Genomic DNA, 57671 nt, shown 5'->3' on the forward strand with positions numbered 1-57671 from the left:
TTGGAGGATTAGCTCAGCTGGGAGAGCATCTGCCTTACAAGCAGGAGGTCACAGGTTCGATCCCTGTATCCTCCATATTGAGCCGTTAGCTCAGTTGGTAGAGCATCTGACTTTTAATCAGAGGGTCGGCGGTTCGAACCCGCCACGGCTCATTATTTATATAAATAGCATGTATGCCGACTTAGCTCAGTTGGCAGAGCACCTGTCTTGTAAACAGGGGGTCGGAGGTTCGAATCCTCTAGTCGGCATTTATGCGGAAGTAGTTCAGTGGTAGAACGCCACCTTGCCATGGTGGAGGTCGCGGGTTCGAATCCCGTCTTCCGCTTATGTCAATTTATAATGCCGGGGTGGCGGAATTGGCAGACGCACAGGACTTAAAATCCTGCGGTCAGTGATGACCGTACCGGTTCGATCCCGGTCCTCGGCATATTATTATGCACCTATAGCGCAATTGGATAGAGTGTCTGACTACGAATCAGAAGGTTGTAGGTTCGACTCCTACTAGGTGCATTCATCGGGAAGTAGCTCAGCTTGGTAGAGCACCTGGTTTGGGACCAGGGGGTCGCAGGTTCGAATCCTGTCTTCCCGATTAGATACTTTTATGTATCTTAAATCGCGGTGTAGCTCAGCTGGCTAGAGCGTCCGGTTCATACCCGGGAGGTCGGGGGTTCGATCCCCTCTGCCGCGATTAGGTCTTGGACCTTTAGCTCAGTTGGTTAGAGCAGACGGCTCATAACCGTCCGGTCGTAGGTTCGAGTCCTACAAGGTCCATCCGAACGCTGTTTGGTGGGCGTTGAGGTTTATTGACTTATATGTTACAATTACTTTGTTGTTTTTGGAGGATTACCCAAGTCTGGCTGAAGGGAACGGTCTTGAAAACCGTCAGGCGAGTCAAATCGCGCGAGAGTTCGAATCTCTCATCCTCCTTTATATTATCGCGGGATAGAGCAGTCTGGTAGCTCGTCGGGCTCATAACCCGGAGGTCGTTGGTTCAAATCCAGCTCCCGCAATTTTGGTTCGTTGGTCTAGTTGGTTCAGGACGCCTGCCTGTCACGCAGGAGATCACGAGTTCGAGTCTCGTACGAACCGCTTAAATGGCTCGGTAGCTCAGTTGGTAGAGCAACGGATTGAAGCTCCGTGTGTCGGCAGTTCGATTCTGTCCCGCGCCACTTAATTTAATATTTTTATGCGGGTGTAGTTTAGTGGTAAAACCGTAGCCTTCCAAGCTACTGTCGCGAGTCCGATTCTCGTCACCCGCTTTTATTTGTTTTATTTGGGTCTATAGCTCAGTCGGTTTAGAGCGCACGCCTGATAAGCGTGAGGTCGATGGTTCGAGTCCACCTAGACCCATTGGAGAAGTACTCAAGTGGCTGAAGAGGCGCCCCTGCTAAGGGTGTAGGTCGCGCAAGCGGCGCGAGAGTTCGAATCTCTCCTTCTCCGTTTATTATGACCCGTTGGTCAAGTGGTTTAAGACACTGCCCTTTCACGGCAGTAACATGGGTTCGAATCCCGTACGGGTCATCATTATTTTTACTATATAATTATCGCGGGATAGAGCAGTCTGGTAGCTCGTCGGGCTCATAACCCGGAGGTCGTTGGTTCAAATCCAGCTCCCGCAATTTTGGTTCGTTGGTCTAGTTGGTTCAGGACGCCTGCCTGTCACGCAGGAGATCACGAGTTCGAGTCTCGTACGAACCGTATCATTATCATATAAAAAAAGAGATGAATTATTCATCTCTTTTTTTATATCTATTAATTATTTGTTGGTGCAACCCGTTGATAACTGGCTGAGCGGTAATCAATGTTAGGATCGTTTTTAAATTTAGAAACAATACTTTCAGGACGATTAGCCCAATCATTGTATGCGTATGCTCCACGCCATAAAGTGAGAATAATACGCTTAGTATGATCCTTTGAATCTGACATATAATACCCCGAAAACATTCCGCTTGGTAATTCAGGACTACTCATGAATGTGTTCATGTTTGCATCTAAAACTTTACGTTGGTCATCAGATGGTGAAAGTTCCACATAATTAATGAAATAACTCCAGTTATCTTCGCCAACGTGTGAAAGGACGTCATAAGTGATGGGACTTTTAAAAATTGATTCCTTTCCACTGTAATCCAGGAGTTGGAGGCCCGAATCATTATTGTTGGTGGAGAATAGTGCTAAATCCCTTTCAGGATTACTTTTCATGATGTGCACTAATACATTCTTCGTGCCAAATGTTACAGAAATTTGTCTTATCATATTATTAACTTCCTTTTGATGTAAATTGCTTCATAATTAGTTTAGAATAAATCCTAATGAGTTAAAAGGAAAATGTCCTAATTTTTGGAAATGGGGGATAAAAATGAAACTTACGGTTTTAGGTGATTATGGTGGTTATCCTTATGATGGAATTGGTACTAGTGGATATTTAGTTACTAGCGGTAACTTTAATTTGTTAATTGACTGTGGGAGCGGAGTAATGCTTTCATTAGAAAGGGTTTTAGATCCACTAAAATTAAATGCAGTTATCTTGTCACATTATCATGCAGATCATATCGCTGATGTTGGGGTGTTACAGTATTATTGGCAGTTAAGTGATAAACGTTATGACACCGATGTTTTGCCAATTTACGGAAACACAGCTGATCAGATTCATTACAACCAGTTAGATTGGCCCAATTCGACTGAAAAAGAACCCTTTAGTGTCGATAGTGAACTTGAAGTGGGACCATTTACAGTCACGTTTTTAAAGACAATCCATCCCGTGCCAGCCTTTGCGATGAAGATTGTTGAACGATCATCTGGAAAAGTATTGAGTTACACAGCTGATACACGTTATTTTGATGGTCTGATTAATTTTGTTCAGAACTCTGATATGTTAATATCAGATACGAATTTCTTTGAGGATGTGGATGGTGAATTGTGGCATATGACTTCTAAACAGTCGGGTCACTTAGCTCGATTGTCAGATAGTAAGAACCTGTTAATAAGTCATCTCCCTCAAATTGGTAGTCATGTAAAATTGTTACAGCAAGCACAACAAGCCGCTGGCAAAAAGGTTAATGTTGAATTGCCTAAAATAAGAAAGGCAATTAGGATTTAGGAGGCGATTCATTTTATGAAATTCCATCGTGTTAACAAAGATACAATCCGTGTACTGATTAACAAGGAAGACTTAAAAAAACATGGAATTGGAATGCTTGATCTTTTAGGAAATCGAGAAAAATGTGAACAATTTTTCTATAGCATTCTTGATGAAGCTGACGTTGAAAAAGACTTTACGGATACAGATACGGTTTTGTTTCAAATTCTTCCTAGCCAAGATGGATTAGAGTTATTTATTAGTAAAGATAAGAATATTTCGAATCAAATTGGCGATAATGATGGGATGTTACCTCCATTAAATGAAAATGGAAAACAAAGAACCAGCAAAAACGTTAATGAAATTCGCAAGATGTATGATATCTTTGATAAAAAGACTGGTAAACGACTAATTCCAATCAAATTCAATTCATTTGATGATTTAATTGGTCTTGCCAATAAATGGAAGGAAGTTACTCCCCGCCATTCAGTAGAATTAAAAACTGATTTGTATCAATATCAAAATTCGTATATTATTATGTTTAGATACTATTTGAATGGTCAGTACGATAGTGAGGGTAATTCTAATCTTGATGACCTTAATCATATGATTAATGATGAAATGGGAATTGTTTATGAGTATGGGAAAATTGCACCACTGACTGAAGACAAATTAAAGAAGTATGGTAAGCAAATTACGGTTGGTGATGCACTTGAAACAATTGCATATTATTTTAAGTAAAAAGATTCGCATTTAGCGAATCTTTTTTCGTATATTGCGAAGGGTCTTTTTTATGTTAATGGCTTTAGAAAATGGAAAGCTAATTATGGCACGAGATGCCAAAAGGAATCATAAATATTATTGCTGTGATTGTGGTGAATTGGTGGTTTTGAAAAAAGGTATTAATAAAATTCCACATTTTGCTCATCAAGCAAATTCGAAGTGTAAAACGGGAGCCGGTGAATCTTATGCGCATACACTTGGCAAAGACATCATATTAAACTCGTTACCATGTGATGCTGATGTAGAGGTATATTTACCAACTTTAAAACAACGAGCGGATATTCTTTTGAATAATATGGCAATTGAGTATCAATGCAGCCCTATTAGCTTTCAACAGTTGAGTAAACGGGTAGCTGGTTACCATTCAATTGGTCTGGAATCTTCTTGGATCTTGGGAATGAAATATTATAAAAAGAAGGTTTCAAGTCCTTCAGTACTTCAATTCATTAGATATCATAAAAACACGGGGTACTATCTTGTTTATATGAATTCTTTTAGATCACGATATTTTATCCGCTACCAAATTCATCAAGTTGATGGGGTCTATCGTTACCGAGAGAAGTCATTTAAACGCTGGTATTCAATGTTTGAATTTTTTAACAAAAAGCAATCTGATAAATTAAGGCAGCCTAATTTAATCAAGGTATGTAAACAAATTGAGAAGAAAGTTCGCTATCGTGATCAGGGGATGATGGCTTTACAGGAATACTGCTACCTAAATGGCAAGACGGTGACTGGATGTCCACTTATTTGTCATCATTATCGGATGTTGCCTCCAGTCTTCGGTCACCAGTGGTTGACTTGGGAAATAATTTTCGTCTGTGAACTAAAAAAGTGGGTTGGTAAAAGTATTTTTCAATTTATGGATAAAGTATATCAAGAAAGCCATTTTGCTGATCCAAATGATCAATTTGTTTTTCTAACCAATGTTGAAAATGTAAGGAAGGCTTATATTCAAAGGTTTGTGGCTTGTTTGATTCATAATAAGCTGTTGGTGATTGATGATGGAAAGATTGAACGAGTTGAAGAATTTACGTGGTATAGAGATGTTTATGCTAAGATAATCATGATTAAGAAACGTTCATGAAATGGAGATTGTAAAATGTCAAAGATAAATGATTTGCCAAATCGAAACGAGGTTCCAAAAGAATTAACTTGGGATTTGACTACTGTGTATAAGGATCATGCGGAGTTTGAACTAGCATATAGTGAAGTTAGTGATTTAGTTGGAAAGGTTAGTCAATTAAAGGGAAAACTAGGCTTAAATAGTGAGTCGCTTTTAAATGTAATTAGGCAAGTATTGGACTTGAATCGAAAATATGAAAAGTTATATGTTTATGTTCAGTCAGCTAGTGATGTTGATACTACTAATAATAACCTTCAAAGTGACATGGACCGGGTTAATAAATTAGGAAGCAAAGTTGGTCAGGCACAGTCTTGGTTAGAACCCGAAATCATTTCCTTAGGGTCTGAAAGCATCGAACAGTTTATTAGGGAAAATCCAAAGTTGGAAGAATATCGAAGATTTTTTGATAAGATTTTAGTTAATCAGGATCATGTCTTACCTGAGGACCAAGAAAAGTTGATGGCTAGGGCTTCAACAATTTTTGAGGCACCCGAAAAGACATTTGGAATCTTAGATAGTTCTGACCTTAAATTTCCTCAGGTGAATGATGGGTCGGGTAAAAAAGTACGGCTTTCTAACGGTATTTATAGTTTACTCTTGGAGTCGCAAGATCGAAAAGTGAGAAAGAATGCTTTCAAATCCTTTTACTCAACCTTTGATCAATTTCAAAACACGCTTGCTTCAACTTTGTCAGCAGAAGTATCTGTTCATAACTTTGAAGCACAGACGAGAAAATATGATTCAGCAAGACAAATGGCAATGAGTGAAAATGAGATTCCTGAAACTGTCTATACAACCTTAGTAAAAAGTGTTCATGATCACTTACCGTTATTTCATCGGTACATTGCGCTCAGAAAAAAAGCTTTGAATGTTTCTGAATTACACATGTATGATATGTACGTGCCATTAAGTGGAAAACCAAGTCTCAAGTATTCCTTTGGGCAAGCGAAGGATGAAGCTTTAAAGGCACTGAGCGTTTACGGTCCGGATTACGTTAAACACGTTAAAGAAGAATTTAATAATCGCTGGATTGATGTAGTTGAAAATAAAGGGAAACGAACGGGAGCATACTCATCTGGGATGTATGATACGAATCCATTTGTTTTGCTTAACTGGCAAGATAATCTTGATAATTTATACACTTTGGTGCACGAGACAGGACATAGTATGCACAGTTACTATACTTCTCATAACCAACCATACCAGTACGGCGATTATTCAATTTTTGTGGCCGAAATTGCGTCAACTACTAACGAAAATATCTTGACTGATTACTTACTTAAAAATAATTCAGATCCAGAGGTTCGCAAATACATCCTTAATTCCTACTTAGATGGAATAAAGGGAACAATTTTTCGGCAAACCCAGTTTGCTGAATTTGAAGAGTTTATCCATCAATCAGAACAAGAAGGAAAGTCGTTAACTGCGGACTTTATGAACAAATATTACTTTAATTTGAACCAAGAATATTATGGAAAAGACGTTGTTTCTGATCCTGAGATTCGACTTGAATGGTCCAGAATTCCTCATTTTTACTATGATTTCTACGTTTATCAATACGCAACTGGTTTTGCGGCTGCTTCCGCATTAGCGGATCGAGTTATGAGTGGAGATCCTAAAAAGATTGATTCGTATCTGAACTATTTAAAATCAGGAAGTAGTAAGGATCCTATTACTATTATGAAAGCAGCTGGAGTTGATATGACTAAACCGGATTATTTAAATCAAGCCTTTGATAAGTTTGAAAGACGCTTAGATGAACTGGAAAAAATGCTTTAGATTTACTATAAGCACAATGTTTGAAATATTATGTGAGAGGAATATGCTGTACTTGTAATTAATTAAGGAGGGGTGTTTGCATGACAGCTAGAGATGAAACATTTACTTTAAATAATGGGATTAAGATTCCCAAGATTTTTTTTGGAACCTATGAAATTCCAGCTAGAGAGACAGAAAAGAGTGTTGATCAAGCATTAAAGGATGGTTATCCTGGGATTGATACTGCACGCGATTATGGCAACGAACGTGAAGTTGGAAATGCAATCAAGAACAGTGATGTTAACCGTGATGATATTTTTCTGACCACTAAGATTGAAAGCCCAGAATCTTATGATGAAGCAACTAAAATGATTGATGAAGCACTGGAAAAACTACAAACTGACTACATTGATTTAATGTTGTATCATTGGCCTGCAGGTGATTTAACGGAAACTTACAGAGCAATGGAAGATGCAGTTAAGGCTGGTAAACTAAAGAGCATCGGTTTGTCCAATTTTTATGGTGGTGATCTCAGTACCATTTTGAAGAGTGCAACCATTAAACCAGTTGTCGATCAAGTTGAAACTAATGTATTTCGTCAACAAAAAGACTTTTTGCCGGTTGCTAAAAAAGATGATTTGCGACTGGAAGCTTGGTCACCATTTGCACGAGGTCGTAATGGATTCTTTACCAATGAAACGTTGGGAAAGATTGCTCAAGCTCACGATAAGACCATTGGTCAGGTGGGCCTTCGCTTCTTAATTCAAAATGGAATTATTGTTTTACCACGATCCACTAAACCAGATCGGATTAAGAGTAATTTGGATATTTTCAATTTTGAGTTAACACCCGATGAAATGAAAGAAATTAATAAGCTAGATACTGAAAAGAGCCAGTTTGGTTGGCTTTAGTAATAAAAAAGTGGTCTCGCACTATTAGGTGCGAAACCACTTTTTTTATTCTAGAGGACCCTTAGATTATTTGGTTGTTTAATTTTACCATCAAGTTCTCGTGATTCCTTTTGAATTATGTGGTTACAAATATCAAATAACTCTTGGTAGTCAACTTTATCAATTAGTAAACCGTTGTCTGAAGAATCACAGTCGAATATTACTAGATTACCATGATTTGAGATATTCATTTCTGAAATCATTTGTTGATCAGATTGAAAGGTGCTCTCAGTTAATTTTGAACGACGGTCTTCTTTAAACATTTCCAAGTCTAGATCAGCTTTTTGGGCAATGTCGTAAACTAAGCTATCGCAGTAAGTCATGTTTCTTTTTAGAATGTCGTGCTGTAGTGCAAATAAAAAGGTTCGACCCTTTTTTGCTCCTTGAAATAGGGCTGCTTTATAATCAAGGATTAGTTTATATGGAAGAAGTTGTGAGTGAGCTTCCTTATTACCAGATATAACGCTAAGGTTCATGATCGGAATGATTCGAAATGATGTCTTACAGGGTAATTGCTTTGATAAACGATCAATAGTTCGTTCGGACTCAGCACAATCACTGCAAGTTGGGTCTACAAATAAATATAGTTCAATCATAACTTTTTCCTTTCCTAGTTTGTTATCTTTCTCTTCTATAACGACGCACTTACTAGATTATCATTTTTTTATAAAAATTCAATAAATTTGTTTTAGTACTCTTATTATACTGGGATGATAATTAAGTGTGGTATTATGTTTCTGGAACAATATGACAGACTGGAGATTGTTGTTTTATGGTAAAGAATTGGGATGACTTTTTATTTCCATATCAAGAAGCTTCAAAGGAATTAAAATTAAAATTACGTGGGATTCGCTCAGAGTACTTAGAACGTGGCGAACGCTCACCAATTGAGTTTGTTACTAGTAGAATTAAACCAATTGATAGTATCAAAGAAAAAATGCAGCGACGTCACATTGAGGAATCGCGCTTGTCTGAAGACATGGAAGATATTTGTGGATTGCGCATTATGTGTGAATTTCTTGATGATATTTATACGGTAGTAGACATTCTTAGAAAACGAAATGACATTAATATTTTAGAAGAACGGGATTACGTTAATAATGAAAAGGCCAGTGGCTACCGTTCATACCACATTGTATTTAATTATCCCTTGCAGTTAGTCGATGGGCAAAGGGATATTCTGGCTGAAATTCAAATTAGAACTTTAGCAATGAACTTTTGGGCTACCATTGAACATTCTTTAAATTATAAGCATCCTGATGTTTTTCCTCCTGAAGTTCATAAGAGGTTACAGGGGGCATCGGAAACCGCTTATAAGTTGGATGAAGAAATGTTAGAGATTAAACAAGAGTTAGATCGAGATCTTAAGGATCAAAACGATAAACACGATAAACACGAATCGAGGGACCAAAAATGAAAATTGCAATTTATAGTAACGATGGTGAGACCTCGAGTCGAATTGCATCGGAATTATCAAAAGAGATTGAAAATGCAAAAGATTTAGAAATTGATGAACTTAATCCTGAAATTGTAATTTCCGTTGGTGGAGATGGTACGTTACTTTCTGCTTTTCATCATTACGATGATTTGACTGACAAGATTAGGTTCGTTGGAATTCACACGGGTCATTTGGGATTTTATACTGACTGGCGTGATACTGAAGTGACCCAGTTGGTTGAAAGTTTGAAGCATGATAATGGTCAAAGTGTTAGCTATCCCTTATTAGATATCGAAGTAGATTATGCTGATGGGGGACAGCCAGATTATATGATTGCGCTAAATGAGGCTACCTTTAAAAAACTGTTCGGAACGATGGTGGCCAAAGTCTTCATCAAAGGCGAACTTTTTGAAAACTTTCGTGGCGATGGATTATGTATTTCAACTCCCACTGGATCAACCGCATACAATAAATCAGTAGGGGGAGCAATTATTTCGCCTAAGTTCAATTCAATTCAAGTGGCTGAGATGGCTTCAATTAATAACCGGGTTTTTCGAACGATTGGTTCACCGATCATTATTCCACCAACTGAATCCATTACGATTGTGCCAGAGGTATCACTCCATAACGTTCTAACATACGACCAGTTATTAATTAAAGATCGTCCAATTAAGTCCATTAAATTCAAAATTTCCAAACGAAGAATTTATTTTGCCAAATATCGTCACACTCATTTTTGGCAGCGGGTAAGTAATTCATTCATTGGGGAAACCCTTGACGATGATTAGTTTTGATTGGATTTATGATGAATATAAACCCATGAAAGTCAGAACGTTTGTGATGAAAAATGGGGTTACCAGATCGCTGCTTAAAAATATTCGTTATCATGGTGGTCACTTGATGGTAAATAGTAGGGATGTTTATACTAGTTTTGAATTATCACGTGGTGATCGAGTTAAGGTTATTTTGCCACCTGAAGAACAAAATGATTTTTTGCAGGTTTCAAATTTACCGATTAAGATTTTATTTGAAAATGATAATTTTTTGGTAATTGATAAGCCGGTCGGAGTTGCTTCAGTTCCTTCACATATTTATCCTAATGACACAATTTTAAATCGTGTTTTAGGTTATTATGTTCGTAATGATTATCCAAGTAAGAAGGTTCACATCGTTAATCGGCTTGATCGTGATACGAGTGGTCCGGTTATTTTTGCTAAGAATCATTTAGCTCATTCGGTACTTGATAAGCAACTGAAAGACCGACAGGTAAAAAAATATTATGTTGCCGTTGTGTTAGGTGAACTTAACATCAAGCACGGGCAGATTGTGCTCCCAATTGGTAGAAAACCAGGATCATTTATCGAACGAGAAGTCAGAAATGACGGCAAATATTGTCGAACTGAATTTTGGACATTGAAGGTTAATAATGGAATGTCGTTGGTCAAAATTAGGTTGCATACGGGGCGAACACATCAAATTCGGGTTCATTTTGCAAGAATTGGCTATCCGCTTGTGGGAGACTGGCTATATAATCCTTACGAACACAGCAATAAACGGCAAAAATTGCATTGTTATCAGACAATTTTTTTTGATCCGTTTGAAAAAAAAGACGTCAAAGTCGAATCCCAAATTCCTAGTGATTTTAAAGAGTTGTTGAATTAAGATTTATTGGTTTTTATAATATTTCGTTAGCTAAAACGTATAATTCTAGGACACCAGTGTCCTAGAATTATATTTTTTCATGAGTTAAAGATGAGCCAAAATAAATAATTAAGTAAATTGGGGTAGACATTTTTAAGATTTCACTTTAGAATAATTACTATTAATATTGTTTATATTTTTATTAATTTTTGATCGTTAGATGTTATACTTAATTATGATGTTACAGTTTTGAAAAGGAGAGATAATTGATGAAGAAGCTCATTAAGAAGCACAACCAAATGGCTCTTAGTACTGGAGAGACTAAACGCCGTAACAAATTGGTGAAAACCAAAAAGGGCTGGATGAAAGTAGCTATGGGTACGGTCTTTGCCAGTGCGGCATTGTTCACGTTTAACTTAAATAGTTCAGTAAATGCTGATAAGGTAAGTACTGTCCCAGTTTCTGAAAGTGAACCGGCTTCAAATGTTCAACCAAAGAAGGAAATTGTTCAAGAACAACCAACAGTTGCAAACACTAATCAAACCCAAAACGATAGTGGTTCAACCCAAGTGGAAAACACTAATAAGACTGCCACACAGTTACAACAAGCAGGATCAGTAAATGGTGAGACAAATACAGAAGTTAAGAATTCTTCTGAAACAAATGTACATACACCAACATTACAATCAAGTGATTCTAAACAATCTCAGAACGAAAATGAAGTTACTACTGATAATCAACAACCAACTAAGACTGATCAGTCAGCTCAAACTAACTCATTAAATGATAGTAATGCTGTTTCAAAATCGACTGAGACTAATAATGTCAAAGATCAGAATGATTCTAATGAACAGCAACAATCACCAAAAGTTTCAAAGACTAGTGATCAACAGCAAGTAACAAAAGCTCCAAAAGCTGATGCCAGTCAACAATCAGCACAGGACTCTGAAGTTGCTCTCAAGGCAGCTGATAATGCTGAAAACGAGAACAAAGTTTCTGAAAATAATAATGAGCATCAACAGAATGTAGATCAAAATCAAAACGTGAACTTAAAGGCTGACGTTGCCACTCCAGATAAGCAGATTGGTCCTGGTTATTATGATTCAAGCGTTGAAAACAACGTAAATCAAAACGTGCAACGCCCATCACAATATACTAATTTTAATGTTTCAAATAACACTAATTTTGCCAGTTATACTCAGGACTTTATCAATAAGGTGACTCCTGGTGCAATTGCTGGATGGAAGAAATATGGTGTTTTACCATCAATTTCAATCGCTCAGGCCATCATTGAAAGTGGTTGGGGGAGATCTGGATTAGCCGTTAAGGGTAACAATTTATTTGGAATCAAAGGTTCTTATAACGGTCAATCAATCTACTTTCCAACTCAAGAATACATCAATGGACACTGGGTTACTGTTCAAGCAGCCTTTAGATTATACCCAAGCTGGGCTGCAAGCATTGAAGACCATGGTGCTTTCTTAAGAGACAACCCACGTTACAGCAACTTACTTGGCGTACGAGATTACGTGAGTGTAGCCTATGCTTTACAAAATGATGGATATGCGACTGATCCTAGTTATGCTCAGACACTTATTAACTGTGTCCGTAACTATAATTTAACTAGCATCGATCAAATCGCCTTTCAAGATGAAGGTAATCCACTACCAGCTCCTGATGTTAAGCCAGCTTCTGGTACTTATACCTTCAGTCAAACCACCAATATTAGAACTTCACCAAGCCTAAGTGCTCCAGTTGTAGGACAATATAAGGCTGGAGAAAGTGTCATTTACAATGGGACTGTTGATGCTGATGGATATACATGGTTAAGATACAAATCATATTCTGGTGATGATTTGTATGTTGCTAAGGTAAGCGACGTACCAGCCTCAAATCCAGAGTCAAATGTCACACCAGCTTCTGGAACCTATACATTCGGTCAAACTACTAACATTAGAACTGCTCCAAGTACTAGTTCTCAGATTGTAGGTCAATACGATGCCGGTGAACGAGTTGTTTATGATGGTACTGTCCAAGCCGATGGATACACATGGCTAAGATATCGTGGTGGATCAGGTGCCTATCGTTATGTTGCTAAATTAAGCAATACTTCCACTCCCGCACCTAACCCAGATGCAAACGTTAAGCAAGAATCAGGGATGTATACCTTTAATCAAACTACCAACATTAGAACTGCTCCAAGTACTAGTTCACAAGTTGTGGGACAGTACGATGCCGGTGAGCGAGTTGTTTATGATGGTACTGTTAATGCCGGTGGATACACATGGTTAAGATATAAGGCAGCTTCAGGTGCCTACCGTTACGTTGCCAAACTAGATAACAATACTTCAACTCCAAACAACCAACCAAATGTCACTGAAACTTCAGGTACTTATACATTTGGTCAAACTACAAACGTCAGAACTGCTCCAAATACTAATTCACAGGTCGTAGGCCAATATAATGCTGGTGAACGAGTAGTGTACGATGGCAAAGTAATTGCTAATGGATACACATGGTTAAGATATCGTGGTGGATCAGGTGCCTACCGTTATGTTGCTGAATTAGGAAATGGTTCTGTTTCTGGTAACAACCAATCAGACGTTACTCCCACTTCTGGCCGATTTACTTTCAGACACGCTACTAACATTAGAACTTCACCAAGTACTAGTTCACAAGTTGTGGGACAATATGATGCTGGAGAAAGCGTTGTTTATGATGGCAAAGTAATTGCTAATGGATACACATGGTTAAGATACCGAGCAGCTTCAGGTGCTTACCGTTACGTTGCCGACTTGAACTAAAATTAATTAGGTGAAAATAATTTTTAGAAACACCCTTAAACATTTTCAAATAAATGAAATGGAGTATGGATTATGAACTTAAAGAAAGTAACCTCACTAATTTTAATTAGTTTTGCAGTGGTCACCATTGGAGTGTTTGTGCCTAATGTGGGACATGTTAATGCGCAAACTACTCAATTTGCGCAGGGTAATAGTGGTCAAGGGGAGATTGTAGTTCACTACGTTGATCAAAATGGTCACGTAATTCGTCCTGCAACCACCGCCATGGGAGCAACTGGTAGTACCTATATTGCGTCGATTCCTAACATTCCTGGATACAAGTATTCTAGTATTCAAAATGGACAAAATAATAGTAATGGCCCCCAAATGACATTTGGTGGTAGTGATAGTTCGACAGATATTATGGAAATGACGATTATTTATTCATCAACTGGTAACAGTACGGCAAATAATAAACAACCTAACCGTGCTAATGCTGGTGTGAGTTCCAATGGTAGTAATAGTAGTCAGACTAATGGTAAGAATAAAAATAATAACGGGACTAGTGATAGTTCAGCTACTGGTACCCAGAAAAATGCTACTAGTAATAATCAGACAAATGAAAAAGCCAAGGATCAATCAAAGGCCAAAGATAATTCCCAAAAAACCAATGCTGATAAGAATGCCAAGGATAAAAAGAATCAATCTGATAAGAAGAATCAGAAAAATAAAAAGGCAAAAAAAGATCATGACAAAAATGATGCTAAGCACGAGAAAAAAGATGGGAGCATTATTCCCTGGGTAGTTGGAGGAATTATTGTGGTGGTAGTTGCTGGAGTTGGTGCTTTTCTATGGCACAAGTTCAGAGGACCACGTCATTTTGAGCATTAAAAAAGTTCATTGATTGGAGAAAAACAAATAATCCCGTAACGTTAGTTTTTAGCGTTACGGGATTATTTTTATAGCTGAAGCTATTTTTTGTTAATTATAATATTGGGATCAACAATCTTTTGGACCTTATCCAATTCATCTTTGGACTCTACGAGTGGAATTAACTGAAGATTCTGATAATTTTTTATTTTTGCAGATAAACTTTCTATTCTGGTTGATGCAACTACTCCAGCAAAGTTATTGTTATCAATCCAGTTCAGAGTATCAGTCCAATTTTTTTCAATTATTTGATCAAATACAGGTGAAAAATACAGTTGCATGCCGCCTGCTGCCGCCATCAAAATTTCCATGGCCTCTAAGTCGACTTTATTTTGGTCATTTAAAGCACCAATAATGACACCATCAACACCTAACTCTTGGCATTGGAAAAGATCATCTTCCATGATTTTTATCTCAGAATCATTAAAAGTACTAGTATTATTATTTGATGAAATTAAGATGTCGAGGCTTCGCTTTTTTTCGTGAGCATATTTACATGCTTCTGCGATAAATCCACGACTGGGGGTCATCATTTCCTGATTAATTGCAATTTTTAATTGAGAACTTTCAAGTTCAGCAGATGCCTCTCTAAATTTTGATACAAGTGGTTCAACGATTGTCATATAAACTACCTCCTGCAACAATTATAACTATTATAGATCTGAATTGACATCGATTTTGCGCTTAAATGGAATTAGACGCGTGATATAATTGAAAAAGAAAGTTATTGAACGAATTATTGGAGGATGTAAATGACTAATCATATTGCATTATTTGAACCATTAATGCCAGCTAATACTGGCAATATTGCAAGAACATGTGCGGGAACTGATACCGTTCTTGATTTAATTAAACCGTTGGGTTTTTCGGTTGATGATAAACACTTAAAGAGAGCTGGATTAGATTACTGGGATAAGGTTAAGATCAATTATCACGAGAATCTTCCTGAATTTTTAAAAACCATTCCAGACAAGCAAAGGTTGTTTTTGGTTTCAAAGTTTGGGAAAAAGGTGTATACAGATCCTAATTATAGTGATGATAACGTGGATTATTATTTTTTGTTTGGAAAAGAAACGACGGGATTGCCCGAAAACTTTGAACGTCAGTATTCCAAACAAGCTATTAGAATTCCTCAAGATGATTCTCATATTCGAGCATTGAATTTATCGAACACTTGTGCGATTGTAATATATGAGGCTTTAAGGCAACAGAAATTTGCTGGACTTGAAGTGACTCATACTTATGAGCACGATAAATTAAAATAATGCGAAGGGGTGCCTTAGTTGGCTCAACGAAAAACAAAACGTAAAACTACAAAGCGTAAAATAACGAGAAAACGTCGTCCAAGGAAAAAAAGAAATTCTGTTTGGAACAAATTAAAGAACTTTTGCGGTGAAAAGAAATTAAATATCATTGGTTTGATTTTTATGTTGATAGCCGTTTTAGGATTTTTCAGCTTAGGAATGGCGGGGACCCTGTTTGCTAATGTATTTCGGTTAGTGGTTGGGAACGCCTACCAGGTTTTGACAATTTTTCTAGGTGTTTTTGGCATCTTATTGCTTCTGGGAATTAAGATTCCTCGAATCGATTACCATTATATTTTGGGTTTTTTGATAGCATTTATTGGTTGGATTTTAAACTTATCCATTACCTTTTCGAATTCTTTAAATTCCCATGTTAACTTTGTGTCCACCACCTTCAATGCGTTACTTTCTGATATTACTAACGGTGTCTCTACTAGTAACGTTGGGGGTGGGATGATTGGCGCTACGTTATTATCTTTTTTCGATACCCTTATCTCGTTAGTTGGGACTTTGATCCTTGCTTACAGTTTAATGGTCGTTGGAGCGATCATCTTCTTTAAACTACCAGTTATTAAGTGGCTCAAAGGCTTTTTGACTTGGTCAGCTAAGTGGTTTACTGCGATTATTGCGTCATTTAATCGGGCGCACCTGAATAATCAAGAGCGACGAAATAATCGAAAATTACAAAAGCAGCAATCAGCAAAGACAAATCAGTTTCAAGATTATCTAGGACATCAAAAAGAAAATGAGAAGAACAGTTCGAAGTCTCAAGCATCCGTTAATTCACCAACTGTTCCAGTCAATAAGCCAACGGAACATGTTGGTGTTAAACAAGATGAGAATACTCCTCACATAACGGTTGCAAGTAAGAAGCCTAAACGGAATCATTTTGATAATGAAACCAAAACGAGTTTACCAACTTTTGAAAATAATTCTTCTGGTAACCACTATCAACTTCCTTCAACTAATCTCCTTACTAAAGTGCCAGAGCAAGATCAGACTGCAGAATATAATGCGATCGATAAAAATACGAAAATTCTACAAAAGACTTTAAAGAGTTTCGGGGTTGATGCTGAGGTAAAAAATGTAAGCTTAGGACCATCGGTTACCGAATATGAGTTGCATCCAGCAATTGGTGTAAAAGTTTCTAAAATTGTCAATTTGAGTGATGATATTGCACTTGCATTAGCAGCAAAAGACATCAGGATTGAAGCACCAATTCCAGGCAAATCTTTAATTGGGATCGAAGTTCCTAATAAAGCAATTTCGACCGTTTCGTTTCGGGATGTATTTGAAAATCAGACTGGTAACAACCATGGTATTCTAAATGTTCCTTTGGGTAAAAACGTTAACGGTGACGTTGTTTCTTGCGATATTACCAAGATGCCTCATTTGTTAATTGCGGGATCAACTGGAAGTGGTAAGTCGGTTGCAATTAATTCAATTCTCACTAGTATTCTTTTAAAAGCTACTCCCGACCAGGTTAAATTTATGTTAATTGACCCTAAGAAAGTTGAGTTGGGTGTTTATAATGGGATTCCTCATCTTTTAAGCCCAGTGGTTTCAGATCCTAAGAAAGCCGCTCGCGCTCTTCATAAAGTGGTTGATGAAATGGAACATCGTTATGAGATGTTTGCCCAGACAGGTCAACGTAAAATTAGTGGATATAATAAGTATATTCAAGAAAAGAATCGGACTGAAGGTACGGCTCTTCCAACTCTCCCATACATTGTAGTGGTTGTTGATGAACTAGCTGATTTAATGATGACGGTCTCAAATGAAGTGGAGAGTGCCATCATTAGACTAGCTCAGATGGGAAGAGCAGCTGGGGTTCATATGATTTTGGCAACTCAACGTCCGTCAGTTGATGTTATTACCGGATTGATTAAAGCTAATGTCCCATCAAGAATCGCTTTTGCGGTATCAAGTGGAGTTGATTCAAGAACAATTTTAGATACGAATGGAGCTGAAAAATTACTTGGGAGGGGTGATATGCTGTATCTCCCGATCGATCAAAACATTCCAGCGCGTGTCCAAGGTTCCTTTATTTCTGATAGTGATGTTGAAAACGTGATTGATTTTGTCAAGAAACAAGCTGAGCCAGAATATGATGACTCAATGATGGTTACTGATGCTGAAATTAAAGAAGAAGAAAAAGACGATGATGAGGATGATCTATTTGATGATGCTCTGAAATTTGTTGTAAAAGAACAAAAAGCCAGTACGTCGATGATTCAACGTCAGTTTCGAATTGGTTATAATCGGGCGGCTCGGATTGTTGATGATATGGAACAACGTGGGTATATTGGACCACAGCATGGAAGTAAACCTAGAGACGTCTATAAGAAGCCTTCTTCTGATGATGAAAAATAAAAAGACACTCTGAATTTGCTTCAGAATGCCCTAAAACGATATTATTAATTTACATGCCACCAAAGAAAGCAGCTGCTGATCCAGCAACCACTGATAAAATGGTTGCAATAATCATTAACCAAACAAAGATCATTAAGATCTTTTGAAACGTTGTTTTATCTTTCCATTTATTCAAAGTATCCACCACTTTCAGTATTCATACTGTCACAATTCTAACTTTGAACTAAAAATATTGCAAATCACTTATTATACCTAATTTACGAGGTTAAAAATGGTCAATTATATATCTAATCTACATTTATTAGTGGAGTCATTAATTAAGCCTTTATTACTTTTCATTATTATTGGTTTTATTATTATTTTTTTTAAGCGCATTACTAAAAATCGGATGTTTCAACGGCTGAGTGTTCTTGATTCATTTCCAATCATTGGAATTTGGTTAGTTCACGTCATTACTATGACGAGTCATGGATTTTCGTTTTTGCCATTATTCATTTTGGCTTGGATGATAATTGGGATTATCTTTTTGTTTTACCGAGTGATCGATGAAGGACAGTTGTTGCCAAAACAATTTTTAGTTAATTTTTGGCGAATAAGTGACATTTATTGGATAATTATTTTTATATTTTCTTTGATTATAAAAATTATTATAATACACTGATATAAAAGCATTCCTGGGATTTGTTTTCCGGAGTGCTTTTATTTTTTGTGGATTTTTATGGAGGCAAAGTGGTAGGAAGTGGTTTATTGTGGTAAACTAAATTTATATTTAGGGGAGAAGGGAATGATGAATTATGTTCATGGGCGAATATCGACATAACATCGATGCCAAGGGACGTCTCATCATTCCCGCTAAATTTAGAGATTTATTAGGAGATAAATTTGTCATTACTCGTGGTTTAGATGGCTGTCTTTTTGGGTATACCGAGAATGAATGGCAAAAAGTTCAGGATAAGATTAATGAACTGCCCTTTAACAAAAAAGATGCGCGAATGTTTGCACGTTTTTTCTTTTCTGCGGCCACTGAATGTGATATTGATAAACAAGGCCGAGTCAATATTCCGACCGCGCTTTGTAAGTATGCCGACCTGACCAAAAGCTGTGTTTTGGCTGGAGTATCGACTAGGTTTGAAATTTGGGATGCTTCTAAGTGGGATAATTATACGGATGAGGCTTCGAGTGAGTTCAGCGATATTGCTGAAAATTTACTTGATGTCTAACTTGAGGTGAATTTTAATGTCTACGTTTAAACATCAAACGGTTTTATTAAATGAGGCTATTCGTGGTCTGGATGTTAAGCCCAATGGAATCTATGTTGATTGTACTCTTGGAGGTGGAGGCCATAGTTCTAAGATCTTGTCGGAACTAAAAAAGGGTCATTTATACGCTTTTGATCAAGATCAAGTTGCTATTGATTATAATCAAGCCCATTTAGAAAAGTTCTTAAAAGATAATGAAATTACTTTTATTCATGATAATTTTAGAAATTTTAAACGTGATTTGAAACGTTATGATGTCGTTGGAATTGATGGGGTTGTCTATGATTTAGGAGTTTCTTCACCACAATTGGATGATGCCAAGCGGGGTTTTAGTTATCAAAAGGATGCTCGTCTTGATATGCGGATGGATCAAAGAAATGATCTAGATGCTTGGGAAGTTATTAATCACTGGTCGTATGAAAAGTTAGTGAAAATTTTTTATCGTTATGGTGAGGAAAAATTTTCTAAGCAAATTGCTCGTAGTATTGAAAAAAATAGAGCTTATCATCCAATTGATACTACAAGTCAGTTAGCTGAAATCATTAAGGATGCCATTCCAGCTCCAGCACGAAGACATGGTGGTAACCCAGCTAAGCGCGTTTTTCAAGCCGTACGAATTGCCGTTAATGATGAGTTAGGCGCTTTAGAAGATTCACTTGAGCAGGCGTTAGACATGTTAAATGTTCATGGTCGGATTAGTGTAATCACATTTCAATCGCTTGAAGATCGTTTGGTAAAGGGGATTTTTAAAGAAAAAACCACCATTCAAGATTTACCCCATGATTTACCGGTCATACCGGATTCAATGCAACCAAAGTTTAAAATGGTCCAAAGAAAACCAATTTTACCCAGTGCTGATGAACTTAGTCAAAATCATCGATCGCACAGTGCCAAACTCAGAATCATTGAGAAAATTAAATAGGAGGTGGGAACTTTGGCACAAAATGGTCTAGCAAAAAAAGAATATTCAAATGGAAACGCGTATGAAACATATCGAAGAAATCAGATCAATTCAAAGCGAGTTACTACTCCCCAAAGAGAACATAAGTTCAGTCCTAAGCTGGAAATTACAATTTTAGTAGTTGGATGTGCGATGATATTCTTAATGTCGGTCGCATTGGTTTGGACAAGAATTTCACTTTCAGGGGCCGAGCAAACGTTGCAAGATACTGAGAGTCGATCAACAAGAATACATAATACCAATACCGGACTTAAGCAACAGATTGATGAACTTCAAAGTAGTTCACGTTTAGATAAGGTTGCTAAAGGATCGGGATTAAAACTTTCAAATGATCAAATAAGGAACGTCACAAAATGAATAAAAAACAAGAGCAGATAAAAAATCGGAAAAATGCGATTGCTAATCGAAAAAAATTTGGGATGTATTTTCGGATTTTAGTAATTGTAGTTTTCCTGTTGATTTTCGGCTTTTTTTTTAAAAAAGCAATTTTCAAAAGTGCGAATCACGTTAATTTGGCACAGCAAACAAAGAGTTTGTATGCCCAAACTAACGTGATTAAGTCTAAACGTGGAACCATCTATGATAATAATAACCAAGCGTTGGCTGAGGATACCAGTACTTACTCGATTTATGCTATTTTAAACAAGTCGCAAAAGACTAAAGATGATAAACCAGATTACGTGACTAATCCTGAAAAAACCGCTCGGATCCTTTCTGAAAACTTGCCGATTAGTTACAAAGAGGCCCTTAAGATCCTTAAACCAAAGAAACAAGCCTTTCAGGTTGAATTTGGAAATCCGGGAAAAAACATTTCTTTAGTTGATAAACAAAAAATTGTTTCTCATCATTTGCCCGGCATCAAATTTGTTCAACAACAGAGTCGATTATATCCAAATGGGGTCTTTGCATCTCACATTGTTGGGTTGGCTTCTCCAGTTACCAATAACAAGACTAAGGAAACAAACTTAGTGGGACAAATGGGCCTTGAAAAGTCATTTAATAAAGTTCTGAATGGGAAAAATGGGTATGAAGAAGTAAGACATGATAATTATGGTTACGAAGTACCTGATGATAATAAAAAAGAACGACCAGTGGTTAACGGGAATAGTGTTCATACCACAATTGATTCTCGATTAGAATTTCTACTTGAAAACCAGATGAGTGAGGTACAATCACAGGTTCATCCAAAGAGTATGAATGCCATGCTGATTGATGCTAAGACTGGGAAAGTTTTAGCCGCTGCTCAACGACCAACTTTCAATGCTACAACTGGCAAGGGATTAGGTGGAATTTGGCGGAATACATTAACCCAAGATGCTTTTGAGCCAGGTTCAACCATGAAGATTTTTACGCTAGCCGCTTCAATTGATAGTGGTAATTTCCATGGAAATGAGCGCTATCTATCAGGTAAATATGATATTGATGGTAAGATTGTGCCAGATTGGCTACCAACAGGATGGGGAATGATCACTTATAATAAGGGATTTGCCTTGTCTAGTAACGTTGCCATGGCACATTTGGAACAACAGATGGGGCCAAATACTTGGAAAGATTACATTAATCGATTCCAGTTTCTGAAGAATACTAATTCAGTTTTTGGTGATGATGATTCGGGGAATATGCAATTTAAGTTACCAATTGAACAGGCTAATACTGCCTTTGGTCAAGGTATTCAAGTAACTGCCTTGCAGATGGTGCAAGCTATGACTTCAGTTGCTAATAACGGCAAAATGATCAAGCCAAGGTTTGTTGATGATATAACCAATGATCACAATAAGGTGGTTAAGAATTATAAGGAAGAAACGTTGGGACATCCCATTAAACCCTCAACTGCTAAAGCTGTTCGAAAGCATATGGAAGATGTTGTTTATAAGCCATATGGGATCGGTCAAGATTACAAGATTCCTGGATATCGAGTAGCTGCAAAGACTGGTACTGCTCAGGTAAGTAATGGATCTGGCGGTTATGAGAATGGTGACGATAGTTACTTGTATTCGGTTGCTGGAATGGTACCTTCTTCAAACCCAAGATACATTATGTACGTAAGTATGAAACAACCCACTTTAAATGGTGGAAAGACCGCTACCCAATTGATGGCGCAAATCTTCAATCCAGTTATGCAGCGGGCATTAACCCAAAATACAGCTGATGATGCGCAAGTTCCAGATGTCGTTAGTCAAAAGACTGATGTGGCTAAAGAGCAACTTAGTAAAAGTCATCTGGAGCCAATCGTGATTGGTGATGGTGACACGGTTACTAAGCAAAGTCCAACGGCGATCGGTGCTGGTTCAGGAGATAATCACGTTATTTTGATCACTAGTGGAGTATTAAAGATGCCTAGTCTTAAAGGTTGGAGCGAAAAAGACGTTCAAATGCTTAGTGATCAATTGGGTATAAAATTAAATACCAGCGGTAAAGGAAAAGTAGAAAGTCAGAGTATCAATGTAGGTCAAAGAATTACCCCCAAAACTACGTTGACAGTTAAATTAAAATAAATTTTGAGAGGATGAAAAGTGATGGATTGGTTAATTCCACTAATTGGAGGATTTATTATTACACTGGGACTAACGCCAGTATTAATAAGTTATTTTAGATCAAAGCATGAAGGTCAGATGATCAGGGAGGAAGGTCCCAGCTGGCATGAAAGTAAGAGTGGAACGCCCACAATGGGAGGATTAGGTTTCATAATTGCAATCGTTATTACGTGCTTGATCTATGGATTAGTAGTTAGCCAATTGAAGTCAACGCTGCTCATTTTAATCTTTGTTCTTGTGTTTTATGGACTAATTGGGATGTGGGATGACTCAATTAAACTGTTTAAGCGTCAAAATGAAGGATTTAAAGCTTGGCAAAAGTTCTTGCTTCAAGTCATTGGAGCGTTGGTGTTTGCTTGGGTTTACTATGCTGATGGATTTCCAATGTCAATTCGCTTTTTTAACCTCGGCGAGATCCCATTAGGCTATTTCTATGTTTTGTTTATCATTTTTTGGCTAGCAGGCTTTTCTAACGCCGTTAACCTCACGGATGGGTTGGATGGATTGGTAAGTGGACTATCAATTATAGCCTTTGGAGCGTATGCCGTTGTCGCTCATTTTCAACACCAGTTTGAAGTTGAAATGTTTTGCATGGCAGTTGCGGGTGCGCTTATCGCGTTTCTGCTTTTTAATCACAAGCCTGCTAAAATCTTTATGGGTGACATGGGTTCTCTAGCACTAGGTGGCGCTTTAGCTGCCGTTTCAATTTTGCTTCATCATGAACTTTCGTTATTATGGGTTGGATTGGTATTCGTTGTTGAAACTGCCAGTGTCATCTTACAAGTTACATCATTTAAACTAACTGGAAAAAGAATCTTTAAGATGACCCCCATTCACCATACTTTTGAGATGATGGGATGGAGTGAATGGAAGATTGATATTGTCTTTTGGCTAGTAGGTTTGTTTACTGCAATCACTGGCGTTATTACAATGATTTAATTTTTAGGGAGCTTAATTTTAATTATGAAAAACGTGGACAATTATAAAGATAAAAATATTTTAGTTTTTGGGGCTGGAATGAGTGGAACCAATGCTGCTAAACTATTGGTTAAGTTGGGAGCAAATGTCACTTTAACCGATGCAAAGCCAGCTGATCAAATTAAAGAATACGATGAATTAAAAGCGGATGGTGTAAGAGTAGTAGCAGGTGAATCACCTCTTTCCCTATTAGATGGAATTGATCTGATGGTCAAGAATCCTGGCATTCCATACGATAATGATTTGGTTAAGGCTGCTCAAGATAAAAACATTCCGATCATTGTGGAATTGGAACTTGCAGCAGAAATCTCAGATGCTCCAATTGTGGGAGTCACTGGTAGTAATGGGAAAACTACCACTACCACTATGATCACTAAAATGTTGCAAGCGGGTAAAAAAGATGGAAGGGCCCTAGATGGAGGAAATATTGGAATTCCCGCCACTAAAGTGGCTCAAGAAGTTAATAAGAACGATGTCTTAGTATTAGAGATTTCGAGTTTTATGTTACTGGGGACTCCAAAAATTCACCCGCATATTGCTGTCATCACTAATATTTTTTCCAACCATTTGGATTACCACAAAACACGTGAAAATTATGTAAATGCTAAGATGCAGATTACTAAAAACCAAACCAAAGATGATTTTCTTATCATGAATTTTGATAGTGCTGAATGGCGAGAATTAAGCAAGCGTAGTCAAGCTCAAATCGTTCCATTTTCACTCACTGATAAGTACAAAAATGGAGCCTACGTTTCTGAGGGCGATATTTACTTTAAAGATGAATTTATCATGCATGAAAAGGACATTCGGGTTCCGGGTGAACAAAACGTTCAAAATGCCTTAGCCGCAATTGCGGTAGCTAAACTGTATAAGATCTCTACTGAAGCGATTGTTTCAGTATTAAAGAATTTTGGTGGAGTTAGACATCGTGTTCAATATGTTTTAACTGCTGACGATCGCGAGTTTTATAACGATTCTAAGGCAACCGACATTGAGGCCACCCAAATGGCTTTAAGAGGATTTGATGAACCGATCGTTTTGTTAGCAGGTGGATTAGACCGTGGCTATACCTTTGATAAACTGGTTCCTGATTTTAAATCTAATTTAGCTGGAATTGTTTTGTTTGGTGAGACCGCCGACTTGTTAGAAGATGCTGCCAAAAAAGCTGGTGTTCCACAAATTAAAAAAGTTAAAGACCTTGATGAAGCCGTACCGGAAGCGATTAAAATGAGTAAACCAGGAGATATCATATTGTTGTCACCGGCTAATGCAAGTTGGGACCAATTTGCCACTTATCGTGATCGTGGGGATGAATTCATCAAAGACGTTGAGAAGCTAACTGGGAAAAAGGAGACTAAATAATGAGAATGATTGTATCTGGGGGAGGAACTGGTGGACATATCTATCCGGCGCTTGCCCTAATTGACGCGTTAAAAGCTCAAAAGCCTCATTCAGAGGTTTTGTACGTTGGGTCCGATCGCGGATTGGAAGGTAAAATTGTTCCAGAAAAGGGAATTAAATTTGATGCCTTAAAAATTCAAGGATTCAAACGGAAGTTGTTTAGTCTGTATAACTTTAAAACGATCTGGTTGTTTTTAAAAAGTGTCCAAGAATCAAAAAAAATCATTAAAAAGTTTAAACCAGATGTTGTGGTCGGAACCGGCGGGTATGTTTGTGGAGCCGTGGTATATGCTGCAGCTAAGTTAGGAATTCCTACCGTTATTCATGAGCAAAATAGTGTTGTTGGTCTCACTAATCGTTTTTTGAGTCGTTATGTAGATGAAATTGCCATTGCTTTTGACGATGCCCGAAAACAGTTTCCCGAAAATAAAGTTGTTTTCACTGGCAATCCACGGGCACAGCAGGTTGCTAATATGAAAAGCGACTTTAAGTGGAGTGAGTTTGGTTTAAAAGATGATGTTCCGACGGTTTTGATATTTGGTGGAAGTCAGGGTGCACTAAAGATTAATTCATCAGCGGTAGAAGCGATCCCTGAATTTGACCGACGAAAATACCAAGTTGTTTTTGTTACCGGCCAGAAGCGATATCAAGGGGTTAAAAATGATTTAAAAAACGTTAAAATTAACAATAATATTGACGTTTTACCTTATATTTCAAATATGCCAGCGGTTCTGCCTAAAGTTGATTTAATTGTTGGACGTGCTGGTGCCACTAGTATTGCAGAAATAACTGCCATTGGAATTCCGGCCATTTTAATTCCAAGTCCCTATGTTACGGCGGATCATCAAACTAAGAACGCAATGAGTCTCGTAAAAAATAATGCCGCTATGATTTTGACTGAAAAAGATTTGAATGGGCAATCTTTAGTGACAAAAGTCGATTCTTTAATGCATAACACCGAATTAAGAAAGCAAATGGCTACTAACTCATATGACATGGGAGTTCGTGATGCTGCTGATAAACTTTTAGGCGTTTGTGATCAGGCAATTGAGAAGCATCATAAAAAAGCTTAACGGGTGATCTTAATGAAAACTAGCGATAATGATTCCAATTCATCAGGTCGGTTGGAAAAGTACCAGGAGAGAAAACAAAGGAAGAATAGTCGATATCGAGTCGGACACAAAATTCCTGGGATTAGAAAGCAACAGCGCAAGCAATTAATTAGAGGTTTTTTGCCGATCCTATTATTGTTTATAGTAGTAGCTTTAGTTTCGCTCTATTTGGTACTGCCATACAGTCGGGTTTCATCGATTAACATTCGAACTAATCATCAACTCAAGGGCGAAAACATTAAAGATCAGATTCCATTTCAAGTCGGGGATTCGCTGATAATGGTAAAGAGAAACAAAGCTAAAGCCCAAAGTTATGTGTTAGCTCATAATGCGCAGGTTAAACACGTTGATTTTTCTTTTAAAAAGCATAATCAATTAATGGTGAAGGTAGATGGATATTCGAATCCGGAGTACATTTTTAAAGCCGGAAAGTATTATCCCGTCTACCCATCAGGTCATATCTCCGATGAAGCAGTGAAAATTAATGATCCTAGCGATGTCTGCATTGTTTCTGGATTTAAACAGGGCAATGAAATTAGGAATGTGTTAAGACAATATAAAAAAATTAGTCCATCAATTAGGAATCAGATTAAAGAGTTAAAAAATGCTAATACTAAAAGTAATCCGGAGCGAGTTCAGATTTTGATGAAAGATGGAAATGAGATTTACGTCAAAATCAGTACCATGGCAAATAAAATGGCTTACTATCCTGCAATTGCTAAGGACCTAAAACAAAAGAGCGTGGTTAACATGGAGGTGGGGGCATACTCCTATCCTTTGGGGAAATGAGAGCTCTTTATTAACGTTCATCATGTGTGTTAAAATTAAGTGAGATTATGGTATATTGGATCATCTTTTTCAATAGACCCTATATGGAGGTTCCAGATAATGAACGATTCAAATATGTACATTGGTTTAGATATTGGAACTACTTCGATTAAAGTGATTGTAGCTGAGAAGGCTAACGGTCAAATGAATGTAATCGGAGTTGGTAATGAAAAATCAACTGGTGTTAGTCGTGGAGTTATTGTTGATATTGATAAGGCGTCAAATGCTATTGAACGAGCTGTTAGTCAGGCTGAGGAAAAGGCAAGTGTCAAAATTAGCAATGTAATTGTGGGCATCCCGGCTGATCAGATTAAAATTGATAAATGTTCTGGGATGATTGAGCTCCCCGACCAGTCTGAGGAAATCACAAACGATGATGTTGTGGATGTGTCTGAGTCTGCTATTGACACCAACCTTCCACCTGAACGTGAAGTGATCGATCTAACTCCAGATGAATTCATGGTGGACGGCTTTGACGGTATCCAAGATCCACGGGGCATGGTTGGAAATCGTCTGAAAATGAATGGCCGAATGATTAGTGGGCCTAAGACTATTATTCATAATATTAAAAAAGCCGTTACTAATGCTGGCTTGAATATTGAGGCATTGGTTGTCGATCCCCAGGCTGAAGGAAAATATATTTTAAGTGAATCAGAGCAAGAGTTTGGAACAATATTGATTGACCTAGGTGGAGGACAATCAACGGTTGCGGTTATTCATGACTTTGAACTCAAGTACGCCAATGTTGATCTTGAGGGTGGACAATACATAACTAAAGATATTTCTTCAGTATTAAACACTTCTGCCGCTAACGCTGAAAAGTTGAAGCGTGGATATGGATATGCTGATGTTGATCAAGCTAGTGAAGATAATGAGTTTCCAGTCGAAGTTGTTGGCCAAGGACAACCAGTTAATGTAAGTGAGAAATTATTAGCTGAAATTATCGAAGCACGAATCGATCAAATCTTTGGTAGACTCAAAGATGATCTTGATGGAGTTGAGGCATTAAGTCTTCCTGGTGGGATTGTGCTAACCGGTGGAGTAGCTTCTATGCCAGGGATTGCTGAATTAGCCGCTAATACCTTTGGTGTTAATGTCAGGGTTTATATTCCCGACCAAATTGGTTTAAGACATCCCTCACTATCGTTAGCATTATCATTAGTTAATTATGGTGGTAATTTAAGTCAAATTGAACGGTTAGTACGTTCAGCATTTGACCATGGTGAATTCGCCTATAATGACAACGGAAATGCCAGAGAAGTTGAACCTCAATCTAAACCAAGCGTATCTGGATCCATTCCCTTTAAGCAAAAACGTCAGAATAAAACTGAAAAACAAAAACGTGAAAAGAAACCAAAGAGTGATAAGAATTTAGGCGAAAAATTAAGTGGCATTGTACACCACTTTTTCGAGTAACGCGGGGGTATTGATAAAATATGGACTATTCAATGGATGCAAATAAAAATAATGGTGCAACAATTAAGGTCATTGGAGTTGGTGGCGGTGGTGGAAACGCCGTTAATCGAATGATCGAAGAGGGCGTTAAAGGAGTCGAATTTATTGCTGCCAATACTGACTTACAAGCTTTAGGAAGTTCTAAAGCAGAAACTAAGATTAATCTTGGACCCAAACTCACCAAAGGATTAGGAGCTGGATCAAACCCAGAAGTTGGATCAAAAGCAGCTGAAGAAAGTGAAGAAGCCATTACTGATGCCTTACACGATGCTGACATGGTGTTTGTTACGTCAGGAATGGGCGGAGGAACTGGAACTGGTGCAGCTCCGATTGTTGCCAAAATTGCTAAAGATGCTGGTGCGTTGACAGTTGGAGTTGTGACTCGTCCCTTCGTTTTTGAGGGACCAAAACGTGATCATAACGCTACTGAAGGAATTGAAGCCCTTAAGCAAAACGTTGATACTTTAGTGGTGGTTTCAAATAATCGTTTACTAGATATGGTGGATAAAAAGACTCCAATGATGGAAGCCTTTAAGGATGCCGATGATGTCTTACGTCAGGGAGTTCAAGGAATCACTGATTTAATTACTAGTCCCGGGGTTGTTAATCTGGATTTTGCTGATGTAACAAGTGTAATGCAGAATCAAGGATCCGCTCTTATGGGAGTGGGTGCAGCAACCGGTGAAAACCGAACTGAAGAAGCAACTAAAAAGGCCATTAATTCACCATTATTGGAAGTTTCAATCGACGGAGCTCAACAAGTTTTGCTGAATGTAACTGCTGGACCAGAGTTATCACTTGCTGAGGCACAAGATGCAGCTAATATCGTGTCTGATGCAACGTCAAATGATGTTAACATCTTCTTTGGAACTTCGATCGATGAAAACATGGGGGATGAAGTTAAAGTTTCAGTAGTTGCTACTGGAATTCAGACTGGGGATCCAGACCGTTCTGCTAGCCCAGCACTAACTAGGAAGAATCGTTCGAGTACCTTTGCTAGTCCCAAGACTGATAATGCTACTAAAGATAATTCAGCTGATTCTAGTAATGATGATCCGCTTCACAACTGGGACATTAGTGATAACCAAAACGAAGTTAGAAATGCTGATTCATCAGATAATGACAAGTTTTCGAACGTGGAAAAGCAAAACTTTGAACCATTTGAAACTGAAAATAATTCTGATTCAAATAATAATGATAGTGGAAACGACAATGATGATGTCCCTCCATTCTTCAGATATCGGAACCGAAATAATAAGCAATAGTATTCGGAGAGGAGCTAGTAATGTCATATAATTTTAAGCGTTTTTTTGGTCTCGATGATAATAACGAGACTTATGAAGACGACTACTCAAGCCAAAATAATGTTGATAGCGTTCGATCTGTAAAAAATAATCCGCGTAAAGTCGTATCAATGAGTAAAAGTGATATTTCTAATAGTAAAATTGCTGTTATGGAACCCCGAATTTATGCTGACGCAAAAAGTATTGCCAGTAAATTAATTGGTGGGAATGCTGTAATTGTTAAAATGGACGGGGTTAGTAATGAGTCCGTCAAAAGAATCGTTGATTTTTTAAATGGGACTATTTATGCTATTGATGGAAAAATAAGACGAATTGATGAGAAAATTTTTCTCTGTGCTCCTAATAATTTTGATATTGATGGCGCAATGGACGAAAAGTTCAATAGTCGGTTAGGATGATTTAGTTGATTACAGTAATTAATTGGATTGCACAGATTATTAATTATGCAATTCAGATCTATATGTTGGCAATCGTAATCGATGCTTTACTGACATGGTTTCCAGGTGCTTCACAGTCTCGATTTGGTCAGTTTTTGGGTCGGATTGTGAATCCTTTTTTAGAGTACTTTAATTTTGCTCACATTGGGATGTTAGGATTTGGGCCAATATTGGCCTTAGTTGTACTTCAACTTTTACAGTTTGGTGTAACCTACATTGGAAATATTATCATAAGTTTGGTCGCATAAAATGGGTGTTGAAAAGAATATTGAACAACATTTTAGAAAATCCGAATTACCGTTCCTTCAAACTGCAAGTGATTGGATTGATAGTGCGAATTCTGAGTATCGGCCAGTTCTTACTAGTTTTCTCAACTCAAGGGAGTGCTATTTACTTCAGACTTTGGTAAATCGTTATCCTAGTTTGAAGCTGTTGACGTTTGGTGGATATCAAAATGCTGAGATGAAACGAGGTCTGATTTATCCAGACTATTTTGTGCCGAAGTTTGATGATTATGAATTATCACTAATTGAGATTCAATATCCTGAAAAATTTGCGTCTATCCATCACAATCAAGTTCTTGGAAGTTTGATGGGAAGTGGAATTGAACGCAAAGTTCTCGGCGATATTTTGACCGACGGAGAACGTTGGCAATTTATTTGTGAGAATGAAATGGCTAAGTATTTGATAAGATCAGTTGATCGTATTGGTAAAGTAAAGGTTGATTTAAGCCAAATTAATTTTAGTCAAATTGTTCAGCAAAAAGATGACTGGATAGTAGATTTTGTTACTTTACCATCATTTCGTTTGGACGTTGTTATTTCGATTGGTTTTCATATCTCTAGAAGTATGGCTAAAGGTTTAATTGAACACGAAAAGGTTCGTTTAAATTGGTTTGAGTTTACTAAACCAAATTATGAAATTAAAGTTTCTGATATGATTTCTGTCAGAGGATACGGTAGAATAAAGGTAGTGGGATACAATGGCCACTCGAAAAAGGGAAAATTAAAAGCTGAGTTAAACGTAATAAAAAATAAATGAGGAGGGATATTATGACGCTAACGGCTCAAGATATTCATGATAAAAAGTTTTCACTAAAAATGAGAGGATACAGCATTGATGAAGTCAATGACTTTTTAGATCAACTCACTAAAGATTACCAAATTCTGCAAGATGAGAATGAGGAGCTTAAAAGATCATTAAAGAAAACCAAAAAAGACCTCACTTACTATGATGACCTAAAGAATTCTTTAAACCAATCGATTTTAGTTGCCCAAGAAGCAGCTGATAAGGTTAAAAAGGATGCAGAAAGTGATGCAAATGAAATCAAACAAAAGGCTCAAGAACAAGCCGATTCTATTTTAACTGAAGCTACTGCCCAATCAAATGAAATCATGGGTAACACTTCGAAACAGGCTCAAAGTCTTTCGATTGCGACTGATGATTTTAGAAATAGTGTGAAGGATTTCCGTCAAAAGATGATTGGAATGCTTAAAAGTCAGTTAGACTTTGCCCAGAGTGAAGATTGGAATAAATTACTCGATTCAAGTAATTTTAGCAATTATGATGAGATTCAAGATGCTGTGAAGAATCTTGACAAGCAGGCTATTGGCAGTGTAAACTCATCTAGTAATGATTCTTCAAAGGGTGATCAATTTGTTGTGGAGTCGGTTTCAGGACCATACACGGATCCGACAGTTGAAATTTATCCCAATGATAAGCTACATAAATAATGATAGATTGAAGATAGAAAGTTGCTAATGGTCTTTTCAGCGAATTAGGGTTGGTGTGAGCCTAAAAAAGTAATTATTAGCAAAAGATCACTTCGTTAATAGTCTATGATGCAATGAGAAAATTAACGGTTGTTAATTTTGAATTTGGGTGGTACCACGAAGACTTCGTCCCTATTAGGGCGAAGTCTTTTTATTTTGAGGAGGATACTATGAGAATTAAGGATACGCTAAACTTGGGTAAAACTAAGTTTAAAATGAGAGGAAATCTTCCCGTTAAAGAGGTTGAACGGGAAAAAGTATGGGAAGATAATCAACTTTATCAACAACGGCAAAAACTGAATGAAGGCAAACCATCGTTTGTATTACACGATGGACCTCCGTATGCTAACGGTGATATCCATATGGGACACGCCATGAATAAAATCACCAAAGACATTATTGTTCGATTTAAATCCATGAATGGATACCGTGCTCCTTATGTTCCGGGATGGGATACTCATGGACTACCAATTGAACAGCAACTTAAAAAGAAGGGCTATAATCGCAAAGAGATGTCTACGAATGATTTTCGTAAACTTTGTCACGATTATGCCTTAAAACAAGTTGACCGCCAACGTGATGAATTCAAACGTTTAGGTGTTTCAGCGGACTGGGATAATCCATACCTTACTTTAATGCCCGAATATGAAGCGGCTGAAGTACGTGTTTTTGGTAAAATGGCTGATCGGGGCTTGATTTATAAGGGACTTAAGCCGGTAATTTGGTCTTGGTCATCGGAATCCGCACTAGCGGAAGCAGAAGTTGAGTATCATGATGTGACTTCTCCGTCGGCATTTTTTGCTGAAAAAGTGATTGATGGAAATGGAATTTTAGATGACGATACTTATATGGTTGTCTGGACTACGACGCCATGGACGATTCCTGGTTCTGAGGGAATTACCGTTGAACCCGACTTTAACTATTCGATTATTCAACACGATGATGACCCGAAAAAATATGTTATTGGAACCGATTTACTTGATAAAGACGCAGAAATGTTCGGCTGGGAAAATATTAAAACCTTAAAGACGGTCAAAGGGAAGGATCTAAACAACATTAAAGCCCAACATCCGTTTGACAAAAATCGTCAATTGGTTGTAATGAACGGTGATTTTGTTACTAATGACTCCGGAACTGGGTTAGTTCACACCGCTCCTGGATTTGGTGAGGACGACTATAACATTGGGATGCAGTACGGCTTGGATGTATTTGCACCTGTGAATGCAAAGGGATATCTCACTAAAGAAGCCGGTCCTGATTTTGAAGGTGTCTTTTATGAAGATGCTAACCAAATTGCTTTGGATAAGTTAAAGGAACAGGGACAGTTAATTCATTACATGCCTTATAAACATAGTTATCCCTTTGACTGGCGAACCAAAAAGCCGGTAATTTATCGTGCTACCCCGCAGTGGTTTGCCTCAGTTGATAAGATTAGAAAAGAAATCTTGGATGCCATCGATACGGTTGGATTTAACCCTGATTGGGGACAAAAGCGACTCTATAACATGATTCGTGATCGTGGTGACTGGGTCATTTCCAGACAGCGAGTTTGGGGAGTTCCACTACCAATTTTCTATGGTGAAGATGGAGAACCAATCATTACTGATGAGACGATTGAACACGTTGCTAGTTTGTTTGGTAAATATGGCTCCGATATTTGGTTTGAAAGGGAGGCCAAGGATCTTTTACCAGAAGGATTTACTAGTGAACATTCACCGAATGGTAAGTTTACCAAAGAAAATGACATTATGGATGTTTGGTTTGATTCGGGTACTTCTCATCAGGGTGTTTTGGCAGAACGACCTGAATTGACGTACCCATCTGATCTCGTTGTTGAAGGATCCGATCAGTATCGTGGTTGGTTTAACTCTAGTTTGATTACAAGTGTTGCGTATGCTGACATTGCACCTTACAAACATGTTTTATCACAAGGATTTACTCTGGATAAGAAAGGTCACAAAATGAGTAAATCACTTGGAAATACGATCGCTCCAAGTGATGTTATCAAGCAAATGGGAGCTGATATTGTTCGTTTGTGGGTTACCACTGTTGATACTTCAGCTGACGTGCGGGTATCAATGGGTAACTTTAAGGTCGTTTCTGATAGTTATAAAAAGATCAGGAATACAATTCGGTATATGTTAGCTAATACAAGTGATTTTGATTCTGAATCAGATTCGGTTAAGTATGAAGACATGAACCCTGCTGATCAGTACATGATGCTTCGCTTGAATCAATTAATTCAAAACGTTAAAGATGCCTACAACAAGTACGATTTTATGAGTATTAACAAGGAGTTACTGTCATTTATTACTAGTGATTTGTCGGCTTTCTACTTGGATTTTGCAAAAGATATTTTGTACATTGATCCCAAGAATGGTCACAGACGCCGTTCAATGCAAACGGTTTTATACGAGGTCCTAGTTGCTTTAACGAAATTAATGACTCCAATCATCCCCCACACGACCGAGGAAATTTGGAATTTCTTAAATGAACCAGAAGAATTTGTTCAGTTGGCTGAAATGCCAGAAGTTAAGCACTTTGACAATGAAGATGAAATTAGTCATCAGTGGGATCAATTTATGAAGTTGAGAAAGAACGTGTTGAAAGCCATGGAACTGGCTCGAGATGGTAAAGTCATTGGTAAACCGTCTGAAGCTAAATTGACTTTGTATGTTGATGATGCAACTAAGAAGCTGTTTAACGATTTAGGTGTGGATATTGCTCAAATCTTGATGGTTTCTCAATTAGAGGTTAAATCAATTGATGAAGTTGACTCGGATGCGGATCGATTTGATGATAATTTAGCAATTAAAGTAGAGCATGCCAAAGGTGAGACCTGTGTTCGTTGTCGTCTCATTAAGCAGGATGTTGGTTCTGACCAAGATTACCCAGAGTTCTGTGGTCGTTGTGCTAAGATTGTTAAAGAAGAGTTTCCAGAAACAGCAACAGACGGATTTGAAGAAAAGTAATGGAATCGGGATTTGATCCCGATTTTTTATTAACAAAGGGGTAAAACGAAATGAAAGGTACGATTAAAAGTTACGAAAGGGATAAGGGATTTGGGTACATTGAGGTTCCTAATTCTGATGACATTTTCATGCATATTACTGGAATTATTTCTGGAAATCCAAAGCAAATTAAGCCTGGTGATCAAGTTGATTTTGTAAAAGCCATGGGACAACACGGTTTCCAGGCTGCTAAGGTGGTTTTACATCAAGATTAAAGCAATTGCATTGGGGTTATATTATGGTTAAACTATTTTTGGAAGGTGATTATTATGGATTTTGAAGAAAAAGTAATTAGTAGTAAACCGGTTTATAATGGACCAATTGCTCAAGTAGAAGAACAGCAAGTTAAGCTTCCAAATGGACAGCTGGCCTCTAGAGAGATTATTCACCACTGTAAATCAGTAGCAATGCTTGCAATCACCTCAGACAATAAAATGATTTTAGAGAAACAATGGCGCGCCCCAGCAAAACAAGTGATGATTGAAATCCCTGCAGGTAAATTGGATGATCGCGACAATGATTCACCGATTCATGCCGTTAAAAGGGAATTAAATGAAGAAGTTCGATATAACGCTAAGGAAATTAAAGAGCTTTATTCATTTTATCCATCAGTTGGAATTTCTGATGAGTATATGTATTTGTACTTAGTGGAGGGATTAACCCCAGTGAAGACAAAGTTACCTAGAGATCCTGGTGAATTTTTAGAAATTAATGAGTATACGCTAGATGAAGCCAAACAAATGATGAAAAGTGGCAAAATCATTGATGCTAAGACAATTATGGCAATCCAATACTGGGAACTGATGCAGAAATAGGCGGTCAATATATGGTAGTTAATGATAGGGAAAAAGATCGGTCTGAAATGACTAGATCTGAGTATCAGCGCATGTATGGTGATAGCGGGAGAAGAGATCCCCGTACTCGTTATGATAATGAATCAGAAAATCAAGAGACTCGGCATGCCCGTTTGAAAAAGCGAAGCTGGTTTGACCGATTGTTTCATCGTGCTAATAAGGGTCAATCCGATGAATCTTCGGGGAATTATTATACTGATCAACCGAACTCATATGAAAGAGAAAGACAAGATGCTTCTGAGTACAAACGTAAACGACTCGGAAGAAGATTGAATGTCGTTATATTATTATTATTGTTATTAATTGTGCTCGTGCTAGCAATTATGAGATTCGTTGGATAATTTAGGAGAATTTGGGAAAATGAAAACATTTGGAATTATTTGTGCAATGGATGAAGAAATTAAATCTTTAAAATTAGCATTAAAAAATGAGAGAGAAAAAGATATTAATGGCATCAAGTTTTATGAAGGGACCATCGATGGTCAAAAAGTTGTCTTAGTAAAATCTGGGATTGGCAAAGTTGAAGCAGGAATTACAGCGGCTCTTTTACTTGAGAATTTTGATGTTGATGTAATCATTCATTCTGGATCAGCAGCTGGCATTGGGGAAGGACTGAGCGTTGGGGACTTAGTAATCTCTACTCAAACTGCTTATCATGACGTTGATGCTACTGCTGCAGGATATGAATACGGTCAATTACCCGGTCAGCCAGCTCGATTTGACGCTTCTAACACTTGGATTAATAAAATTACCGATGCTTCAAAAGATACCGGAATTAACCCTAAAAGAGGTTTGATTGTTACCGGAGATCAATTCATTGCTGGACAAAAAATGATCGATGAAATTCTGAAAAACTTTCCAGACGCCTTATCGGCTGAGATGGAAGGCGCCGCAGTAGGACAAGTTGCCCACCAGTTTAATATTCCGTACGTCGTTATTAGAGCGATGTCAGATGTTGGTGATGAAAACGCTAATCAGAGTTTTGACGAGTTTGTTGTTGACGCGGGAAAACGTTCGGCACAGATGCTATTATATTTATTTAAGAATACTAAAGAAGCTTAGAGGGATGATTTAATTGGGTGAGATCTATTTAGATAACGCCGCAACCACACCAGTCTCCAGCGAAGTGCTGGATGATATGTATGATAAGTTTAAAAACAATTTTGGAAATGCTTCAACTCTATATCAGCTTGGGAGACAATCCAAAGAAATTTTGGAAGATAGTCGACATGTGATTGCTAAAAGTATTAATGCGGACGATAACGAAATCGTATTTACAAGTGGTGGAACCGAAAGTGATAACACGGCAGTAATTAGAACCGCTGAGGCTCGAAAGAGTTTTGGTAATCACATTATTACAACTTCGATTGAACACGAAGCAATTTTAAAACCAATGAAATATTTAGAAGATCATGGATTTAGAGTTACTTATTTGCCGGTTGACAAGCAAGGTAATATTTCTTTAACTGATCTGAAGAATGCGCTTGATGATGACACGATTTTGGTTTCAATCATGATGGGAAATAATGAAGTGGGTAGTAAGAATCCGATTCATGAAATTGGGGAACTACTTAAAGATCATCAGGCTTGGTTTCATACTGATGCTGTGCAAGCTTATGGTTTACTTGATATTGATGTCAAAAGGGATCATATTGATTTACTATCTACATCGGCTCATAAGTTAAATGGTCCAAAAATGATTGGTTTTTTGTATCGACGAAATGGAATTAATTTTACCAGTTATATTATGGGTGGCGATCAGGAAGACAAACGACGTGCCGGAACCGAAAATATTCCCCAAATATCAGGATTTGCGACGGCCGTTAGAAAACTTCCTAGTGAAAAGAAAAAGCAACGAAGAGAAGATTTTAGGCGATTTAAGCGCGAAGTGGTTGATGGATTAACTAATAACGGGATTGACATCGACGTAAACGGATCGATGAGTGATAATACCCTGCCACACGTCTTAAACATTTGGATCAAGGGAATTTCTACCTATGTTATGCAGACTAATTTGGATTTAGCTGGGATTGCCGTGTCGGGTGGATCAGCATGTACCGCTGGTAGTTTAGAACCTTCTCATGTTTTAACTGCAATGTTTGGAAAAGATAGTCCTAGACTTTCAGAATCCATTCGAGTTAGTTTTGGGGCATATACCACTGATGAAGACATTCAAAAATTAGTTACTGAGATTACGGCGATTGTTCATCGCTTGAAGAAGGGAAACAAGAAGTAATGGCATTTTCAAAGGTAGTCCAGTTAAAGGGTGGAACTGACAAATATGAGTTAAACCCAGAAATCAAACAATACACTTTACTTGACCTTGGTTTTAACACCACTAAAAGTGGTAATTTTTCCTATAAGAAATCCATTGACCCAGAGTCTCCATTCAATAAAAGGGCGATCAAGCTTAAGATTACAATTAATTCTGATATGAGTGAATTTAAGATGGCAGTCGTTGATGGTAATGAAATGAATGATGTGGATATCTTTTCTAATGATAATCATCAAGAAGAACGTGATCAGTTTAATTTCATTATGCAGAATATGATTTTAAGAAAAGTATTTCAAAAAGTGTAGAAGAGTGAAAAGTTGCAGGAATGTTAGTTAGTAGAGTATGATAGTAAATACTGGAATTGCGACCTTCAAATCGTAGATTTTCAGAATCTAAAGAATGATGGTGATGTTATGCAAGATAACAGTAAAACACGTGTTGTTGTTGGTATGAGTGGTGGTGTTGACTCTTCAGTTGCCGCCTACCTCTTAAAACAACAGGGATACGATGTGGTTGGAGTCTTCATGAAGAACTGGGATGACACCGATGCTGATGGTGTTTGTACCGCTACTGAAGACTACAAGGACGTTGCTCATGTTGCTAACGAAATCGGCATCCCATATTATTCTGTTAACTTTGAACATGAGTATTGGGACCGAGTCTTCAAGTATTTCTTAGCGGAATACAAACGCGGACGTACTCCTAATCCTGATGTAATTTGTAATACTGAGATTAAGTACAAAGCTTTTCTCGAGTATGCAATGGATCTTGGTGCCGATTATATTGCAATGGGGCATTATGCTCAGTTGAAACGTGATAAAGAGGGACACAACCACTTATTACGTTCTACAGATCTTAATAAAGATCAAACTTACTTTTTAAGTCAACTTTCAGCGGATCAACTGGATCGAGTAATGTTTCCAGTTGGTGGGATGACTAAACCTGAGGTTAGAAAAATTGCTAAAGAAGCTAACCTTTGGGTAGCCGACAAAAAGGATTCAATGGGAGTTTGTTTCATTGGTCCAAACAACTTTAATAATTTTCTTAGCAAATATCTTCCTGCTAAACCAGGTAAAATGATGACCTTTGATGGTGAAGTTAAGGGTCATCATAATGGGCTGATGTATTATACAATTGGTCAGAGGAAAGGTCTCGGTATTGGTGGAGATGGTTATGATAATCGACCTTGGTTTGTTGTTGGTAAGGATCTTTCTAAGAATATTCTGTACGTTGGAAAGGGTTATGACAATGAACATTTATATGCTGATTATTTAACTGCTTCTGGTCTTTCTTGGATTGATTCCAATACGCGAGGAAATGATTTTCACTGCACGGCTAAGTTTAGGTATCGTCAAAAGGATACTGGGGTTACCGTTCATATTGATGACGATAATAATCATGTTAAGGTAACTTTTGATGAACCAGTTCGGTCAATTACTCCCGGACAGGCAGTGGTTTTTTATGACGGTCAAGAATGTTTAGGAACCGCTACGATTGATGCCGCGTTTAAAAATGATCATGAACTACAATATGTATAATATTTAAACAAAGTTCGACTCGTTTTGAGTCGGACTTTTTTGATAATTTAATTCTAAACTGGCATAATAAAGCTATATCAATGTGTGTGAGGGATTTAAATGAGACTTTATTTTGTGAGACATGGGAAGACCGAATGGAATCTTGAAAGTAGGTATCAAGGTGCCGGAGGTGATTCACCGCTTCTTGACGAAAGTTACCATGAAATGGATCAAGCGGGTAAATTTCTTTCGGGTGTTCAATTTGCACATATTTATGCAAGCCCTATCAAAAGAGCACGAATTACCGCTTTCCATATTCAAAAATGGTTAAAATCTCCAGTCTCCATTTCACTGGACAGTCGCTTGGAAGAGTTTCATCTCGGTAAGATGGAAGGAATGAAATTTACTGATGTGCAAAAGAAATTCCCAGAAGAATTTGATGCCTTTCGTAACCATCCAGATCAATATCGTCCTGAAGCAATTGGTGGGGAGGATTTCCCTGCATTAATTAAACGAATGCAAAGTAAAATTGGTGAAATTACGCAAAATTACAATAGTAACGATAATATTTTAATTGTTAGTCATGGAGCAGCTCTAAATGCTTTGATTAATTCATTATTAGGGGTCCCACTAAAAGACTTACGTAAGCGTGGTGGATTGGCTAATACAAGTACTACCGTTATTGAAACTAGTAATCATGGAAAAACGTATCGATTGGTGGATTGGAATAACACCAGTTATTTAGACAGGAAAGTTGAAAAATCAGATTTAGTGTAATAGGAGGATGGCTATGACAGATAATGGACGAGAAAATAAACCAACGGAAGATCCCCGTCAAAAGCAAGCGGAAGAAACACTTCATAAGTTAGTAAAAGATATTGATGATCACCCCAAGGACTACCGAACTTACTATGATTTAAGTGTGTTTTTAGTTGAGCTTAAAAGTTATACCCAGGCTGAAGAGTTATTAATGAAGGCTTTGGGTTTATTTGGCGATTCAAATAAAAAAGCAAAAAGCACGCTGTTATATGGTTTAGGTAACGTATATTATTCTGCTGGTGAATATGAAAAAGCCATTCAACAGTTTCAGCAGGTGAATGATCCTGAGTTAAAAAAAGACGCTTACGTGATGTTGGCTCAAAGTTATATGGGGAAAAAGGACTATAAGAGAGCTTTAGTGTTTTTATTAACGGCTCAAGAATTAGCAAAGCAAGATTCTGAAATTAATCGAATGATGGGGGAGTGCCTAATGGCACTTGGTGATTTCGATCAAGCAGCTGATTTTTACGATCGAGTTCTAAAAAGTAATCCAAATGATGGGAAAGCTAATTTCGATCGGGGATTAATTGCGATGGTGATTGGTGAACCATTTGATGATTATTTCAAGAAAGCCGAAAAGTACGATAAGAAAAATTTTGATGCCAAACAAAGTCAGATAAAAGACATTGAAAAAGTCGTTCAATTAAATAAACAAAAAAATGAGCACCCTGATGACTCGAAACCAAATGATTCCAAAAAATAGGAGAAAATAATTGTCTGAATCCATGGATTTATTTCAAACGAACGAAAAATTGAATAATTCATCTCAAAACGAGCAACCATTTGTGAAGGGACAAGTTCAGACAACTTTTTTTGAAAGTTCAGATAGTTTCTACAAAGTTTTGCTGGTAAAGGTTAATGAAACCAATGTAGATTGGCATGAAGATGAAATTGTTATCACTGGTAACTTTGCGGATATTAGTGATGATGTCACCTATCGTTTTATTGGGAAGTTGGTTGACCATCCTAAGTATGGAAAGCAATTTCAAGCTGAAAATTACGAGCGGGTTGGTCAAACTTCCAAAAAGGGTTTGGTTAATTATTTATCAAGTGATGAATTTACTGGTATCGGGCCGAAGACTGCCGAAAAAGTTGTTAGCAAATTGGGAACGAATTTAATTGAGAAGGTTTTAGAAAACCCGGCGGTTTTAAATTCAGTTGGATTAACCAAGAAGCAAAAGGATGTAATTACAAAAGCAATTCACGAAAATAATGGGGTTGAACAAACCATCGTTGGGCTGAATAGTTATGGCTTCGGCAGTAGCTTAGCTTCTGCCATCTTTAAAAAGTATAAAGAGCAGGCTTTAGAAGTCATTAAGAATAATCCTTACCAACTCGTTGAAGATATTTCTGGAATTAGCTTTAAGCGTGCTGATCGAATTGCGAATAAGGTTGGAGTAGATTACAACGATAAAGGACGGTTGCGTGCCGGATTACTGACAGCTCTTGACTCTTTATCCATTAAAAGTGGTAATACGTATTCTGACACTAGAGAATTGATGCAAGAAAGCACTCGAATTCTTGAAACCGATCGAACGCAGAGTATTGACGATAAGAAGTTAGGTGAAGAATTATATGATTTAGCTAAAGACCAAAAAATTGTCGTTGATGAAGATAAAATTTATTTAAAAAATCTATACGATGACGAGATACGCATTGCTGAAAACATCAAGCGAATTGAGCAGGGTGGCAAAAAGGGGGAGGATCAACCTAATGATTTTTCTAAGATAATTGGCAAAGTTGAGAGTGAGGTCGGAATTGAGTATGACGACTCTCAGAAAAAAGCCATTAATGAAGCAATGATAAACCCTGCATTTTTGCTTACTGGTGGTCCTGGAACTGGGAAAACGACTATTATCAACGGAATTGTTAGAACGTTTGCCAAAGCTAATGATTTATCTTTAGATATTAATGACTATAAAGAACAAGCATATCCGGTATTATTAGCAGCTCCTACTGGGCGAGCTGCCAAGAAAATGAGTGAGTCAACTAAAATTCCTGCCAGTACCATTCATCGCTTGCTAGGTCTTACTGGTCATGGCGATGAAGAAGCTGCCAATGATTTGGAGGGTGGTTTGTTAATCGTTGATGAAATGTCGATGGTGGATACAGACTTATTTAAAATTTTATGCCAGGCGGTTCCAAACGGTATGAAGGTGATCTTTGTTGGTGATAAAGATCAGTTACCGTCGGTTGGTCCCGGTCAGGTTTTTTATGATTTACTCCGTTCTCACACAATTCCTAGCGTGGAATTAAACCAAATTCACCGTCAAAATGACGGATCAACCATTGTAGAATTAGCCCATGATATCAAGAATGGTGAGATGCCCAAAACACTTTTAAAAAACCAAAGGGATCGTAGCTTTATTAATTGTAATACCCAACAAGTTGATTCGGTAATTAAGCAGATTGTTAATAAGGCCAAAACGAAAGGATTTAGTTCTACAGATGTACAAGTACTGGCTCCAATGTATCGTGGAACTGCAGGGATTGATCGTTTAAACGTTGAGATTCAAAACATTATGAATCCTAAAACGGCTGACTCTCAGAAAGAAGTTGACTTTAGGGGAACCACTTATCGAATTGGCGATAAGGTTCTTCAACTTGTAAATGTCCCTGAGAATAACATTTTTAACGGTGATATTGGTAAAGTCGTTGGAATTGAAGTTAATAGCGATAATAAGCATTATCTAGATAAACTGGTCATTGCGTTTGATCAAAATGAGGTTACCTATACTCGAAATGACTGGAATCAGTTAACACTTGCCTACTGTACCTCGATTCATAAAGCTCAGGGTAGTGAGTTCGAAATGGTTATCTTACCGATTGTTCCTCAGTATAAGAGGATGCTTAAAAGGAATTTATTGTATACTGCAGTTACTAGAGCTTCGAAAATGTTGATTATGATTGGAGATCCAAATTCATTTGAAGAATGTATTGAAAATGAATCGGTTAATCGGAAAACGACTTTGAAGCAACGGTTACAATACGTGATTGACGAAGAGTTTACTCCAAAGGTAATTGGAAATTCAAAAAAGGGTAGACCGACTTTTAAAAAGAAAACTCCCTCAGATTTTATTTTATCGGAGGATCAGATTATTGAAAATACAATTGATCCCATGATTGGGATGCAGGGAATTACCCCTCAAAATTTTAATAATGATAAATGAATTAAATTCGATTATAATGTAGGTAGTAATTAGTTGGTTATGAGGGGAAACTTGATGGTGAAAACAAAAAAAGAAAAAAAGTCGGCAAAGATATTTGCGTTGAATTCGAATCGTCCGTTAGCAGAAAAGATTTCTGAATATAGTGGAATGGACCTTGGTAAAGCAACCATCAATCATTTTAGTGATGGTGAAATTCAAATTTCAATTGATGAAAGTATTCGTGGAGATGATGTGTACATCGTTCAATCGCTTTCTGATCCTGTTAATGATAATTTGATGGAACTGATGATTATGATTGATGCGGTTCGAAGAACTAGTCCCCATACTATTAACGTGGTAATCCCGTACTATGGATATTCAAGATCTGACCGAAAAGCGCGTTCAAGAGAACCAATTACTGCAAAATTAATTGCTACTTTTCTTGAATCTAGTGCGGTAGATCGAGTCATTACTCTTGATTTGCATGCGGCACAAATTCAGGGATTTTTTGATATCCCAGTGGATCACTTGCGGTCACTTGAGTTAATGGGTAATTACCTAAAAGAACATGATATTAGTAATGACGCCGTTGTGGTTTCACCCGATTATAATAGTGTCGCCAAGGCACGAGGAATGGCTGGCTACTTGAACCTTCCGATTGCAATTGTTGATAATCGAAATCCTGAGGATCTAAGTCAGGTTCCTAGTACGATTATTGGTGATGTAAAGGGTAAAAAGGCAATTGTTGTTGATGATATGATTGTGACGGGTGAGAAGATGAAAATCACTGCTCAAGCGATTATGAATGCGGGAGCAAAAGCGGTTTATGTAGTTGCTACTCATCCGGTTCTTACTGAAGAAGCGAGACAAAATCTTTCCGATCCAGCCATTAAACAGGTGATCGTTTCCGATTCCATTGTCGTTCCACAGAATAAGAGAGTTGACAAAATGGTGATCGTTTCAGTTGGCAAGCTGATTGGTGATGCCTTAAAATTAATTGAGAACGAACAATCAACAAGTAAATTGTTTAAGTAATATAAATTTGGAGGGATTCTAATGGTATTTAGAGCAAAAGATGATCGTTACGATAATATGAAAGTAAGACGTGCAGGAACAACGGGACTGCAGTTACCCGCATTATCATTTGGAATGTGGCACAGCTTCGGTGACGATGCTAATTTTAAAGATAGTGAAAAGGTAATGCTCCATGCTTTCAACAAGGGAATCTTTAGCTTTGATCTAGCTAATAACTATGGGCCCGGTTCAGGTGCTGCTGAAAGAATGTTTGGCCAAGTTTATCGACGCGATTTAAAGCCTTACCGTGATGAATTAATTATCACCACTAAAGCTGGATTTCATATGTGGCCAGGTGTTTATGGTAACTATTCTTCAAAGAAGACCCTCGTTACTGCGCTAGATCAAAGTCTTCAAAGAATGGGACTTGATTATGTGGATATTTATTATACCCATCGATTTGATCCTAATACTCGATTAGAAGAGACTGCTGAAGCCCTTGATGGATTAGTTCGTGCAGGTAAAGCACTTTACATTGGAATTTCTAATTATGATGGCCATCAGACTGCTGAAATGATTAAATTATTTAAGGAACTGAAGACTCCGTTTGTAGTTAACCAGAGTTCATATAATATGCTTAATCGAGAGCCTGAAGATGATGGGACCCTTAAGACCTTAGCAGATAATCATGATGGCTTTATTGCTTACGGTCCTTTGGCAGAGGGCCTTTTGACTAGTAAGTATCTAAAGGGAATTCCAAGTAACATTAAATTGCATAAGACTAACAAGTTTATTTTGGCTAATGGTGATGAAAGTGCTGTTAATAAACTAAATAAATTAAACGATATTGCACAGAATCGTGACCAGACACTTGCCCAAATGTCATTAGCATGGCTATTACACGATCCAACGATTGCCAGTGTGGTCACTGGTGCGTCAAAAGTCGATCATTTAGATGATAACCTGAAGGCATTAGATAATCTTGACTTTACTCAAGATGAATTAGATGAAATTGACAAAATCGTTAAGTATAAATAATTAAAAAAGGTATGCTTACTAAGCGTACCTTTTTGTTATTAAGACTAATAATAATATATGAGACTAAAATAAGGGCTGAGATCCAAACAATTGGATTCAGCCCTTATTGTTAATTGTTCATGATTAGCATTGGCAAGATTAGGGGACTTCTTTGTGTTTTTTCATATAAGAAGTTTGATAAATCATTGACAATTGCTTTACTAATTGATTTTTCGTCTGCATTTTTATTCTTCATGGCACGACGGATGGTTCTAAAGACTAACTTTCGTCCTTCATCAAGTAATTCACCTGATTCGCGCATATAAACGAATCCACGTGAGAGAAGGTCAGGACCAGATTGGATTTCCTGGTTCTTTAAGTTGATGGTAGCAACCACCACTACTAAACCTTCTTCTGAAAGAAGTTGACGATCTCTTAGGACTTTGTCTCCAATATTTCCAACGCCATTGCCATCAATATAAACATCACCAGCATTGAAGTATCCAGCAACACGAGCACTATCTTTTGTTAAAGCAAGTACTTCGCCATTTTTTAGGATAAAACAATGGTCGGCAGGGACCCCACATTCTTGCGCAAGTTTAGTGTGGATCTTTAACATTCGGTATTCCCCATGGATCGGAACAAAGAACTTTGGCTTCATTAAACGAAGCATTAGTTTTTCTTCTTCTTGGCCACCGTGTCCAGAAGTATGAATGTTATTAATCTTACCGTGGATGACTTTAGCGCCGTCTTCTTCAAGCTCATTAATGACCCGGTTGACACTTAATGTGTTACCTGGAATTGGGTTACTTGAAAAGACAACCGTATCACCTGGTTGAATCGAAATTTGTCGGTGAGTTCCGTTAGCAATTCGAGCCAAAGCAGCCATGGGTTCACCTTGAGAGCCGGTACACAGGATCATAACCTTATCTGCCGGTAAGTGCTTTAACTCTTGAGCATCGACGAAGGCACTGTCAGGAACGTCTAGGTAACCAAGCTTTCTACCATTGACAATGGCTGCTTCCATACTTCTACCAAATACAGCAATTTTACGATCATGAGCTAGTGCTGTATCAATAGCCGTTTTAATTCTTGAGAGGTTGGAAGCAAAGGTAGCAAAAATAATACGGCCCTTGACCTCGTCAAAAATATGACGAACGGATTTTCCAACCCATTTTTCTGACTTAGTCCAGACCGGCTTTTCGGCATTGGTACTGTCAGCCATCAAACAGAGTACACCTTCCTCACCCAGTTTGGCCATGGCTTGTAAATCAGGCGGCTGATTAGTGACAGGCGTGAGATCGAACTTATAATCTCCCGTTTCTACAATGACACCGTCAGGCGTATGAACAGCGACTCCCATTGTATCTGGTATCGAATGAGTGGTTCTAAAAAAAGAAACACTCGTCTTTTTGAATTTCAAAACTGACTTATCATTAATCTCGTGAAGTTCAGCCTGTTTTAACAAGCCGTGCTCTTCCAATTTGTTTTTGATTAATGCTAATGCTAGCGGGCCAGCGTAAATTGGAACGTTGAGAACCTTTAAAAGAAAGGGCACACCACCGATATGATCTTCATGACCATGGGTGATTACAAGTGCCTTAATTTTGTCCTTATTATCAATTAAGTACTGATAATCTGGGATGACATAGTCAATTCCCAATTGATCATCTTCTGGGAACTTGATTCCAGCATCAATTAAGATGATTTCATCCTGGAATTGTACACCATAAGTATTCTTACCAATTTCTCCGAGTCCACCAACACCATAAATAGCAGTTTCGTTATTTTTGATGTTTAATTTCTTCATAACTAGTTAAACTCCGTAATTTTAAAACCGGGATCATTTTTTTCAAATTCAAGGTGCTTCCCTTCGAGCGGTTCAATGAATTCAATGTTGTACTTTGTGTGTTGTTCAAGTTTAGTTCTAACGTCAGCAACGGTTTTAGCTTCTAAGTAAATCGTTTTAGTTGCTTCACGTTTAGGGTTAGAATTATTTTCATCTTGATATAAAACCTTGTAAATCAATATAATTACTCCTTTTTTGTTGATTTAATGTTATTTTTCGTACATTAGGTTGCAGGAACGCAACAATTAATCATATTTTAGCATATTATGGTAAATAAGTATAGAATCATGTGAATCGACAAACATGTTTCATGTTAGAATTGATCTATAAATTGACCTAATAATCAATAATGGGAGAAGAACAGTGAAAATATTTTTAGAATTGGTCGTTGCAATTGTCGTTGCTTTTTTAATTTATAACTGTTTGCACTATTTTTTTGTCACTCTACCGACCAAAAGGTATCAGTTAAAAATGAAGCATAGCGTTGATGGCGAAATCTATAAAGTGGTCAAATACTTTGAGGTTGAAGACAAACGTGAAATTGTGCAAAGTTACGTTGGGTCACAAGTACTGTCTGATTTCTGGGGTAGGGGAGTGATGGTTTTTGAATATCGTTGCGTTGTAAAAGAGGGCTATGATGATGCGGATCTCTTACGGGACCTTTTTAATCAAAAACTATCTGAATACGCCATTTCAGATGGTTTTATTGATTCCAATCATAAAAAAACGTTGATTGTGACTGACTGTTGGTTGAACAAAAGCGTAATGGTTTTTGATGTAGCCAATGTTATTAATCCTGCAACTCATGAATATTTAAGTGATTTGGATAAGTTAAATGAAAAAGAAAGGGAGACGTAGTAACGTCTCCCACAAAAAAACAATATTAATCAAAAAATACTTCATCTTCGGTTTTGGAAAATGGATCATCTTTGTCGATATGATCGTAAAACAGAGTTCCGTGAAGATGATCAATTTCATGTTGAGCAATGATGGCTGGGTAGTGTTTTAACCTGACTTGATGAACTTTACCGCTCAAATCTTGATATTTAATCGTAACACGGTCTGCCCTCGGAACAAAACCAGGGACATCACGATCGACCGATAAGCATCCTTCACCTTCAGTTAATGCCCCACGTTGAACGGAGTTTGAGATAATAACTGGATTTATCATAATTGCCTTGAAGGGCGATTTTTGGTCTTCGCCTTCTGGTGGGGTTAAAACAGCAGCCATTGATTTGGATTGTCCAACTTGTGGAGCTGCCAAACCAACTCCTGCTCGCAAATGGTATTTGTTACATTGTTCAGGATCCTGACTAACTTCCAAGTAATGCATCATTTTTTCGCCTAATTTACGATCTTCATCGCTAAGTGGAAATTTAACGGGTTGACTTTGTTCCCGTAACACAGGATTTCCCTCTCGAGTTATGTCTTTCATTAAGTACATAACGTTTTACCTCCTAATTCATGTCAACTTCTACCAGTTATTTTATCATAAATCGCAAAACCAGTTAATTTCATGGTATTTCAGTATTTTAATTTACTCTTATGTGCAAAAAGAAATTTGAAATGGTATTTTATTAACAAGCAAAAAATTAATAAATTCTTTAAAAACAAAGAATGGAGGAATTGGAATGCAACCAAAAATATTAATTAAAGGAAGCATAACCAGGATCTTATCACTTTTGAACGCTTTAATTGTTTTAGACTTTCCCGTTACTATCCAAGTAGACGACAGTGAACAAGTTCGATCAACCGTCTTTTCTAGTAAGATGTGTCATAACTTGTCAATCCAGATTGCAAGTAAGCCAGAATTAAATAATTTCGATGCATTATTGTATTTGCCAAACGTTGATTTCTATAATCCCAAGTTGACGGATGCTACTCAAATTGCAGAAGACTTGAGACCGGAAATTGATAAACTAAGGAATTTAATCAATGACTGTGTCTCAAATGGATTTCGCGGTAAAATAGTGATTGATGCCCCACATGATGAAGTTTTTACGTATTTTGCAGCAAGTTTTTCTGGACTTGATAATCAAAATATCATTGGCGTTGGAACTCTTCCCCAAGAAATGCTACTAAAGAATGAGCTCCAGAGGAATTTTGACGTTAGTGCTGATGATATTAATGTCAATGTCTTAGGATTAAATACTAATAATTTAGTCGCGTGGAGTAGGGTTTACATTGGTCCTGCAACCTTGCTTTCATACCTGGCTGATGATAGTAACAACTATAGTAGTGACATCATTACTCAAGTTCAGGAAGTGATTGATGATCAGGGGGTTGTTATTAATGAAATGATTCAAAGTAAAGCTATTGTCCGACTACTTTTTTCGATGTATGAGGGTCAATCGTTAATTTGTTCAGTTGTAAATGTTGATAAAGAAAAAGATGAGCTAAGGCTGGATGTTAGCCCCAAACTAATTAATCGAAATGGAGCAGCTCAATCGATTCGACTTCAGCTTTCAGAGGACGAACAAAAAAAGTTAAACTCAGACGTTGAATGGGCCAATAATATTATTGCAGCCGTGATTAATGGAGGAAAAAATGCCTCGAAAAACTAATGATAGTTATTCTTATCCCATTGTTGATGATTGGAGTCGAAAAGAATTAATTGATGTTTGTCATTTCTTTGAAAATATTGAAATGGCTTATAATAATAAGGGAGTTAATCGAAAGAAACTAATGGATAGTTATCGACGCTTCTGTGAGATTAATCCGGCAAGAGTCGAACAAAATAATTTACAAAGAGATTTTGAAAAGCAGTCTGGTTTAGATGTGTATCATGTTGTTAAATTAGCAAAAGAAAACTCGGATTTAAAGACCATTAAGCGAAAGGAATGATTTCCATCACAACAGTAGATGATTTAAATAAAATTGATCAAGATGTTTGCCAAATCTTAAAAACCGCACGTGCGTTTGTCATGGAAAGATTAAATGGTCATTTAGACGTAGATGAAAAAACTGGAAGGAAAGATTTAGTTACAAACATTGATAAAGACAACGAAAAGTTTTTTGTAAAACAGCTAAAAGCACTTAAACCTGACAGTAAAGTTCTTGGTGAAGAGGGCTTAGGTGACAAAATTGACAATTTAAACGGACGGGTTTGGATTGTAGATCCAATTGATGGAACGATGAATTTTGTAAAGCAACGTAATCACTTCGCAATGATGATTGCCTATTATATCGATGGCGTACCAACGCTCGGGTTCATTTATGATGTTATAAATAACAAGTTGTATCATGGTGGCCCTGATATTGGTATCTATGTTAATTCTGAGACAATGAATCCTCCAGTTAACGGTTCTCTTGAAGATGGGTTGATTGGAATGAGTGGTCCGCTTGTTATTAGGGATGTTTATCATATGCAAGAAATTGCAGAGGCTAGTTCTGGTTATCGAATTTATGGTAGTGCTGGGATCGAAATCGTTGCTGCTCTTTGCGGGGAGACAATCGGTTATATTTCGCATTTAAGGCCTTGGGATATTGCTGCTGGTCGTGTTCTTGCTGAAACGCTTGGGATGACCGTTTCTACTATTGACGGCAAGCCCATAAATATGCTATCATCAAACACAGTTTTGTTAGCGACAAAAAAGGCGCAAAAAGATATTCTGAAAATTTCGACGAAGCGTTAATCAAAAGCTGTGATGGACTCACAGCTTTTTTATCGAAGTTGGGTTATTAACTTATCAAATTGCAAATTTTTGAATTGCTTTTTTGAGGAGGAAACATTTTTGAAAACAAGAGACGATATTAGAAACATTGCCATCATTGCCCATGTCGATCATGGTAAGACGACCTTGGTTAATGAATTATTAAAGCAATCTGACACTTTGAATGATCACACTGAGATTCAAGATCGTGCGTTAGATTCTAACGCGATTGAACGTGAACGTGGAATTACCATTCTGTCAAAAAATACTGCCGTTAAATATGGCGACAAACAAATTAACATTTTGGATACTCCAGGACATGCCGACTTTGGTGGAGAAGTTGAGCGTATCATGCGAATGGTTGATGGTGTCCTTTTGGTTGTTGATGCAGCCGAAGGAACAATGCCACAGACCCGTTTTGTTTTAAAGAAGGCTTTGGAACAACATTTGACTCCAATCGTTGTAATCAACAAAGTTGATAAGCCTGGTGCAAGACCTGAAGCAGTTGTTGATGAAGTTCTTGATTTATTCATTGAATTAGGTGCTGATGAAGAACAACTGGAATTCCCCGTTGTTTACGCATCTGCTATGAACGGAACTTCAAGTTATGATCCTGACGTTTCAAAACAGGAACACACTATGAAGCCTGTTTTTGATACCATTATCAAAAACATCCCATCACCAATCGATAATTCAGACGATCCATTACAATTCCAAGTTGCAATGCTTGATTATAACGATTTCGTTGGTCGAATTGGTATTGGCCGTGTCTTCAGAGGTAAGATCAAGGTTGGGGATAATGTTGTTCTCATGAAACTTGATGGGAGCACTCAGAAGTTTCGTGTTACTAAATTGATGGGATTCATTGGTCTTCAAAAAGTTGAGATCAATGAGGCTAAGGCCGGAGATTTAATTGCTGTCTCTGGAATGGAAGACATTAACGTTGGTGAAACCGTTGTTAGTCCTGATAAGCAGGAACCACTTCCTGTTTTGAGAATTGACGAACCAACCCTTCGAATGACTTTTGGAACCAATACTTCACCATTTGTTGGTCAAGACGGTAAGTATCTCACTGCTCGTCAACTTGGTGATCGTTTGAAGAAGGAACTTCATACTGATGTTTCTCTTCGAGTTGAAGACACTGATGATCCTGGTGCATGGGTTGTTTCCGGACGTGGGGAACTTCACCTTTCAATCTTGATTGAAACTTTGCGTCGTGAAGGTTACGAACTTCAAGTTTCCCGTCCTGAAGTTATCTACAAGGATGTTGACGGAGTTAAGTGTGAACCATTTGAATCCGTTCAGATTGATACCCCAGAAGAATATTCTGGTTCAATCATTGATACCTTGTCACAACGTAAGGGTGAAATGAAAAACATGGAAAACGTTGGAAATGGTCAGGTTCGAATGACTTTCTTAGTTCCATCACGTGGTTTGATTGGGTACAGCACTCAATTTTTATCATTGACTCGTGGATACGGAATCATGAACCATTCATTCAGTCAATATCTTCCAGCCATCAAAAATTGGAATCCTGGTCGTCGTAACGGAACCTTAGTTTCAATTAATTCAGGTAAGGTAACTACTTATGCCATCATGGCCGTTCAAGACCGTGGTAAGATTTTCACTGATCCTGGTACCGATGTTTATGAGGGTATGATTGTTGGTGAAAACGCACGAGATAATGATATTTCGGTTAATATTACTCGTGGTCGTAATCAAACCAACGTTCGTGCAGCTGGATCCGAAGATATTGCGAAGGTTAAGGAACCAGTTCATATGACTCTTGAAGAATCACTTGAATTCCTAAACGAGGATGAACTTTGTGAGGTTACTCCAGATCATATCAGATTAAGAAAGAGAATTTTAAATACTAATGAACGTGAAAAGGCAGCTAAGAAGCGCCGTCACAATTAATTAAAATAATTAAGACTATTTAACCATTGTTAAATAGTCTTTTTTTATTTGGTGATACTAGTATAATGAAAGGTATTAATTCATGAATTTTACATATTCAGTTGGAGATTAATATGATTAAATACTTAAAACAGCTAGACTGGTACATTATGGTGCCATACCTATTACTGAGTTTGATTGGGATCGTCATGGTCTTTTCATCTAGTGAAGGGTTAAGCGCTCATGCGGAAATTGCTTTCCATTATTTAGAATATCAAGTTAGTTTTGTAATTGCTAGTTTCTTTGTATTGTTTTTTTTCTCAACGTTAAAAAGTAAATTACTTGAGGGAAATATAAAGTTCTATATAATTGCAATGATAATTATGACTGGAGTGTTGATTTTTTTAAAATTTTTTGGATCTAGTACAAATGGGGCTGCTGGATGGATTAGACTTGGACATCTTAGTATCCAACCGGCTGAGTTTTGTAAGCCGTTGTTCATTTTGTATTACGCAAACGTTTTGGCCAATGAAAAGCAATATTTTGAGAATGTTGGATTAAGGTATGAATTTATGAAAGTAGCTATGCCTAGTATTCTCCCAGCATTTATGATTTTTTTAATTGCTTTTCAGCCTGATACTGGTGGTGCAGCGATTAATATATTCATTATTTTAATGATGATTCTGGCAGCCGGAAGTAACTTTAAGGCTTCAAGAATTTGGATTGTTGTAATTGGCATCTTTATTTTAGGGGTTAGGATTTGGATTAAGCCATTTGAAGGAATTTTAAGTAGCATTCATGCTTATCAAATTCAAAGATTAATTAGTTTTTCAGATCCTTTCAAATATGCGCAAACTAGTGGACATCAATTGATTAATTCTTATTATGCAATTAGTAACGGAGGATTGTTTGGTGTTGGGATTGGTAACGGTATTCAAAAGATGGGTTACTTGTCAGAGCCAAATACTGATTTTATAATTGCAGTTATTGGTGAGGAACTCGGGATCGTTGGTATTTTAGTTGTTTTGGGACTCTTGTTGTATCTTGTTTTAAGAATCATCGCAGTTGGTAGTCGAACTAACGATACCTTTTATAGTACGATTTGTTATGGAACTGCAGCTTACATTTTTATTCAGACCTTATTTAATGCTGGTGGTGCGGTCGGTATGATTCCTTTAACTGGAGTTGCACTTCCATTTATCAGTTACGGGGGTTCAAGTATAATGGCACTTTCCATTTGTCTTGGACTAGTCCTTTATATTAGTAGAGTGGAAAAAAGAGAACGTAGTAATAAAAAAGTGAAGTAAGGTGAAATCATGGCCAAATTAACTGACCGAACGGAATTGATTGTTTCAACATACTCGATTCGTCAAATTAAAAACCTAAAGAGATTTGGTGATATTCGATTTGTATCGAAAAAGATGCATTATGTTATTATTTTTGTTGATAGTTCTGATTTAGATACGACTATCCAAGAAATTAGTAAACTTAGGTTTGTTAAAAAGGTTGGGGTATCTCCAACCGTTGACTTGGCACTTGCCTTTGGTGAGATTAATGCTGAAAATAACGTTGAAGAGTAGGAAACAAAAATGAGAATAATTTCAGGCAAATTTGGAGGACGTAAAATTAAACCAGTCCCTGGGAATCGGACGCGTCCAACAACCGACAAAGTGCGAGAAGCGTTATTTAACATGATTGGACCATACTTTGATGGCGGTAGTTTTCTGGATTTATATGCCGGGTCAGGGGCTGTCTCCCTTGAGGCCATTTCTAGGGGAATGGATCATGCCGTTTTAGTTGATAAACAGTATGCTGCGTATAAAACTATTAAACAGAACGTAGCGATTGATCCGAATACTGCTGATTTTTCTGTGTGGAAGATGAATGCTGAATCAGCGCTGCTTAAATTAAAAAAAGAAGGTCATTTCTTTGACTATATTTTTTTAGACCCCCCATATAAGAAACAACAGATGGTTAAACAACTGGAAGAGATTAGCGATAGTGGTTTATTAAATCATAGTGGGATGGTAATCTGTGAGACTGACAATCAAACTGATATGTCTGATGATGTTAAAAATTATCGCCTCATTAAACAAAAAGATTATGGTTTAACGGTGATATCAATCTATCAAATTTTAATATAAAGGGAAAAATTATGAAAAAAGCCATTTATCCGGGTAGCTTTGACCCCATTACCAATGGACATTTGAATATTATTAAGCGAGCAACGCAACTATTTGACGAAGTTGTCGTTGCCATTGGCGACAATTCGAGTAAAGTGGGGTTGTTTACCCCTAAAGAACGGAAAGAAATGGTTGAAACGTGTGTGGCTGGCTATTCAAACGTTACTGTTAAGGTCTATTCTAATTTAACGGTTGATTTCTTAAAAGCAGAACATGCCAATATCCTGATCCGAGGGATTCGGGATACTAAAGACTTTGAAAACGAACAGGAAATTGCTAGTTTAAACCAAATGTTGGATTCGCAAATTGAGACCGTGTTGTTGTTTGCCAACCATGATTATGAATTGATTTCGTCTTCAATGGTTAAAGAGATTAATCATTTTGGTGGAGATGTATCAAAATTTGTTCCTAACGTTGTGTGTGAGGCATTAAAGGAGAAGAGAAATCAGTGAAGACAATCTGGAAATGGATTAAACATAACCGATATTTTTTGATTTTCCTAGGGATCATTATTTTTATATTGTGGTTCCTTTTTTGGCCGCTTAATGCTTTGATTGAAGCGCCTGGTGAAGCCGTTAACATTCAACCAATGGTTAAAATTCAAGGAATTAAACCAAATAAGAAGAATAAGTTTATGATCACTGCAGTTTCAATGTCGCAGGCTAGACCAATCACTTACTTGTATTCAAAAGTGAATCCCCATGTTTCAATTGAGAAAACGTCAGATGTGATGGGAAATCAAAGTAATCAAGAGTATGATAACGTACAAGATATTTATATGAAGACGGCTATCAATAATGCAATTTATGTTGGCTACCACAAAGCTCATGGTAAAATTAAGCAAAGTTATCATGGTGTGTATGTATTAAACGTTTATCCACAATCTGATTTCGCCAATAAATTGAAGCCTGGTGATTTAGTTGAATCAATAAATGGGAAAAAATTATATAAGGGTCCCGAATATGTAAAGTACATTCAAAGTTTACCCAAGCATGCGCAACTTAAAATTACTTTTAAACGGAATGGAAAAGATAAACAGGCGATCGGCACAAAGAAACAACTGGTCAAGGGGTTTTATGGGATTGGAATCGGAATGATTGATGATATGAGTGTTAAAACTGATCCTAAGGCCAATATTAACCCAGGAAAAATTGGTGGACCCTCTGGTGGTCTGATGTTTGCCCTGCAAGTATATAGTGAATTAAAACATACGAATTACGATTACAAACGAATTGCAGGAACTGGGACGATTGCCGCCAATGGTCAAGTGGGCGAAATTGGTGGAGTGGATAAGAAAATAATTGCTGCTAATAAGAGTGGCGCACAGGTTTTCTTTTGTCCATACGTTAAACCGACTGAGCCAATTTTGAGAATGGAGCAAGGTCATAAGACTAATTACCAAGTGGCTAAAGCAACTGCCAAAAGGTATGCCCCTAAAATGAAAATTGTTCCGGTCACATCTTTTGATGACGCTTTGAATTATTTAAATCAAAAACACAGCTAAAAGCTGTGTTTTTTTCGTATTTAAATGTGAAAGGAGAGAAAGATGGATAAGTTATATGAATTTATTGAGGAATACAAGTACAGAATTATTGGAGGATTGATAATTATTGTGGTAGGACTGCTGGGATATTGTGTTTTTGCATCTCAAAATAGTAGCGGGCAAGCACCACGTACTAATTTGCAAACAACAGCCAAAGCAAATCACAGAAAAAACGTTACTAAATCAACCGCAGAGAATTCGGCAGGCAATGGGAATGATGATCACCAACAAGTGTATGTTGATGTAAAGGGAGCAGTTAATAAACCAGGAGTTTATCAGGTTGGTAAAAACATGCGTGTTTCTGATGCAGTTGAATTAGCAGGTGGTTTTAATCGTTCAGCGGATGCTAAACACATTAATTTGGCGCAAAAATTGTCTGATCAACAGGTTGTTTATGTCCCAATTCGTGGAGAAATTAATGGATTACCAAAGACCAATCAAGTTGCTAGTGATTCATCAGGCAATTCGGCTGGAAGTGATAAAGGTTCTGATAGCGGAAAGGTTAATATTAATGAAGCAGATAAAGCTAAACTTCAACAGCTAAATGGGATTGGTGATAAGAAGGCTGATAAAATAATTGCTTATCGGAAACAAAGTGGCCCATTTAAAAAGCCTGAGGACTTGAAAAACGTTCCTGGATTTGGTGATAAGACCGTTGCAAATTTGAAAAGTTCGATTACTGTTTGAA

General features: G+C 37.4%; 58 protein-coding genes and 19 tRNA genes. 70 read left to right on the plus strand and 7 right to left on the minus strand.

The window, feature by feature from the left end; all coding sequences use genetic code 11:
- The first annotated feature begins 2 nt into the window (after positions 1-2).
- From AC6UD8_RS02115 to AC6UD8_RS02205, 19 genes are all read left to right on the plus strand, one after another.
- Positions 3-75 (plus strand) — tRNA-Val (locus AC6UD8_RS02115).
- Positions 76-79: 4 nt separating this feature from the next.
- Positions 80-152: transfer RNA gene (locus AC6UD8_RS02120), tRNA-Lys, on the plus strand.
- A 23-nt stretch (positions 153-175) separates the two neighbouring features.
- Positions 176-248 (plus strand) — tRNA-Thr (locus tag AC6UD8_RS02125).
- 5 nt (positions 249-253) lie between these two features.
- Positions 254-325: transfer RNA gene (locus tag AC6UD8_RS02130), tRNA-Gly, on the plus strand.
- A 16-nt stretch (positions 326-341) separates the two neighbouring features.
- Positions 342-427: transfer RNA gene (locus AC6UD8_RS02135), tRNA-Leu, on the plus strand.
- Between the two features lie 9 nt (positions 428-436).
- A tRNA-Arg gene (locus AC6UD8_RS02140) sits at positions 437-510 on the plus strand.
- 5 nt (positions 511-515) lie between these two features.
- Positions 516-589, plus strand: a tRNA-Pro gene (locus AC6UD8_RS02145).
- 25 nt (positions 590-614) lie between these two features.
- A tRNA-Met gene (locus AC6UD8_RS02150) sits at positions 615-688 on the plus strand.
- A gap of 9 nt (positions 689-697) precedes the next feature.
- Positions 698-771: transfer RNA gene (locus tag AC6UD8_RS02155), tRNA-Ile, on the plus strand.
- A gap of 66 nt (positions 772-837) precedes the next feature.
- Positions 838-927: transfer RNA gene (locus AC6UD8_RS02160), tRNA-Ser, on the plus strand.
- Between the two features lie 9 nt (positions 928-936).
- Positions 937-1010: transfer RNA gene (locus AC6UD8_RS02165), tRNA-Met, on the plus strand.
- A gap of 4 nt (positions 1011-1014) precedes the next feature.
- Positions 1015-1089, plus strand: a tRNA-Asp gene (locus AC6UD8_RS02170).
- 7 nt (positions 1090-1096) lie between these two features.
- Positions 1097-1169 (plus strand) — tRNA-Phe (locus tag AC6UD8_RS02175).
- Between the two features lie 19 nt (positions 1170-1188).
- Positions 1189-1259: transfer RNA gene (locus AC6UD8_RS02180), tRNA-Gly, on the plus strand.
- A gap of 16 nt (positions 1260-1275) precedes the next feature.
- Positions 1276-1350 (plus strand) — tRNA-Ile (locus AC6UD8_RS02185).
- A gap of 2 nt (positions 1351-1352) precedes the next feature.
- Positions 1353-1440, plus strand: a tRNA-Ser gene (locus AC6UD8_RS02190).
- Between the two features lie 8 nt (positions 1441-1448).
- Positions 1449-1521, plus strand: a tRNA-Glu gene (locus AC6UD8_RS02195).
- Between the two features lie 24 nt (positions 1522-1545).
- Positions 1546-1619, plus strand: a tRNA-Met gene (locus AC6UD8_RS02200).
- 4 nt (positions 1620-1623) lie between these two features.
- Positions 1624-1698, plus strand: a tRNA-Asp gene (locus tag AC6UD8_RS02205).
- Positions 1699-1752: 54 nt separating this feature from the next.
- Here the strand turns inward: AC6UD8_RS02205 and AC6UD8_RS02210 are convergent.
- Positions 1753-2253 carry a hypothetical protein gene (locus AC6UD8_RS02210; protein WP_500693954.1) on the minus strand — a complete coding sequence of 167 codons (501 nt, stop codon included), beginning with the start codon at positions 2251-2253 and terminating at the stop codon, positions 1753-1755.
- Positions 2254-2356: 103 nt separating this feature from the next.
- Between AC6UD8_RS02210 and AC6UD8_RS02215 the strand changes: the two genes are divergently transcribed.
- From AC6UD8_RS02215 to AC6UD8_RS02235, 5 genes are all read left to right on the plus strand, one after another.
- Entirely contained in the window at positions 2357-3097 is a 741-nt protein-coding gene (locus AC6UD8_RS02215) for an MBL fold metallo-hydrolase (protein WP_500699335.1), read from the plus strand.
- Positions 3098-3112: 15 nt separating this feature from the next.
- Positions 3113-3817, plus strand: a complete 705-nt coding sequence (locus tag AC6UD8_RS02220; protein ID WP_500699337.1) for an adaptor protein MecA — start codon at positions 3113-3115, stop codon at positions 3815-3817.
- A gap of 85 nt (positions 3818-3902) precedes the next feature.
- Complete coding sequence (locus AC6UD8_RS02225; protein ID WP_500699339.1) at positions 3903-4946, plus strand: competence protein CoiA; 1044 nt, start codon at positions 3903-3905, stop codon at positions 4944-4946.
- Positions 4947-4961: 15 nt separating this feature from the next.
- Positions 4962-6764, plus strand: coding sequence for an oligoendopeptidase F (gene pepF / locus AC6UD8_RS02230; protein WP_500699341.1), 1803 nt, complete (start codon positions 4962-4964; stop codon positions 6762-6764).
- 80 nt (positions 6765-6844) lie between these two features.
- Positions 6845-7654, plus strand: coding sequence for an aldo/keto reductase (locus tag AC6UD8_RS02235; protein ID WP_500699342.1), 810 nt, complete (start codon positions 6845-6847; stop codon positions 7652-7654).
- A gap of 50 nt (positions 7655-7704) precedes the next feature.
- Here the strand turns inward: AC6UD8_RS02235 and AC6UD8_RS02240 are convergent, their stop codons facing one another.
- Positions 7705-8289 carry a DsbA family protein gene (locus AC6UD8_RS02240; RefSeq protein ID WP_500699344.1) on the minus strand — a complete coding sequence of 195 codons (585 nt, stop codon included), beginning with the start codon at positions 8287-8289 and terminating at the stop codon, positions 7705-7707.
- Positions 8290-8465: 176 nt separating this feature from the next.
- On the opposite strand from AC6UD8_RS02240, the gene AC6UD8_RS02245 reads away from it, so the two are divergent.
- The 5 genes from AC6UD8_RS02245 (at position 8466) to AC6UD8_RS02265 (ending at position 14446) form a co-directional block, all read left to right on the plus strand.
- Positions 8466-9110, plus strand: a complete 645-nt coding sequence (locus tag AC6UD8_RS02245; protein ID WP_500699346.1) for a GTP pyrophosphokinase — start codon at positions 8466-8468, stop codon at positions 9108-9110.
- Positions 9107-9919 (plus strand): NAD kinase, encoded by an 813-nt coding sequence (locus tag AC6UD8_RS02250; RefSeq protein ID WP_500693946.1) that lies wholly within the window; start codon positions 9107-9109, stop codon positions 9917-9919. Before AC6UD8_RS02245 ends, AC6UD8_RS02250 begins: the two co-directional genes overlap by 4 nt.
- Positions 9912-10793 (plus strand): RluA family pseudouridine synthase, encoded by an 882-nt coding sequence (locus AC6UD8_RS02255; protein WP_500699348.1) that lies wholly within the window; start codon positions 9912-9914, stop codon positions 10791-10793. The genes AC6UD8_RS02250 and AC6UD8_RS02255 overlap by 8 nt, the downstream gene beginning before the upstream one ends.
- Positions 10794-11041: 248 nt before the next feature.
- Positions 11042-13576, plus strand: coding sequence for an SH3 domain-containing protein (locus tag AC6UD8_RS02260; protein ID WP_500699350.1), 2535 nt, complete (start codon positions 11042-11044; stop codon positions 13574-13576).
- A 72-nt stretch (positions 13577-13648) separates the two neighbouring features.
- A complete protein-coding gene (locus tag AC6UD8_RS02265) occupies positions 13649-14446 on the plus strand; it encodes a MucBP domain-containing protein (RefSeq protein WP_500699352.1) in 798 nt (265 codons plus the stop codon).
- Between the two features lie 80 nt (positions 14447-14526).
- Here AC6UD8_RS02265 and AC6UD8_RS02270 read toward each other — a convergent pair whose 3' ends face one another.
- Positions 14527-15108: a copper homeostasis protein CutC gene (locus tag AC6UD8_RS02270; RefSeq protein WP_500699354.1), complete on the minus strand. Its 582-nt coding sequence runs from the start codon at positions 15106-15108 to the stop codon at positions 14527-14529.
- A 129-nt stretch (positions 15109-15237) separates the two neighbouring features.
- On the opposite strand from AC6UD8_RS02270, the gene AC6UD8_RS02275 reads away from it, so the two are divergent.
- Both AC6UD8_RS02275 and AC6UD8_RS02280 read left to right on the plus strand, forming a co-directional pair.
- A complete protein-coding gene (locus tag AC6UD8_RS02275; protein ID WP_500695525.1) occupies positions 15238-15750 on the plus strand; it encodes a tRNA (cytidine(34)-2'-O)-methyltransferase in 513 nt (170 codons plus the stop codon).
- 18 nt (positions 15751-15768) lie between these two features.
- On the plus strand, positions 15769-18162 hold the full coding sequence (locus AC6UD8_RS02280; protein ID WP_500699356.1) for an FtsK/SpoIIIE family DNA translocase: 2394 nt from the start codon (positions 15769-15771) through the stop codon (positions 18160-18162).
- A gap of 49 nt (positions 18163-18211) precedes the next feature.
- Here AC6UD8_RS02280 and AC6UD8_RS02285 read toward each other — a convergent pair whose 3' ends face one another.
- Positions 18212-18337 carry a DUF4044 domain-containing protein gene (locus AC6UD8_RS02285; RefSeq protein ID WP_500693939.1) on the minus strand — a complete coding sequence of 42 codons (126 nt, stop codon included), beginning with the start codon at positions 18335-18337 and terminating at the stop codon, positions 18212-18214.
- 96 nt (positions 18338-18433) lie between these two features.
- Between AC6UD8_RS02285 and AC6UD8_RS02290 the strand changes: the two genes are divergently transcribed.
- The 28 genes from AC6UD8_RS02290 to AC6UD8_RS02425 all read left to right on the plus strand — a co-directional run bounded on the left by AC6UD8_RS02290 (position 18434) and on the right by AC6UD8_RS02425 (position 45880).
- Complete coding sequence (locus AC6UD8_RS02290) at positions 18434-18823, plus strand: DUF3397 family protein (protein WP_500699357.1); 390 nt, start codon at positions 18434-18436, stop codon at positions 18821-18823.
- A 133-nt stretch (positions 18824-18956) separates the two neighbouring features.
- Complete coding sequence (gene mraZ / locus AC6UD8_RS02295; RefSeq protein ID WP_500699359.1) at positions 18957-19382, plus strand: division/cell wall cluster transcriptional repressor MraZ; 426 nt, start codon at positions 18957-18959, stop codon at positions 19380-19382.
- Between the two features lie 16 nt (positions 19383-19398).
- Positions 19399-20343 carry a 16S rRNA (cytosine(1402)-N(4))-methyltransferase RsmH gene (gene rsmH, locus AC6UD8_RS02300; RefSeq protein ID WP_500699361.1) on the plus strand — a complete coding sequence of 315 codons (945 nt, stop codon included), beginning with the start codon at positions 19399-19401 and terminating at the stop codon, positions 20341-20343.
- A 12-nt stretch (positions 20344-20355) separates the two neighbouring features.
- On the plus strand, positions 20356-20739 hold the full coding sequence (locus AC6UD8_RS02305) for a cell division protein FtsL (RefSeq protein WP_500693935.1): 384 nt from the start codon (positions 20356-20358) through the stop codon (positions 20737-20739).
- Entirely contained in the window at positions 20736-22877 is a 2142-nt protein-coding gene (locus AC6UD8_RS02310; RefSeq protein ID WP_500699363.1) for a penicillin-binding transpeptidase domain-containing protein, read from the plus strand. Before AC6UD8_RS02305 ends, AC6UD8_RS02310 begins: the two co-directional genes overlap by 4 nt.
- A gap of 21 nt (positions 22878-22898) precedes the next feature.
- Positions 22899-23855, plus strand: a complete 957-nt coding sequence (gene mraY / locus AC6UD8_RS02315) for a phospho-N-acetylmuramoyl-pentapeptide-transferase (protein ID WP_500699365.1) — start codon at positions 22899-22901, stop codon at positions 23853-23855.
- 24 nt (positions 23856-23879) lie between these two features.
- Complete coding sequence (murD, locus tag AC6UD8_RS02320; protein WP_500699367.1) at positions 23880-25256, plus strand: UDP-N-acetylmuramoyl-L-alanine--D-glutamate ligase; 1377 nt, start codon at positions 23880-23882, stop codon at positions 25254-25256.
- Positions 25256-26368 (plus strand): undecaprenyldiphospho-muramoylpentapeptide beta-N-acetylglucosaminyltransferase, encoded by a 1113-nt coding sequence (gene murG / locus AC6UD8_RS02325; protein ID WP_500699369.1) that lies wholly within the window; start codon positions 25256-25258, stop codon positions 26366-26368. Before murD ends, murG begins: the two co-directional genes overlap by 1 nt.
- A 12-nt stretch (positions 26369-26380) precedes the next feature.
- A complete protein-coding gene (locus tag AC6UD8_RS02330; RefSeq protein WP_500699371.1) occupies positions 26381-27196 on the plus strand; it encodes a cell division protein FtsQ/DivIB in 816 nt (271 codons plus the stop codon).
- A gap of 99 nt (positions 27197-27295) precedes the next feature.
- A complete protein-coding gene (gene ftsA / locus AC6UD8_RS02335) occupies positions 27296-28651 on the plus strand; it encodes a cell division protein FtsA (protein ID WP_500699373.1) in 1356 nt (451 codons plus the stop codon).
- A gap of 20 nt (positions 28652-28671) precedes the next feature.
- Positions 28672-29955, plus strand: a complete 1284-nt coding sequence (gene ftsZ / locus AC6UD8_RS02340; RefSeq protein WP_500699375.1) for a cell division protein FtsZ — start codon at positions 28672-28674, stop codon at positions 29953-29955.
- Between the two features lie 20 nt (positions 29956-29975).
- The gene (locus AC6UD8_RS02345; protein ID WP_500699377.1) at positions 29976-30392 is read left to right on the plus strand and encodes a cell division protein SepF; all 417 of its coding nucleotides are present in this window, start codon (positions 29976-29978) and stop codon (positions 30390-30392) included.
- A gap of 5 nt (positions 30393-30397) precedes the next feature.
- Positions 30398-30679: a YggT family protein gene (locus AC6UD8_RS02350; RefSeq protein WP_500699379.1), complete on the plus strand. Its 282-nt coding sequence runs from the start codon at positions 30398-30400 to the stop codon at positions 30677-30679.
- Between the two features lies 1 nt (position 30680).
- Positions 30681-31472, plus strand: coding sequence for a YlmH family RNA-binding protein (locus AC6UD8_RS02355; protein WP_500699381.1), 792 nt, complete (start codon positions 30681-30683; stop codon positions 31470-31472).
- 11 nt (positions 31473-31483) lie between these two features.
- Entirely contained in the window at positions 31484-32164 is a 681-nt protein-coding gene (locus tag AC6UD8_RS02360) for a DivIVA domain-containing protein (RefSeq protein ID WP_500693925.1), read from the plus strand.
- A gap of 209 nt (positions 32165-32373) precedes the next feature.
- Positions 32374-35175, plus strand: a complete 2802-nt coding sequence (gene ileS / locus AC6UD8_RS02365) for an isoleucine--tRNA ligase (protein ID WP_500699383.1) — start codon at positions 32374-32376, stop codon at positions 35173-35175.
- Between the two features lie 50 nt (positions 35176-35225).
- Positions 35226-35429, plus strand: coding sequence for a cold-shock protein (locus AC6UD8_RS02370; RefSeq protein WP_500693923.1), 204 nt, complete (start codon positions 35226-35228; stop codon positions 35427-35429).
- 54 nt (positions 35430-35483) lie between these two features.
- Positions 35484-36029, plus strand: coding sequence for an NUDIX hydrolase (locus AC6UD8_RS02375; protein WP_500693922.1), 546 nt, complete (start codon positions 35484-35486; stop codon positions 36027-36029).
- Positions 36030-36040: 11 nt separating this feature from the next.
- Positions 36041-36409 carry a hypothetical protein gene (locus tag AC6UD8_RS02380; RefSeq protein ID WP_500699385.1) on the plus strand — a complete coding sequence of 123 codons (369 nt, stop codon included), beginning with the start codon at positions 36041-36043 and terminating at the stop codon, positions 36407-36409.
- A gap of 19 nt (positions 36410-36428) precedes the next feature.
- Positions 36429-37130 (plus strand): 5'-methylthioadenosine/adenosylhomocysteine nucleosidase, encoded by a 702-nt coding sequence (locus AC6UD8_RS02385; protein WP_500699387.1) that lies wholly within the window; start codon positions 36429-36431, stop codon positions 37128-37130.
- Between the two features lie 13 nt (positions 37131-37143).
- Positions 37144-38304 carry a cysteine desulfurase family protein gene (locus AC6UD8_RS02390; protein WP_500699389.1) on the plus strand — a complete coding sequence of 387 codons (1161 nt, stop codon included), beginning with the start codon at positions 37144-37146 and terminating at the stop codon, positions 38302-38304.
- The gene (locus tag AC6UD8_RS02395; RefSeq protein WP_500693918.1) at positions 38304-38648 is read left to right on the plus strand and encodes a DUF1831 domain-containing protein; all 345 of its coding nucleotides are present in this window, start codon (positions 38304-38306) and stop codon (positions 38646-38648) included. Before AC6UD8_RS02390 ends, AC6UD8_RS02395 begins: the two co-directional genes overlap by 1 nt.
- A 108-nt stretch (positions 38649-38756) precedes the next feature.
- Complete coding sequence (gene mnmA / locus AC6UD8_RS02400; RefSeq protein WP_500693917.1) at positions 38757-39881, plus strand: tRNA 2-thiouridine(34) synthase MnmA; 1125 nt, start codon at positions 38757-38759, stop codon at positions 39879-39881.
- A 99-nt stretch (positions 39882-39980) separates the two neighbouring features.
- The gene (locus tag AC6UD8_RS02405; RefSeq protein ID WP_500699391.1) at positions 39981-40637 is read left to right on the plus strand and encodes a histidine phosphatase family protein; all 657 of its coding nucleotides are present in this window, start codon (positions 39981-39983) and stop codon (positions 40635-40637) included.
- Between the two features lie 13 nt (positions 40638-40650).
- On the plus strand, positions 40651-41382 hold the full coding sequence (locus AC6UD8_RS02410; RefSeq protein WP_500693915.1) for a tetratricopeptide repeat protein: 732 nt from the start codon (positions 40651-40653) through the stop codon (positions 41380-41382).
- Between the two features lie 10 nt (positions 41383-41392).
- Positions 41393-43849 carry an SF1B family DNA helicase RecD2 gene (recD2, locus tag AC6UD8_RS02415; protein WP_500699394.1) on the plus strand — a complete coding sequence of 819 codons (2457 nt, stop codon included), beginning with the start codon at positions 41393-41395 and terminating at the stop codon, positions 43847-43849.
- A 54-nt stretch (positions 43850-43903) separates the two neighbouring features.
- On the plus strand, positions 43904-44863 hold the full coding sequence (locus AC6UD8_RS02420; RefSeq protein WP_500696602.1) for a ribose-phosphate diphosphokinase: 960 nt from the start codon (positions 43904-43906) through the stop codon (positions 44861-44863).
- A gap of 21 nt (positions 44864-44884) precedes the next feature.
- Positions 44885-45880, plus strand: coding sequence for an aldo/keto reductase (locus tag AC6UD8_RS02425; RefSeq protein WP_500693912.1), 996 nt, complete (start codon positions 44885-44887; stop codon positions 45878-45880).
- A gap of 109 nt (positions 45881-45989) precedes the next feature.
- Here the strand turns inward: AC6UD8_RS02425 and rnjA are convergent, their stop codons facing one another.
- Both rnjA and AC6UD8_RS02435 read right to left on the minus strand, forming a co-directional pair.
- Complete coding sequence (rnjA, locus tag AC6UD8_RS02430; protein ID WP_500693911.1) at positions 45990-47669, minus strand: ribonuclease J1; 1680 nt, start codon at positions 47667-47669, stop codon at positions 45990-45992.
- Between the two features lie 2 nt (positions 47670-47671).
- Complete coding sequence (locus tag AC6UD8_RS02435) at positions 47672-47887, minus strand: DNA-directed RNA polymerase subunit epsilon (RefSeq protein WP_500693910.1); 216 nt, start codon at positions 47885-47887, stop codon at positions 47672-47674.
- A gap of 184 nt (positions 47888-48071) precedes the next feature.
- Here AC6UD8_RS02435 and AC6UD8_RS02440 point away from each other — a divergent pair, with 184 nt between their 5' ends.
- A complete protein-coding gene (locus AC6UD8_RS02440) occupies positions 48072-48566 on the plus strand; it encodes a hypothetical protein (RefSeq protein WP_500693909.1) in 495 nt (164 codons plus the stop codon).
- Positions 48567-48591: 25 nt separating this feature from the next.
- Here AC6UD8_RS02440 and def read toward each other — a convergent pair whose 3' ends face one another.
- Positions 48592-49152: a peptide deformylase gene (gene def / locus AC6UD8_RS02445; RefSeq protein ID WP_500699396.1), complete on the minus strand. Its 561-nt coding sequence runs from the start codon at positions 49150-49152 to the stop codon at positions 48592-48594.
- 187 nt (positions 49153-49339) lie between these two features.
- Here def and AC6UD8_RS02450 point away from each other — a divergent pair, with 187 nt between their 5' ends.
- The 10 genes from AC6UD8_RS02450 (at position 49340) to AC6UD8_RS02495 (ending at position 57670) form a co-directional block, all read left to right on the plus strand.
- Positions 49340-50272 (plus strand): Rossmann-fold NAD(P)-binding domain-containing protein, encoded by a 933-nt coding sequence (locus AC6UD8_RS02450; RefSeq protein WP_500695547.1) that lies wholly within the window; start codon positions 49340-49342, stop codon positions 50270-50272.
- Complete coding sequence (locus tag AC6UD8_RS02455; protein ID WP_500693906.1) at positions 50256-50552, plus strand: UPF0223 family protein; 297 nt, start codon at positions 50256-50258, stop codon at positions 50550-50552. Before AC6UD8_RS02450 ends, AC6UD8_RS02455 begins: the two co-directional genes overlap by 17 nt.
- A complete protein-coding gene (locus tag AC6UD8_RS02460; RefSeq protein WP_500693964.1) occupies positions 50552-51343 on the plus strand; it encodes an inositol monophosphatase family protein in 792 nt (263 codons plus the stop codon). Before AC6UD8_RS02455 ends, AC6UD8_RS02460 begins: the two co-directional genes overlap by 1 nt.
- Positions 51344-51442: 99 nt before the next feature.
- Positions 51443-53278, plus strand: coding sequence for a translational GTPase TypA (typA, locus tag AC6UD8_RS02465; RefSeq protein WP_500693905.1), 1836 nt, complete (start codon positions 51443-51445; stop codon positions 53276-53278).
- Positions 53279-53391: 113 nt separating this feature from the next.
- A complete protein-coding gene (locus AC6UD8_RS02470; RefSeq protein WP_500696604.1) occupies positions 53392-54564 on the plus strand; it encodes an FtsW/RodA/SpoVE family cell cycle protein in 1173 nt (390 codons plus the stop codon).
- Between the two features lie 9 nt (positions 54565-54573).
- Positions 54574-54837, plus strand: a complete 264-nt coding sequence (locus AC6UD8_RS02475) for a YlbG family protein (protein ID WP_500696605.1) — start codon at positions 54574-54576, stop codon at positions 54835-54837.
- A gap of 9 nt (positions 54838-54846) precedes the next feature.
- On the plus strand, positions 54847-55401 hold the full coding sequence (gene rsmD / locus AC6UD8_RS02480; RefSeq protein WP_500696606.1) for a 16S rRNA (guanine(966)-N(2))-methyltransferase RsmD: 555 nt from the start codon (positions 54847-54849) through the stop codon (positions 55399-55401).
- Positions 55402-55412: 11 nt separating this feature from the next.
- Positions 55413-55892, plus strand: a complete 480-nt coding sequence (gene coaD, locus AC6UD8_RS02485) for a pantetheine-phosphate adenylyltransferase (RefSeq protein WP_500693901.1) — start codon at positions 55413-55415, stop codon at positions 55890-55892.
- Entirely contained in the window at positions 55889-56944 is a 1056-nt protein-coding gene (locus AC6UD8_RS02490) for a SepM family pheromone-processing serine protease (protein ID WP_500693900.1), read from the plus strand. The genes coaD and AC6UD8_RS02490 overlap by 4 nt, the downstream gene beginning before the upstream one ends.
- 42 nt (positions 56945-56986) lie before the next feature.
- Positions 56987-57670, plus strand: coding sequence for a helix-hairpin-helix domain-containing protein (locus AC6UD8_RS02495; protein WP_500699398.1), 684 nt, complete (start codon positions 56987-56989; stop codon positions 57668-57670).
- Position 57671 lies beyond the last annotated feature (1 nt).

It is taken from the genome of Fructilactobacillus sp. X1R3C1 (assembly GCF_059901545.1).

What these genes read in the sequence shown, in the direction of transcription:
- AC6UD8_RS02210 (WP_500693954.1), bottom strand. Translation starts at nt 2,253, where the DNA reads ATGATAAGACAAATTTCTGTAACATTTGGCACGAAGAATGTATTAGTG.
- AC6UD8_RS02215 (WP_500699335.1), top strand. Translation starts at nt 2,357, where the DNA reads ATGAAACTTACGGTTTTAGGTGATTATGGTGGTTATCCTTATGATGGA.
- AC6UD8_RS02220 (WP_500699337.1), top strand. Translation starts at nt 3,113, where the DNA reads ATGAAATTCCATCGTGTTAACAAAGATACAATCCGTGTACTGATTAAC.
- AC6UD8_RS02225 (WP_500699339.1), top strand. Translation starts at nt 3,903, where the DNA reads ATGGCACGAGATGCCAAAAGGAATCATAAATATTATTGCTGTGATTGT.
- pepF (WP_500699341.1), top strand. Translation starts at nt 4,962, where the DNA reads ATGTCAAAGATAAATGATTTGCCAAATCGAAACGAGGTTCCAAAAGAA.
- AC6UD8_RS02235 (WP_500699342.1), top strand. Translation starts at nt 6,845, where the DNA reads ATGACAGCTAGAGATGAAACATTTACTTTAAATAATGGGATTAAGATT.
- AC6UD8_RS02240 (WP_500699344.1), bottom strand. Translation starts at nt 8,289, where the DNA reads ATGATTGAACTATATTTATTTGTAGACCCAACTTGCAGTGATTGTGCT.
- AC6UD8_RS02245 (WP_500699346.1), top strand. Translation starts at nt 8,466, where the DNA reads ATGGTAAAGAATTGGGATGACTTTTTATTTCCATATCAAGAAGCTTCA.
- AC6UD8_RS02250 (WP_500693946.1), top strand. Translation starts at nt 9,107, where the DNA reads ATGAAAATTGCAATTTATAGTAACGATGGTGAGACCTCGAGTCGAATT.
- AC6UD8_RS02255 (WP_500699348.1), top strand. Translation starts at nt 9,912, where the DNA reads ATGATTAGTTTTGATTGGATTTATGATGAATATAAACCCATGAAAGTC.
- AC6UD8_RS02260 (WP_500699350.1), top strand. Translation starts at nt 11,042, where the DNA reads ATGAAGAAGCTCATTAAGAAGCACAACCAAATGGCTCTTAGTACTGGA.
- AC6UD8_RS02265 (WP_500699352.1), top strand. Translation starts at nt 13,649, where the DNA reads ATGAACTTAAAGAAAGTAACCTCACTAATTTTAATTAGTTTTGCAGTG.
- AC6UD8_RS02270 (WP_500699354.1), bottom strand. Translation starts at nt 15,108, where the DNA reads ATGACAATCGTTGAACCACTTGTATCAAAATTTAGAGAGGCATCTGCT.
- AC6UD8_RS02275 (WP_500695525.1), top strand. Translation starts at nt 15,238, where the DNA reads ATGACTAATCATATTGCATTATTTGAACCATTAATGCCAGCTAATACT.
- AC6UD8_RS02290 (WP_500699357.1), top strand. Translation starts at nt 18,434, where the DNA reads ATGGTCAATTATATATCTAATCTACATTTATTAGTGGAGTCATTAATT.
- mraZ (WP_500699359.1), top strand. Translation starts at nt 18,957, where the DNA reads ATGTTCATGGGCGAATATCGACATAACATCGATGCCAAGGGACGTCTC.
- rsmH (WP_500699361.1), top strand. Translation starts at nt 19,399, where the DNA reads ATGTCTACGTTTAAACATCAAACGGTTTTATTAAATGAGGCTATTCGT.
- AC6UD8_RS02310 (WP_500699363.1), top strand. Translation starts at nt 20,736, where the DNA reads ATGAATAAAAAACAAGAGCAGATAAAAAATCGGAAAAATGCGATTGCT.
- mraY (WP_500699365.1), top strand. Translation starts at nt 22,899, where the DNA reads ATGGATTGGTTAATTCCACTAATTGGAGGATTTATTATTACACTGGGA.
- murD (WP_500699367.1), top strand. Translation starts at nt 23,880, where the DNA reads ATGAAAAACGTGGACAATTATAAAGATAAAAATATTTTAGTTTTTGGG.
- murG (WP_500699369.1), top strand. Translation starts at nt 25,256, where the DNA reads ATGAGAATGATTGTATCTGGGGGAGGAACTGGTGGACATATCTATCCG.
- AC6UD8_RS02330 (WP_500699371.1), top strand. Translation starts at nt 26,381, where the DNA reads ATGAAAACTAGCGATAATGATTCCAATTCATCAGGTCGGTTGGAAAAG.
- ftsA (WP_500699373.1), top strand. Translation starts at nt 27,296, where the DNA reads ATGAACGATTCAAATATGTACATTGGTTTAGATATTGGAACTACTTCG.
- ftsZ (WP_500699375.1), top strand. Translation starts at nt 28,672, where the DNA reads ATGGACTATTCAATGGATGCAAATAAAAATAATGGTGCAACAATTAAG.
- AC6UD8_RS02345 (WP_500699377.1), top strand. Translation starts at nt 29,976, where the DNA reads ATGTCATATAATTTTAAGCGTTTTTTTGGTCTCGATGATAATAACGAG.
- AC6UD8_RS02355 (WP_500699381.1), top strand. Translation starts at nt 30,681, where the DNA reads ATGGGTGTTGAAAAGAATATTGAACAACATTTTAGAAAATCCGAATTA.
- AC6UD8_RS02360 (WP_500693925.1), top strand. Translation starts at nt 31,484, where the DNA reads ATGACGCTAACGGCTCAAGATATTCATGATAAAAAGTTTTCACTAAAA.
- ileS (WP_500699383.1), top strand. Translation starts at nt 32,374, where the DNA reads ATGAGAATTAAGGATACGCTAAACTTGGGTAAAACTAAGTTTAAAATG.
- AC6UD8_RS02370 (WP_500693923.1), top strand. Translation starts at nt 35,226, where the DNA reads ATGAAAGGTACGATTAAAAGTTACGAAAGGGATAAGGGATTTGGGTAC.
- AC6UD8_RS02375 (WP_500693922.1), top strand. Translation starts at nt 35,484, where the DNA reads ATGGATTTTGAAGAAAAAGTAATTAGTAGTAAACCGGTTTATAATGGA.
- AC6UD8_RS02380 (WP_500699385.1), top strand. Translation starts at nt 36,041, where the DNA reads ATGGTAGTTAATGATAGGGAAAAAGATCGGTCTGAAATGACTAGATCT.
- AC6UD8_RS02385 (WP_500699387.1), top strand. Translation starts at nt 36,429, where the DNA reads ATGAAAACATTTGGAATTATTTGTGCAATGGATGAAGAAATTAAATCT.
- AC6UD8_RS02395 (WP_500693918.1), top strand. Translation starts at nt 38,304, where the DNA reads ATGGCATTTTCAAAGGTAGTCCAGTTAAAGGGTGGAACTGACAAATAT.
- mnmA (WP_500693917.1), top strand. Translation starts at nt 38,757, where the DNA reads ATGCAAGATAACAGTAAAACACGTGTTGTTGTTGGTATGAGTGGTGGT.
- AC6UD8_RS02405 (WP_500699391.1), top strand. Translation starts at nt 39,981, where the DNA reads ATGAGACTTTATTTTGTGAGACATGGGAAGACCGAATGGAATCTTGAA.
- AC6UD8_RS02410 (WP_500693915.1), top strand. Translation starts at nt 40,651, where the DNA reads ATGACAGATAATGGACGAGAAAATAAACCAACGGAAGATCCCCGTCAA.
- AC6UD8_RS02420 (WP_500696602.1), top strand. Translation starts at nt 43,904, where the DNA reads ATGGTGAAAACAAAAAAAGAAAAAAAGTCGGCAAAGATATTTGCGTTG.
- AC6UD8_RS02425 (WP_500693912.1), top strand. Translation starts at nt 44,885, where the DNA reads ATGGTATTTAGAGCAAAAGATGATCGTTACGATAATATGAAAGTAAGA.
- rnjA (WP_500693911.1), bottom strand. Translation starts at nt 47,669, where the DNA reads ATGAAGAAATTAAACATCAAAAATAACGAAACTGCTATTTATGGTGTT.
- def (WP_500699396.1), bottom strand. Translation starts at nt 49,152, where the DNA reads ATGTACTTAATGAAAGACATAACTCGAGAGGGAAATCCTGTGTTACGG.
- AC6UD8_RS02450 (WP_500695547.1), top strand. Translation starts at nt 49,340, where the DNA reads ATGCAACCAAAAATATTAATTAAAGGAAGCATAACCAGGATCTTATCA.
- AC6UD8_RS02455 (WP_500693906.1), top strand. Translation starts at nt 50,256, where the DNA reads ATGCCTCGAAAAACTAATGATAGTTATTCTTATCCCATTGTTGATGAT.
- AC6UD8_RS02470 (WP_500696604.1), top strand. Translation starts at nt 53,392, where the DNA reads ATGATTAAATACTTAAAACAGCTAGACTGGTACATTATGGTGCCATAC.
- AC6UD8_RS02475 (WP_500696605.1), top strand. Translation starts at nt 54,574, where the DNA reads ATGGCCAAATTAACTGACCGAACGGAATTGATTGTTTCAACATACTCG.
- rsmD (WP_500696606.1), top strand. Translation starts at nt 54,847, where the DNA reads ATGAGAATAATTTCAGGCAAATTTGGAGGACGTAAAATTAAACCAGTC.
- coaD (WP_500693901.1), top strand. Translation starts at nt 55,413, where the DNA reads ATGAAAAAAGCCATTTATCCGGGTAGCTTTGACCCCATTACCAATGGA.
- AC6UD8_RS02495 (WP_500699398.1), top strand. Translation starts at nt 56,987, where the DNA reads ATGGATAAGTTATATGAATTTATTGAGGAATACAAGTACAGAATTATT.